The organism is Janthinobacterium sp. UMAB-60, assembly GCF_900095235.1.
Classification (GTDB): domain Bacteria; phylum Pseudomonadota; class Gammaproteobacteria; order Burkholderiales; family Burkholderiaceae_D; genus Janthinobacterium.
Map to the genome: position 1 here is coordinate 149,991 of NZ_LT607487.1, position 43,716 is coordinate 193,706.

General features: G+C 62.0%; 45 protein-coding genes. 22 read left to right on the forward strand and 23 right to left on the reverse strand.

What is annotated here, in order from left to right; all coding sequences use genetic code 11:
- The 4 genes from K0F86_RS27935 to K0F86_RS12115 all read right to left on the reverse strand — a co-directional run.
- A partial coding sequence (locus K0F86_RS27935; protein WP_374197288.1) for an AAA family ATPase occupies positions 1-179 on the reverse strand: 179 nt, incomplete at its 3' end.
- A 210-nt stretch (positions 180-389) separates the two neighbouring features.
- The gene (locus K0F86_RS12105; RefSeq protein WP_219134618.1) at positions 390-1,205 is read right to left on the reverse strand and encodes a DUF6624 domain-containing protein; all 816 of its coding nucleotides are present in this window, start codon (positions 1,203-1,205) and stop codon (positions 390-392) included.
- The gene (locus K0F86_RS12110) at positions 1,198-1,854 is read right to left on the reverse strand and encodes a hypothetical protein (RefSeq protein WP_219134619.1); all 657 of its coding nucleotides are present in this window, start codon (positions 1,852-1,854) and stop codon (positions 1,198-1,200) included. Before K0F86_RS12110 ends, K0F86_RS12105 begins: the two co-directional genes overlap by 8 nt.
- Before the next feature lie 9 nt (positions 1,855-1,863).
- Entirely contained in the window at positions 1,864-2,631 is a 768-nt protein-coding gene (locus K0F86_RS12115; RefSeq protein WP_219134620.1) for a CPBP family intramembrane glutamic endopeptidase, read from the reverse strand.
- Between the two features lie 177 nt (positions 2,632-2,808).
- Between K0F86_RS12115 and K0F86_RS12120 the strand changes: the two genes are divergently transcribed.
- The 7 genes from K0F86_RS12120 to K0F86_RS12150 all read left to right on the forward strand — a co-directional run bounded on the left by K0F86_RS12120 (position 2,809) and on the right by K0F86_RS12150 (position 7,835).
- The gene (locus tag K0F86_RS12120) at positions 2,809-3,372 is read left to right on the forward strand and encodes a GNAT family N-acetyltransferase (protein WP_219134621.1); all 564 of its coding nucleotides are present in this window, start codon (positions 2,809-2,811) and stop codon (positions 3,370-3,372) included.
- A gap of 20 nt (positions 3,373-3,392) precedes the next feature.
- Positions 3,393-3,917, forward strand: coding sequence for a GNAT family N-acetyltransferase (locus K0F86_RS12125; protein WP_219134622.1), 525 nt, complete (start codon positions 3,393-3,395; stop codon positions 3,915-3,917).
- The gene (locus K0F86_RS12130) at positions 3,914-4,615 is read left to right on the forward strand and encodes a response regulator transcription factor (RefSeq protein WP_219134623.1); all 702 of its coding nucleotides are present in this window, start codon (positions 3,914-3,916) and stop codon (positions 4,613-4,615) included. Before K0F86_RS12125 ends, K0F86_RS12130 begins: the two co-directional genes overlap by 4 nt.
- On the forward strand, positions 4,612-5,829 hold the full coding sequence (locus K0F86_RS12135) for a HAMP domain-containing sensor histidine kinase (RefSeq protein ID WP_219134624.1): 1,218 nt from the start codon (positions 4,612-4,614) through the stop codon (positions 5,827-5,829). The genes K0F86_RS12130 and K0F86_RS12135 overlap by 4 nt, the downstream gene beginning before the upstream one ends.
- Positions 5,830-5,902: 73 nt before the next feature.
- Positions 5,903-6,778: a PHB depolymerase family esterase gene (locus tag K0F86_RS12140; RefSeq protein WP_219134625.1), complete on the forward strand. Its 876-nt coding sequence runs from the start codon at positions 5,903-5,905 to the stop codon at positions 6,776-6,778.
- Positions 6,779-6,861: 83 nt separating this feature from the next.
- On the forward strand, positions 6,862-7,326 hold the full coding sequence (locus K0F86_RS12145; protein ID WP_219134626.1) for a hypothetical protein: 465 nt from the start codon (positions 6,862-6,864) through the stop codon (positions 7,324-7,326).
- Positions 7,323-7,835 carry a DUF1993 domain-containing protein gene (locus K0F86_RS12150; protein ID WP_257572121.1) on the forward strand — a complete coding sequence of 171 codons (513 nt, stop codon included), beginning with the start codon at positions 7,323-7,325 and terminating at the stop codon, positions 7,833-7,835. Before K0F86_RS12145 ends, K0F86_RS12150 begins: the two co-directional genes overlap by 4 nt.
- Before the next feature lie 3 nt (positions 7,836-7,838).
- Here K0F86_RS12150 and K0F86_RS12155 read toward each other — a convergent pair whose 3' ends face one another.
- Genes K0F86_RS12155 through K0F86_RS12165 form a run of 3 tightly spaced genes read right to left on the reverse strand, consistent with a single transcriptional unit; the run spans position 7,839 to position 10,221 of the window.
- Positions 7,839-8,297 (reverse strand): hypothetical protein, encoded by a 459-nt coding sequence (locus K0F86_RS12155; protein ID WP_219134627.1) that lies wholly within the window; start codon positions 8,295-8,297, stop codon positions 7,839-7,841.
- Positions 8,294-9,265 (reverse strand): D-2-hydroxyacid dehydrogenase, encoded by a 972-nt coding sequence (locus K0F86_RS12160; RefSeq protein ID WP_219134628.1) that lies wholly within the window; start codon positions 9,263-9,265, stop codon positions 8,294-8,296. Before K0F86_RS12160 ends, K0F86_RS12155 begins: the two co-directional genes overlap by 4 nt.
- Entirely contained in the window at positions 9,262-10,221 is a 960-nt protein-coding gene (locus K0F86_RS12165; RefSeq protein ID WP_219134629.1) for a LysR family transcriptional regulator, read from the reverse strand. The genes K0F86_RS12160 and K0F86_RS12165 overlap by 4 nt, the downstream gene beginning before the upstream one ends.
- A gap of 173 nt (positions 10,222-10,394) precedes the next feature.
- Here K0F86_RS12165 and K0F86_RS12170 point away from each other — a divergent pair, with 173 nt between their 5' ends.
- The 6 genes from K0F86_RS12170 (at position 10,395) to K0F86_RS12195 (ending at position 18,386) form a co-directional block, all read left to right on the forward strand.
- Positions 10,395-10,580 (forward strand): hypothetical protein, encoded by a 186-nt coding sequence (locus K0F86_RS12170; protein WP_219134630.1) that lies wholly within the window; start codon positions 10,395-10,397, stop codon positions 10,578-10,580.
- A complete protein-coding gene (locus K0F86_RS12175) occupies positions 10,577-11,437 on the forward strand; it encodes an alpha/beta hydrolase (RefSeq protein ID WP_219134631.1) in 861 nt (286 codons plus the stop codon). The genes K0F86_RS12170 and K0F86_RS12175 overlap by 4 nt, the downstream gene beginning before the upstream one ends.
- Before the next feature lie 271 nt (positions 11,438-11,708).
- A complete protein-coding gene (locus tag K0F86_RS12180; RefSeq protein ID WP_219134632.1) occupies positions 11,709-12,953 on the forward strand; it encodes an efflux RND transporter periplasmic adaptor subunit in 1,245 nt (414 codons plus the stop codon).
- Positions 12,954-12,955: 2 nt separating this feature from the next.
- Positions 12,956-16,156, forward strand: a complete 3,201-nt coding sequence (locus K0F86_RS12185; RefSeq protein ID WP_219134633.1) for an efflux RND transporter permease subunit — start codon at positions 12,956-12,958, stop codon at positions 16,154-16,156.
- Positions 16,157-16,200: 44 nt separating this feature from the next.
- Positions 16,201-17,643, forward strand: coding sequence for an efflux transporter outer membrane subunit (locus tag K0F86_RS12190; protein ID WP_257572139.1), 1,443 nt, complete (start codon positions 16,201-16,203; stop codon positions 17,641-17,643).
- A 185-nt stretch (positions 17,644-17,828) separates the two neighbouring features.
- The gene (locus tag K0F86_RS12195; RefSeq protein ID WP_219134635.1) at positions 17,829-18,386 is read left to right on the forward strand and encodes a fasciclin domain-containing protein; all 558 of its coding nucleotides are present in this window, start codon (positions 17,829-17,831) and stop codon (positions 18,384-18,386) included.
- 67 nt (positions 18,387-18,453) lie between these two features.
- Here K0F86_RS12195 and K0F86_RS12200 read toward each other — a convergent pair whose 3' ends face one another.
- The 6 genes from K0F86_RS12200 to K0F86_RS12225 all read right to left on the reverse strand — a co-directional run bounded on the left by K0F86_RS12200 (position 18,454) and on the right by K0F86_RS12225 (position 21,708).
- Complete coding sequence (locus tag K0F86_RS12200; protein WP_219134636.1) at positions 18,454-18,717, reverse strand: hypothetical protein; 264 nt, start codon at positions 18,715-18,717, stop codon at positions 18,454-18,456.
- Between the two features lie 42 nt (positions 18,718-18,759).
- Positions 18,760-19,110, reverse strand: a complete 351-nt coding sequence (locus K0F86_RS12205) for a hypothetical protein (protein ID WP_219134637.1) — start codon at positions 19,108-19,110, stop codon at positions 18,760-18,762.
- 115 nt (positions 19,111-19,225) lie between these two features.
- A complete protein-coding gene (locus K0F86_RS12210) occupies positions 19,226-20,245 on the reverse strand; it encodes a serine hydrolase (protein WP_219134638.1) in 1,020 nt (339 codons plus the stop codon).
- Positions 20,246-20,458: 213 nt separating this feature from the next.
- Positions 20,459-20,788: a hypothetical protein gene (locus K0F86_RS12215; RefSeq protein ID WP_219134639.1), complete on the reverse strand. Its 330-nt coding sequence runs from the start codon at positions 20,786-20,788 to the stop codon at positions 20,459-20,461.
- A 41-nt stretch (positions 20,789-20,829) separates the two neighbouring features.
- Positions 20,830-21,168: a hypothetical protein gene (locus K0F86_RS12220; protein WP_219134640.1), complete on the reverse strand. Its 339-nt coding sequence runs from the start codon at positions 21,166-21,168 to the stop codon at positions 20,830-20,832.
- Between the two features lie 222 nt (positions 21,169-21,390).
- Positions 21,391-21,708: a hypothetical protein gene (locus K0F86_RS12225; RefSeq protein ID WP_141169928.1), complete on the reverse strand. Its 318-nt coding sequence runs from the start codon at positions 21,706-21,708 to the stop codon at positions 21,391-21,393.
- A 245-nt stretch (positions 21,709-21,953) separates the two neighbouring features.
- On the opposite strand from K0F86_RS12225, the gene ligD reads away from it, so the two are divergent.
- Positions 21,954-24,431, forward strand: a complete 2,478-nt coding sequence (gene ligD, locus K0F86_RS12230) for a DNA ligase D (protein ID WP_219134641.1) — start codon at positions 21,954-21,956, stop codon at positions 24,429-24,431.
- Here ligD and K0F86_RS12235 read toward each other — a convergent pair.
- From K0F86_RS12235 to K0F86_RS12245, 3 genes are all read right to left on the reverse strand, one after another.
- The gene (locus K0F86_RS12235) at positions 24,415-26,727 is read right to left on the reverse strand and encodes a PAS domain S-box protein (RefSeq protein ID WP_219134642.1); all 2,313 of its coding nucleotides are present in this window, start codon (positions 26,725-26,727) and stop codon (positions 24,415-24,417) included. The genes ligD and K0F86_RS12235 overlap by 17 nt on opposite strands.
- A gap of 122 nt (positions 26,728-26,849) precedes the next feature.
- Complete coding sequence (locus K0F86_RS12240) at positions 26,850-27,704, reverse strand: Ku protein (protein WP_219134643.1); 855 nt, start codon at positions 27,702-27,704, stop codon at positions 26,850-26,852.
- Positions 27,705-27,707: 3 nt separating this feature from the next.
- Complete coding sequence (locus K0F86_RS12245; RefSeq protein WP_374197282.1) at positions 27,708-28,640, reverse strand: SDR family oxidoreductase; 933 nt, start codon at positions 28,638-28,640, stop codon at positions 27,708-27,710.
- Between the two features lie 77 nt (positions 28,641-28,717).
- Here K0F86_RS12245 and K0F86_RS12250 point away from each other — a divergent pair, with 77 nt between their 5' ends.
- The 6 genes from K0F86_RS12250 to K0F86_RS12275 all read left to right on the forward strand — a co-directional run bounded on the left by K0F86_RS12250 (position 28,718) and on the right by K0F86_RS12275 (position 32,054).
- On the forward strand, positions 28,718-29,287 hold the full coding sequence (locus K0F86_RS12250; RefSeq protein WP_219134645.1) for a TetR/AcrR family transcriptional regulator: 570 nt from the start codon (positions 28,718-28,720) through the stop codon (positions 29,285-29,287).
- Between the two features lie 76 nt (positions 29,288-29,363).
- Complete coding sequence (locus tag K0F86_RS12255; protein ID WP_219134646.1) at positions 29,364-31,004, forward strand: SulP family inorganic anion transporter; 1,641 nt, start codon at positions 29,364-29,366, stop codon at positions 31,002-31,004.
- Complete coding sequence (locus K0F86_RS12260) at positions 31,001-31,390, forward strand: Imm1 family immunity protein (RefSeq protein ID WP_219134647.1); 390 nt, start codon at positions 31,001-31,003, stop codon at positions 31,388-31,390. The genes K0F86_RS12255 and K0F86_RS12260 overlap by 4 nt, the downstream gene beginning before the upstream one ends.
- Complete coding sequence (locus K0F86_RS12265) at positions 31,390-31,530, forward strand: hypothetical protein (protein ID WP_219134648.1); 141 nt, start codon at positions 31,390-31,392, stop codon at positions 31,528-31,530. The genes K0F86_RS12260 and K0F86_RS12265 overlap by 1 nt, the downstream gene beginning before the upstream one ends.
- Complete coding sequence (locus tag K0F86_RS12270) at positions 31,520-31,897, forward strand: DUF2750 domain-containing protein (protein WP_219134649.1); 378 nt, start codon at positions 31,520-31,522, stop codon at positions 31,895-31,897. Before K0F86_RS12265 ends, K0F86_RS12270 begins: the two co-directional genes overlap by 11 nt.
- Positions 31,875-32,054, forward strand: a complete 180-nt coding sequence (locus tag K0F86_RS12275) for a hypothetical protein (protein ID WP_219134650.1) — start codon at positions 31,875-31,877, stop codon at positions 32,052-32,054. Before K0F86_RS12270 ends, K0F86_RS12275 begins: the two co-directional genes overlap by 23 nt.
- A 4-nt stretch (positions 32,055-32,058) precedes the next feature.
- On the opposite strand, the gene K0F86_RS12280 is transcribed toward K0F86_RS12275, so the two are convergent.
- The 7 genes from K0F86_RS12280 to tssF all read right to left on the reverse strand — a co-directional run bounded on the left by K0F86_RS12280 (position 32,059) and on the right by tssF (position 41,343).
- Positions 32,059-32,529 carry a GNAT family N-acetyltransferase gene (locus K0F86_RS12280; protein WP_219134651.1) on the reverse strand — a complete coding sequence of 157 codons (471 nt, stop codon included), beginning with the start codon at positions 32,527-32,529 and terminating at the stop codon, positions 32,059-32,061.
- Between the two features lie 83 nt (positions 32,530-32,612).
- Positions 32,613-33,728: a T6SS immunity protein Tli4 family protein gene (locus tag K0F86_RS12285; RefSeq protein ID WP_257572122.1), complete on the reverse strand. Its 1,116-nt coding sequence runs from the start codon at positions 33,726-33,728 to the stop codon at positions 32,613-32,615.
- 2 nt (positions 33,729-33,730) lie between these two features.
- The gene (locus K0F86_RS12290) at positions 33,731-35,659 is read right to left on the reverse strand and encodes a triacylglycerol lipase (protein WP_219134652.1); all 1,929 of its coding nucleotides are present in this window, start codon (positions 35,657-35,659) and stop codon (positions 33,731-33,733) included.
- Positions 35,656-38,253: a type VI secretion system Vgr family protein gene (locus K0F86_RS12295; RefSeq protein WP_219134653.1), complete on the reverse strand. Its 2,598-nt coding sequence runs from the start codon at positions 38,251-38,253 to the stop codon at positions 35,656-35,658. Before K0F86_RS12295 ends, K0F86_RS12290 begins: the two co-directional genes overlap by 4 nt.
- Before the next feature lie 12 nt (positions 38,254-38,265).
- A complete protein-coding gene (locus tag K0F86_RS12300; RefSeq protein WP_374197284.1) occupies positions 38,266-38,553 on the reverse strand; it encodes a PAAR domain-containing protein in 288 nt (95 codons plus the stop codon).
- Positions 38,550-39,476, reverse strand: coding sequence for a type VI secretion system baseplate subunit TssG (gene tssG / locus K0F86_RS12305; RefSeq protein ID WP_306823197.1), 927 nt, complete (start codon positions 39,474-39,476; stop codon positions 38,550-38,552). The genes K0F86_RS12300 and tssG overlap by 4 nt, the downstream gene beginning before the upstream one ends.
- A 61-nt stretch (positions 39,477-39,537) precedes the next feature.
- Positions 39,538-41,343: a type VI secretion system baseplate subunit TssF gene (tssF, locus tag K0F86_RS12310; protein ID WP_219134655.1), complete on the reverse strand. Its 1,806-nt coding sequence runs from the start codon at positions 41,341-41,343 to the stop codon at positions 39,538-39,540.
- A 174-nt stretch (positions 41,344-41,517) separates the two neighbouring features.
- Here tssF and tssK point away from each other — a divergent pair, with 174 nt between their 5' ends.
- Entirely contained in the window at positions 41,518-42,864 is a 1,347-nt protein-coding gene (gene tssK, locus K0F86_RS12315; protein ID WP_219134656.1) for a type VI secretion system baseplate subunit TssK, read from the forward strand.
- A 162-nt stretch (positions 42,865-43,026) separates the two neighbouring features.
- Positions 43,027-43,716 (forward strand): hypothetical protein (locus tag K0F86_RS12320; protein WP_219134657.1); only part of this gene is annotated, 690 nt, incomplete at its 3' end.

Genomic DNA, 43,716 nt, shown 5'->3' on the forward strand with positions numbered 1-43,716 from the left:
TAGTCGGCCAGGCTGGCGATCTGGCCCGGATACAGCTGCGCCAGCAGACTGTCTTCGCTGATGCGCACGGTTTGCGGCGCGCTGGCCAGCCGGGTGGTCAACGTGGATTTTCCGGACGCAATCTTGCCGCACACGAGGTGCAGGGTGGGGGTAACGGGGGTGCTGGAAGTGGTTTGCATGGTCGCTCGCTCAGGTGAGTAAAACAAAGCCTGCGAGACGTCTTGATTGTTTGTTGCGTATCCAAGCCGCCTTGCAGGCGGCTTGGTCAATGTCATTCCTGTCCAGCCACCATGTGTGAAATGGCGGCAATAATCGATGGCAGGGGCGGGAATGACGATGGCATGGCGCAACGATGCCATGCGATGGATGGCGTTGTCAATGCTTGGTCTTTACTCGAACAATTGCCGGTACTGCGCATACGGTTCCATGCCCATGCTGGCGCGGCGCTGCTCCAGGCGCTGCGGATCGTCGATGGGGAAGGGGACCGTCTTGCCGGTGCTATCCGTGCGGAACTGGCTGCCGTACAGCTGCGGCTGATTATCGTTACACAGGTCGCGGTCGATCGCCAGTGCCAGCTTCGATGGCGTGATCTCCCCCCGTGCCGCTGCTGCGCGCATCAGCGGCAGACTGCTTTTCAGAAAAAGTTCCGAGCCATGTTGGGCGATCAGCCAGGCGCTGCCCGCTGCCTTGTAGCCGACCATCGTTTGCGTGGGCCAGCCCTTGCTGGCGATGATTTGCCGCAAGCGTTGCTCGCGTGCCTTATCCGTGGCCAGCATGCGCTGGAGTGTGGCCAGGTCCGGCCCCGTTGGCGGGAATCCCGCGCGCAGGGCCTGGTCTTCCTGTTCCATGGTCCGCAATTCGCTTGCCAGCGTCGCTTCGGGCACTGCCGCCGGATACAGCAGGAAGTCCAGCGCGCCCGCCGTGGCCGCGCTGAAGATGAGCTTGGGTTCCGCTTCCCAACCGGGCGATTGCAGGAGCAGTGCCAGTGTGGCGCCTTCCGGTACGTCAATGCGGTAGCGGCCATTCTCGACCGTGCCATGTATCCGCGGCTCGCCGTGCATGCGCTCGGCAACGATGGTGATGGCTGGCGGCAACGGTGGGCCGTTGCTGCGGATGGCGCCGCTCAGTTCGAAGGCGCCCGCATGGGCGCTCCAGCACAGCAGGATGGCGAAGGTCAGGCGTGGCATCGGAGTCCGTTCAGGCATGGGGGAGGTCGAGCAAGGTCCAGGTTTCACGGAACGTGGCCGCATCGAGCGGCCGCGCATGCGGGTCGTCGGGCTGGAACAGGCCGCCGATCAGCATATCCTGGATGGCGCCCGTGAAGCCGCCATACGCGGCGCGGCCCCACTGGCGGCGCGTGTGGGCGAAGACGACGGCACCTTGCTGCGCGGCCAGTTGCGCCAGCGCTTGCCGCAAGGTGGCGTCCGCTTCCGGGCCCATGTCCGTGGCGATGGCGCACACCAGGCGCTGGCCGAATTGCAGGGGCTTGCCTGCCAGTCCCAGCAGCGATTCGTTGGCCAGCGCGAGGAACAGGTCGGGCGCCTGGTCGTCTTTTTCGCAGACGGTCCAGGTGGGCGCCCACGCTTCCAGGGTCATGAAGCGCGCTTGCGTCGTGGCCGCCGTGTGCGTCCACTTCGCGTGCGATTTTTCATCCCAGCCCAGGCGGCCAAAGGGAATCGGCTTGCCCTTGGGGTTGTATTGATGGCTGCGCACGCCGGCCTTGCCCCGCGCTTGCGCCATCAGGCCATCGAGGCTGGCGGCAAACGGCGTCCATTGCGCCGCCTGCCACAGCGGCGCGGCATCGGGCGCGGCCAGCAGCAGGAACACTTCGTACTCACGTGAAAAAAACGCCATGCACCTTCCTTATCGTTGCAGTTCAGATATGGCCGCCCGCTGGCTGGGGCGCAGCAGGTAGACGCCATACAGGCACAGGGGCAGCACGGCCAGCACGGCGATAGTCGGCAGGATCGATGCGCCGTCTTCGGCCGGGTTGGGCAAGGTGGCCGTCACCAGCGCGTAATCCCACAGTCCATGCACGAGGACCATCGGCCATACCGAGCGGGTGCGCAGGCGGATGGCCGCATAGCCGACGCCTTGCAGGGTGGCGGCGACGGCTTGCCACACGGCGCCGCTGACGTCGCCCGTGGCCAGGACGTTGGCCAAGTGGGCCAGGCCGAACAGCGCCGATGACATCAAAACGGCGGGCCAGACGGCGTAGCGGTCCAGCATGCCCTGCAGCAAGATGGCGCGGAACATCAGTTCTTCCGAGATGGCCACCAGCGCCGCATTGCACGCCACGATCAGCAGCACGCGTGGCTGCGGCCAGCCGCCCGCCCAGGCCAGCAGCAACATCAGCAAGGCATACAGCAGCGGTGGCCAGACCAGCCACGTGCTTTTCCATGGCTGCGGCGCGCACAGGCCCGCTTCGCGGGGCCGGCTTGACGCCAGCAGCAGCGCCAGTGCGAACACGGCGGCCAGCGCCCACGACAGGCCGATACGGCCGGTGACGGCTGCGCCCGGCAAGGCGTAGCCGGCCGCTTCCAGCCAGCGGCCGCCCATGCTCAGGGCCAGCCAGATGGCCAGTGCGCCGATGGCGAGCGGCATGGTGAGGTGGATTCTGGGGATGGACATGGTCGGCTTCGGTGTGTGCTGCATCGTTTACTGCGTGCATGAGCGGATCATGAAGTTGCATCTATGATATGGATCAACATTGCCATAGTACATTAAAAGCCGCGCTGCAAAGTTGCCACATCATTACAATTGCATGGAATAATAAGCATTGCTGTCTCAACCTTCGATTGGAGTTGTATGGCCTACACGAAAATCCTCACCACTGAACGCCTGATCCTGCGCAAGCCGCAGCCATCCGATGAAGCGGCCCAATTCGCCATGCATGCCGACCCCGAAGTGATGCGCTATTTCAGCGAGCCGCCGTGGACCGATGCCAGCCGTGCCACGCGCCAGATTGCCGAGGACAGCGCCGCTTTCGAGAAAGAGGAATTCTTCCGCTTCGCCGTCGAGCTGAAAGCGACGGGCGAATACCTGGGCAGCTGCAGCCTGTTTTCCGAGCACCGCCAGAACCGCCGCGCCGAAATCGGCTACGCGCTGGGCCGTCCGTACTGGGGCCGTGGCTATATGCACGAAGCCCTGTCGGCGCTGCTCGAATTCGCCTTCGTCGAGCGCGACCTGAACCGCCTGGAAGCCGACATCGACCCGCATAACGCCGGTTCGGCCAGCGCCCTGGAGCGCCAGGGTTTCAACAAGGAAGGCTTCCTGCCCGAACGCTGGATCGTGGGGGGCCACGTCAGCGATTCGGCCCTGTACGGCTTGCTGCGGCGCGAGTGGGAAGCGCGGCGCAAGGGCGCCGCGTGAGCCACTGCGGGAAGCCGCGATTGCCGCGCATCGATCATCCCCTGGTGACCCTGCGCCGCCTGGAACGCAGCGACGTGCCCGCCTGGTATGCCTACCTGGCCGACCCTGTCGTCGTCGAGCACACGAGCTGGGACTTGCGCAGCATCGACGACCTGCAGGCCAATTTCGATGACTATGCATCGGCCCAGCCGTCTTCGCCCATCCGTCTGGCCGTCGTGCTGCGCGACGGCGGCCAGCTGGTGGGCACCATCGGCTTGAATACCATTTCCCCGCAGCACCGCACGGCGGAAATCGCCTACGATCTGGCGCCCGCCGTCTGGGGCCAGGGCGTGGCCACGGCCATCGTGAACGCTGTCGTGGACTGGGGTTTCCAGCGTCTGGGCTTGCTGCGCATCCAGGCGACCGTGCTGGAGAGCAATGCACGTTCGATCCGCGTGCTCGAACGCTGCGCTTTCGAGCGGGAAGGTTATTTGCGCTGCTACCGGCAGATTCGCGGAAAATCCGGCAACTTCTGGCTGTATGCGCGCATTGCCGGCGTTCCATGAACAAGCTTCCCTTGAGCATCCTGCTGGTGGAAGACCACCTGGCCATCGCGCGCCAGGTGCTCGACTTCCTCGACGGCTTGGGCTGGCAGACGGACCATGCGGGCACGGGCGCGCTGGCGCTGCAATTGGCCACGCGCAACAATTATGACGTGGTGCTGCTGGACCTGAACCTGCCCGACATCGATGGCTTGCAAGTGTGCCGCGCCATCAAGGTGGGCGCGCCCAGCAATGTGCCGATTTTGATGCTGACGGCACGCGACGCCTATGAAGACAAGGCGCGCGGCTTTCGCGATGGCGCCGATGACTATTTGACCAAGCCCTTCGACTTGCGCGAACTGGCCTTGCGCTGCGAAGCGCTGGCGCGCCGCCACCAGTTGCACGTGCACCAGGAAATGCGCGTGGGGCCCTTCACCTTGCAGACGCGCGCAGGACGCGCCCTGCTTGGCGATGCGGCGCTGCCGCTGACGCAGACGGGCTTTAAAATCTTGCTGCTGCTGTGCCGCGAACATCCGCACGCCGTATCGCGCTCGGCCTTGCTGCAGCAGCTGTGGGGCAGCCAGCCGCCCGACAGCGACGCGCTCAAATCGCACATCTACGCGCTGCGCAAGCAGCTGGAGCTGGCCGGTGCGGCGGGCGCGCTGGTGACCATCCCGCAGCTGGGCTACCGTCTTGCCTTCGACTCTGCGGCGTCTCCGTGAGCAAGTCGATCCGCCGCCAGCTGTTCGCCGCCCTGGCCGGCTTCACCGTCCTGCTGTGCCTGTGCTACACGGGCCTGGCGCTGGTGATCGCCTATGTGACGGAAGACATGCTGGTGCAGCGCCTGCTGGAGCGCGAAGCGGCGGCCGTCAGCATGCGCTGGCAGCAGCACGGCAAGCTGACGCCGTCCGGCAGCGACCTCGTCACAGTTTATGGCAGCTACCTGGCATTGCCTCAAGCGGTGCGTGAGAAGATGCCGGCATCGGCCCCGCGCGGGGAGGTGTTTACGACGACGGGCCAGCATTATCACGTGCTGGCGCTGGACCACGTTGCCGCTGGCCAGCCGCAGCGCGTGTATCTGCTGGCTGACGTGGCAGCCGTGCTGGTGGTGTCGCGCCTGGCGCAGGAAGTGGGCGGTGTCGTCGCTGGCATGGCGCTGGCGCTGATCGCCCTGGCCCTGCTGTTGGCCTACTGGCTGGCGCGGCGTCTGGTGCAGCCCTTGCAGAGACTGGCCCAGGAAGCGCGCCAGCTGGCGCCCGGCAGCGCCGTGCATTTCAGCGCGCGCGATCGCCCCGACGAGATCGGTTTCCTGGCGCGCCGCCTGGAAACCACGTTTTCTGAACTGCAGCAGGCCTTGCAGCGCGAACAGGCCTTCGCGCGCGACGTCAGCCACGAACTGCGCACGCCACTGACCCTGATGCGCAATACGCTGGCGCTGGCCGGTGCGCAGCCTTTGGGCGGGCAGGCGCAGGCGCAGCTGCAGCAATCGACGGACGACATGCGCGCCACCATCGAGGTGTTGTTCGCGCTGGCACGGGCCGAGCAGCTGCCCGGCGAGGTGGTGGAGTTGCGCGGCTGCATAGAGCAATGCCTGCTGCGCCTGCTGGACGACCATCCCTGGGATGCCAGCCTGCTGACCCTGGAGCTGCCCGAGCGGCTGGAGGTGCTCGGCAACGGACAGCTGACGATGTTGCTCATCAATAATTGCCTGGCCAATGCCCTGTTCCATGGCGGCCCGGCCTGCCGCATCAGTATTACGTTTGCGCAAGGCTGCCTGAGCATCGGCAATACGCTGCCGGCGGGGCGGCCACGGCGCGTCCAGGGCTTTGCGCATGGACAGAACCTGCTGCTGCGCCTGGCACAAGCCATGCGCTGGGACATTGCTTTCCATCCCGGCGAGAGGGAGTACCGTGTCGCCATCATGGTGGTGCAATAAAGGCGCCGGATTTCACCGCGATTTCACCGGCGCTTGCGTAAGCTGCAAGCTCTTGATCAACGGAGAAAGCCGCATGAAATTGTTTATCAGCCTGCTGGTGCTGGCCTGCACTTGCATTCCTGCGCTGGCGCAAGTGACCAGCCTCGTTCACAAAGACGAAAAACGCCGCTACATCGTCTATACGCCCGCCGCTTATCAACGCCAGCCGCAGCAAGCGTTTCCCGTCGTCTTCAATTTCCATGGCGGCGGCATGAGCATGGCGGAACAGATGCTGTACACCCAGATGAACAAGGCGGCCGAGCGGCACCAGTTCATCGTTGTGTATCCGCAAGGTATCAAGCAGGACTGGAACGTGGGCTTTGGCATGGATTACCTGGCCGGTACGGATGACGTCGGTTTTACGCAAGCGATGCTAAGCAAGCTCAAACAGGATTACCGCATCGATGACAAACGCGTGTATGCGACGGGCCTGTCGCGCGGCGGCTTCTTTGCCTTGCGACTGGCGGCCGAGCTGCCGCAGCAATTCGCGGCCGTCGCTTCCGTGGGCGCGCCGATGCCCGTGCCCGTCATCGCCCACCACGCCGTACCTTCGCCGGTGGGCATGCTGTTGATACAGGGCACGGCTGACCAGGTGGTCTTGTATGGGGGCAAGGATGGCGGCTATCTATCCGCCGAGGACACGTTTGCCTACTGGCGCAAGCAAAACCGCCTCGAAGGCGCCGCGCCACCGGCGCGCATGCTAGCCACCGTGCCAGGTGACGATACGCAAGTGACGCATGTGGAGCAGGGCAATGGCGCGCAGCAGGTGGCCTTGCTCACCGTCAAGGACGGCGGCCACACGTGGCCCGGCGCCGACGCCTTCAATGTTGGCCTACCCATCGGCAAGACCACGCGCGCCATCGATGCGAACGAGGTGATGTGGGAATTTTTCAGCCGCCATCGCCGTTGACGCCATGCCAGAATGGCGGCGCATGGCGTAACCCAACAGGAAAGGCAGGCACAGTGGGATTATCAACAGCAGGTATCGCGGCCATGGCCGAGGCAATCTTCGCCAAGTCCGGCGCGGCCGTGGCAGAGGTGTATTCGGAGGCGGAACGGGAAACGCTGCATTTTCATTCGCCCGCCGAGCTGTGCGCGTATGCGGCCAGGCTGGAGGCCGCAGGGGCCAGCGAGGTGCTGCTGGCCGTGCATTACCCGGACATGGGCGGGCATTTTGCCCCGACCCGCATCGCGCTCGACCCGGCCCAGTGCGGCGGCCTCACGTATCGTTATGTGTGCGAAGGCTGGGGCGTCATCCGCGTCTACCTGCGCCTCTCCAGCGGCAAGGGCCCGGACTCGAACGTGGGCGCCAATTCGCAGACGCGCGCGGAAAAATGGCAAGCCCATTACCCGGCATTCGGTTCGCCCGATGCCTGGGACTGGGACGCCGTGGGCCGCCACGAACGCAGGCTGATCCGCGTGCTGAAGAAGGTCGCCGCGCAAGAAGGCCAGTCATGAAGGACGTGATGCAGATCCACCCCGCCACCATCTTTTGCCGCTCGCTGGCGCAGCTGTCCGCCATGCTCGACAAGACCGGCACGGCGCCGCAACTGCTGGCGGCGCGTTTGCACCCGGACATGCTGCCGTTCGCCCAGCAAGTGCGCGCGGCCGTGAGCTTTTTCCTGCGCGGCTGCTGCCCGCTGGCAGGGCTGGAGGTGGCCGATTTCAGCGCCGCCGCCACCCTGCAGGAGCAGATCGCGCAGACCATGCGCTACCTCCAGGCGATTCCCGTAGAGCGCTTTGACGGACCGCCTGACCGCCTCTGCCGCGACCGCGCCGGTTTCGCCGACATCGCCTTGCCGGCCGGTGAGTATATGAATCTGTACATCCTGCCGAATTTCTATTTTCACTTCAGCATGGCGTATGCGATCGCCCGCAGCGCTGGCGCGGCCATCGGCAAGGGCGATTTCGACGGCTATCACGCTTACGCGCCGGGTTTCAGCTTTGAGCGTCCCGCCGCGCCATAGTGCTTACAAGCCCGCGTCTTTCCATGAGGACAAACCGAGCCGCTTCAGCAGCCGGCCCGACAGTCCGCAGCTCCAGCAACTGATCTGGATTTGCCGGTGGCTTGCCGGCCCCTGCGCATGCCAGGCTTGCTCGGCGTAAGCGAGCAGCGCATCGCTGAGCGGGGAATGGTCGGCTGTCGCCGGCAGGCGCGACATCAGTTCGAACACGCCGTGGGTCGTCTCCCTGATCTGCAGCAAACCGGCCAGCAGAGCGCGCAGTACGGCGCCGTCGATGTTGGTACTTGCTTGCGTGAAACGCTGCTGCCAGCACAGGCTGCGCGTCTGCCACAGGGCCAGCAGCGCGGGCACATCGGCGGTGCGCAGCTGCCCGATCAGCTCGTCCGCCTCCTGAAACAGGTCGAGGCGGTCGTATTCATCGTCGTCCAGTCCCAGCAATTCATCGAGTTCGTGCCAGACGCTCATGCCACCACGTTCACGGGAGCACCGCGTTCGAACGCTTCCACGTTGCCGATCAGGATGTCTGCCAGCTTTTGCATGGCCTCGCCACTGGCCCAGGCCGTGTGCGGGGTGAGGATGAAGTTGGGCAGGCGCAAATTTAAAAGCGGGTTGTCGGGCGGCGGCGGCTCCTTTGATAACACGTCGAAACCGGCGCCGGCGATCACGCCGTTCGTCAATGCCTGGGCCAGCGCCGCTTCGTCGACCAGGCCGCCCCGCGCCGTGTTGATCAAGAGCGAAGTCGGCTGCATGCGCGCCAGTTCTTTTGCTCCGATGATGTTGCGCGTCTTGTCCGTCAGGGGCAGGTGCAGGCTCAGTACGTCGGAAGTGGCCAGCAATTCGTCGAAGCTCACCTGCGTCACGCCGTCGTCCTCGATGGGCGAGCGGTTGTGCACGATGACGTGCATGCCGAAGGCGCGCCCCAGCTGGGCCACGGACTTGCCCAGCGCGCCGTAACCGAGCAAACCCAGGCGGCTGCCGGCCAGGTCGCGGATCGGGTGGCCGAACAGGCAGAAGCGCTCCGATGCCTGCCACAGGCCTGCTTCCACGTCGGCCCGGTAGGCGACCAGCTGGCGGCGTAGGGCCAGCATCAGGGCCAGCGTATGCTCGGGCACGGTGGCGCGCGCATAGTCGCGGATATTTGCGACGACGATGCCCCGTTCGCGGCAGGCGGGCAAGTCGAGGATATCCGTGCCGGTGGCGGCCACGGCGATCATTTTCAGGTCCGGCAACTGGTCCAGCTCGGCCGCGCGCAGCGGCACCTTGTTCGTGATGGCGATGCTGGCGCCTTGCAGGCGGGACACCGTCTGTTCGCTGCCCTTGGTGTGCGGATACTCTTCCCAGCTGTGCCCGAACGCGGGCGGACGCACATTGGCGATCAGGCTGTCGCGGTCGAGAAAGACGATGCGGTGGGACGATGTGCTTGCTGCAGTCATGGCTGGGCCTCGGTCTGGGCGGCACGCGCGGGAAGATTGCTCTTGCCCTTCAGTTGCGTGGCCGGGTGGTTGGTAAACATGTCGGCGACCCATTCGACAAACACGCGCACCTTGGCGGACAGATGGCGGTTGGGCGGATAGATCACGTGGATGGGCAGCGGGTCGGATTCCCATTCATCGAGCAATTCCACCATTTTGCCCTGTTCCATCAGGGGCGCAAGCATGAAATGCGTCATTTGCACGATGCCCAGGCCCGCCAGGCCGGCCGCCGCGTAGGCGTTCGAGTCGTTCAGGGCGATATGGCTGGGCATGGACATCTGGATGCGTTCGCCGGCGCGCGTGAAATCCCAGTCAAACGTTTTACCCGTCTTGGAGGAGAAGAAATTCACGCCCCGGTGCTGCGCCAGGTCGTTCGGATGCAGCGGCGTGCCATAGCGTGCCAGATAGCCGGGCGCGGCGCAGGTGATGAAATGCAGCACGCCGACCCGGCGCGCGATCAGGTTCAGGTCGCCCAATTCTCCGCCGCGCACGGCGCAGTCGACGCCTTCCTCGATCAGGTCGACGGGCCGGTCGCTGCAACCGAGTTCCAGCGAGATGTCGGGGTAGCGGGCAAAGAAGTCGGGCAGGGCGGGGATGATCAGTTCGCTGGCCAGGGCCGTGGGCGCATCCACGCGCAGCCGTCCGCTGGGGCTCAAGCGCGTGCGCGACAGCGACTCCTCCGCTTCGCGCACGTCGGACAGGATGCGCACGCAGCGTTCGTAATACGCGGCGCCGTCGGAGGTGATGCTGACGTGGCGCGTGGTGCGGTTGAGCAACTTGACCGACAGGCTCGCTTCCAGCGCCTGGATCAAGGTCGATACGGTGGCTTTCGGCAACTGCATGTTTTCCGCCGCGCGCGTAAAGCCGCCCGCATCGACGACTTGGATGAAAACTTCCATGGCTTGCAGCTTGTTCACTTGATTCCTTATCATGTTATGCGCGATTGTTCGTAATTTTGAACAATCAATTCGTCATTGCACTCTTTATCAGATTGTAGATCAAGTCTATAGTTGTTGTACTGCAGCATAAGTGATGCCGCAGGAAGTACAACAGGAGAAAAATCATGGGTCATCGGAATGGAATCTTTGCAGTGTTCGCTCTCGCTATGAGCTCGCTCGCTCTGGCCGCGATGGTATCGACGGATGCATACTCGTTGGCGGCGCAAAGCGAAGCCAGTGCGTATAGCGCCCTGACCCATGAAGTGGGCGGTGTCGCCCTGTTGTGCCTGAACGACACCGTGCTCGATGTTGCCGTGCAGCCGATGGTGGCGCAATGAGCGTTGCCGACACCACGGCCGAGCTGGCACCTGGCCAGGCGCTGAAGATACGCGACATCGAGGTGCAGGGCGCGCAGGATGCGCTCGCCGCGCGCGTCTACACGGCCGGTGTGCCGGGCGCCAGGCAATCGAGCCTGATCGTCTTCTTCCACGGTGGCGGCTTCGTCGCCGGCGACTTGGAGGACGCGGACGACTTCCTGCGCTGCCTCGTGCTGAGCAACCCGGACCACGTGGTGCTGGCCGCGAACTATACCTTGGCGAAGGTGCGGCCATTCCCCGCCGCCGTGGAAGACGCGCATGCCGTGTTGCTGTGGGCAAAAAAGAACAAGTCCAAGCTGGGCTGGACGGGCAAGCAGATGGTGGTGTCGGGCATCGAAGCGGGCGCCAACCTGGCCGCCGTGTGCGCGATGATGTCGCGCGACCGGGGCGGACCGCCCCTCGCGGGCCAGGTGCTGATCATGCCCATGCTCGACCCCGGCCTGTCGACCTGCTCGATGCGCAGCTTGCCCACATGCCCCGACCTGGCGGAAGTAGCCGACCAGTGCGCCGCCGCCTACCGCGGCTACCTGCCGAATGCCGCTGACCGTACCCATCCTTACGCGTCGCCATTGCAGTCGAGCCGCCTGAAGAACCTGCCGCCAGCCTTGATCTTGTCCAGCGAAGATGACCCATTGCGCGACGAGGCTGAACAATACGGCAGCAAACTGATCGCCTGCGGCATCAAGACCACCGTGCGGCGCATGGCCGCCGCGCCGCTGCAAGACGCTGGCGCGCGTAATGAGTGCGCGTGCAAGGTGCAGGTATTGAGTGAAATAGCCAGCTTTGTCGCCGGACTGGGGCAAGAGCCCGAGTCATGAGGCCGCCATCTGCGGTACCGCAAAAAAACTTACACTAACTAGTTTACTTTTTGAGTTTCGGTTGCTACACTACGCAGTGTAGTTCCCATCTTGTCTGCGTTGTGCGCTCGCACAGCCGGCTTCGTCGTCCCCGTCCGCTTTTACGCTGCTGGCGGCCTGTTTACCTTTGATCGAGCGCCGTCGGGCGCCATGGCACCACCATTCACTTTTTCAGTTGGGTTGCTTCCTGCCGCTCATACCATTAGAAATTTTCATAAAACAGGGAAATAAAATGAAAAACGTTCAACAATTTTCCACTCTGCTGAAGCCCCTGGCTGCCTCGCTCGCGCTGGCAGGACTGGTGGCCGTGAGCCTGGCCGGCTGCGATTCGGCCAACAGCAAGGTGCCCGACGCGCCAGCGGCCGGCGGCCCACCCGTCTCGGCCGCCGCCGTGGTGGAAAAACAGATCACGGAAACGCAGGAATTCTCGGGTCGCCTGGAAGCGATCGAGCGCGTGGAAATCCGCTCGAGAGTCGGCGGCTTCATCACCGCCGTCAATTTCAAGCCGGGCAGCGAAGTGAAAAAGGGCGAGGTGTTGTTCGTCATCGATCCACGCCCGTTCCAGGCCGAAGTGTCGCGCGCCGAAGGCACTGCCGCCTCGGCCCGCGCCAAGGCCGAACTGGCCAAGCTGGAACTGTCGCGCGCTGAAAAGCTGCTGGCCGAAAAAGCCATCGCCCAGCGTGAATTCGACGAAAAGGCCTCGGGCCTGAAAGAGCTGGACGCGAACGCCCGCTCGGCGCAAGCCGCGTATGAAGCGGCCAGGCTGAACCTGTCGTACACGCAGGTACAGGCACCGATCAGCGGCCGTGTCAGCAAGGCCGAAATTACCGTCGGCAACCTGATCGACGCTTCCGCCATCCTCACTTCGGTGGTGTCGACGGACCGCATCTACGCCAGCTTCGACGGCGATGAAGATACGTATCTGCGTGTGGCCGGCACGGCGCAAAAGGGCACGCCCGTCACCGTCAAGGTGGGCCTGGCCAACGAAACGGGCTTCCCGCACGAAGGCAAGCTGGAATTCGTCGACAACCAGCTCGACCCGGCCACGGGCAGCGTGCGCATGCGCGCCACCTTCGCCAACGCAGAGCGCCAGCTGGTGCCCGGCCTGTTCGCGCGCATCCAGCTTGACGGCGGCAACGGCCCGCACGCGCAAAGCACGGCGCTGTTGATCAGCGACCGCGCCGTCGGCACGGACCAGAGCCGCAAATACGTCTACGTGGTAGGCGCTGACAACAAGGCCGAATACCGCGCCGTCAAGCTGGGCCCGAACTCGGACGGCTTGCGCGTGGTGCGCGAAGGCTTGAAAGCGGGCGAAAAGATCGTCGTCAACGGCTTGCAGCGCGTGCGCCCCGGCGCGCCCGTGACGCCGCAGATGGTGGCCATGGATTTCGACCCGACCGCGCCCGTCGCCCCAGCCAAACCTGAAGTAAAAGACGCCAAGATCGCCGCCAAGGCAGCATCGACTTCCAAGGAATAAACATGAACTTTTCCCGCTTTTTCATCGACAAGCCGATTTTCGCGGCGGTGCTGTCGATCGTCATATTCGTGGCCGGGCTGCTGTCGATATTCGGCCTGCCCATCTCCGAATATCCCGACGTCGTGCCGCCATCGGTGGTGGTGCGCGCGCAATATCCGGGCGCCAACCCGAAAGTGATCGCCGAAACCGTCGCCGCGCCGCTCGAAGAGCAGATCAACGGCGTCGAGAACATGCTCTACATGTCCTCGCAAAACACATCCGATGGTTCGATGATGCTGACCGTGACCTTCAAGATCGGCACCAACGTCGAGCAGGCCGAGACGCAGGTGCAGAACCGCGTGCAGCGCGCCTTGCCGCGCCTGCCCGAGGAAGTGCGCCAGATCGGCGTGACGACCGTCAAGTCCTCGCCGAATCTGACCATGGTGGTGCACCTGGTCTCGCCGAACAAGCGCTATGACGATATGTACCTGCGCAATTACGCGGTGCTGAACGTCAAGGATCAACTGGCCCGTTTGCCCGGCATGGGCGACATTCAGATCTTCGGCGCCGGCGACTATGCCATGCGCATCTGGCTCGACCCGCAAAAAGTGGCGGCGCGCGGCATGACGGCCAATGACGTCGTCGACGCGATTCGCGAGCAGAACGTGCAGGTGGCCGCCGGCGTGATCGGCGCCTCGCCAGCGAAGAACTCGGACTTCCAGCTGACCGTCAATACCCAGGGCCGTCTGCAGACGCCCGAGGAATTCGGCGCCATCATCGTGCGCACCAATGCCGACGGCGCCATCACGCACCTGAAAGACGTGGCGCGCGTGGAAATGGGCGCCAACAGCTACTCGCTGCGTTCACTGCTGAACAATAATCCGGCCGTCGGCATGGGTATTTTCGAGGCACCGAATGCCAACGCGCTGCAATTGTCGTCCGACGTGCGTTCCAAGATGGAGGAGCTGAAAAAAGACTTCCCGCAAGGCGTGGAATACCGCATCGAGTACGACCCGACGCAGTTCGTGCGCTCGTCCATCGAAGCCGTGATCCATACCCTGCTCGAAGCGATCGCCCTGGTGGTGCTGGTGGTGATCATCTTCCTGCAAACCTGGCGCGCCTCGATCATTCCGCTCTTGGCCGTTCCCGTGTCGATCGTCGGTACCTTTGCCGTGATGCTGGGCTTTGGCTTCTCGATCAACACCCTGTCGCTGTTCGGTCTCGTGCTGGCCATCGGTATCGTCGTCGATGACGCCATCGTGGTGGTGGAAAACGTCGAGCGCAACATCGAGGAAGGCCTGTCGCCGCGCGACGCCACCATCCAGGCCATGAAAGAGGTCAGCGGTCCCATCGTCGCCATCGCCCTGGTGCTGTGCGCCGTGTTTGTGCCGATCGCCTTCGTGCCAGGTTTGTCGGGCGAGTTCTACCGCCAGTTCGCGCTGACGATCGCCATTTCGACCGTGATTTCCGCTTTCAGCTCGCTGACCCTGGCGCCAGCCCTGTCGGCCGCGCTGTTGAAACCGCACGATGCGCCGAAAGACGCGCTGACGCGCGGCATGGACATGCTCTTCGGCCGCTTCTTCGCCTGGTTCAACCGCTTCTTCGGCCGCGCTTCGCACCGCTATGAAGCGGGCGTGAAGGGCGTGTTGGGCCGCAAGAGCGCCTCGCTGGGCGTGTATGCGCTGCTGGTCGTCGCCGCCATCTTCACCTTCAAGTCCGTGCCTGCCGGCTTCGTGCCAGCGCAGGACAAGCAATACCTGGTGGGTTTTGCGCAATTGCCTGACGCCGCCTCGCTGGACCGCACGGAAGATGTCGTGCGCCGCATGTCCGACGTCATCAAGTCGGTGCCCGGCGTCGAATCGACCATTGCCTTCCCCGGCCTGTCGATCAACGACTTCACCAATGCGCCGAACGCCGGCATCGTGTTCGCCACCCTGAAGCCGTTCGACGAACGCACCAGCAAGGAATTGTCGGGCGGCGCCATCGCGGCCGAGATCAACAAGCGCCTGGGCGGCATCCAGGACGCTTTCATCATGGTCTTCCCGCCACCGCCGGTCAACGGCCTCGGTACCATCGGCGGCTTCAAGATGATGATCGAGGACCGTGGCAACCTCGGTTACGACGCGCTGTACAACGCCACCCAGGCGCTGGCCGCCAAGGCCTACCAGACGCCGGAACTGGCGGGTGTGTTCTCGGGCTACCAGATCAACGTGCCGCAGCTGTTCGCCGACGTCGACCGCGTGAAGGCCAAGCAGATGGGCGTGCCGCTGGCGACCATCTACCAGACCTTGCAGATCAACCTCGGTTCGCTGTACGTGAATGACTTCAACCAGTTTGGCCGCACCTACCAGGTGCGCGTGCAAGCCGATGCGGTGTTCCGTTCGCATGCGCAGGATATCGCGCAGCTGAAGGTGCGTAGCAACAAAGGCGAAATGATTCCGCTGTCGTCGCTGATGCGCGTCAAGGACAGCTATGGTCCCGACCGCGTGCAGCGCTACAACGCGTATGCCGCAGCCGACTTCAACGGCGGCGCCGCCCCTGGCGTGTCGAGCGGCCAGGCGCAAGCCGCGCTGGAGCGCATCGCCAAGGAAGTGCTGCCGCAAGGGATTTCGTATGAATGGACGGAGCTGACTTACCAGGACATCTTGTCCGGCAATACGATGATCTATGTCTTCCCGCTGTGCGTGCTGCTGGTGTTCCTGGTGCTGGCCGCCCAGTACGAAAGCTGGACCCTGCCGTTGGCCGTGATCCTGATCGTGCCGATGTCGATCCTCTGCGCCTTGCTTGGCGTGAAACTCACCGGCGGCGACAACAACGTGTTTACCCAGATCGCGCTGTTCGTGCTGGTGGGGCTGGCGTCAAAAAATGCCATCCTGATCGTGGAATTTGCCCGCGAACTGGAAGAGCATGGCCGCACCGTCGTGCAAGCGGCGCTGGAAGCGTGCCGTCTGCGTCTGCGTCCGATCCTGATGACGTCGATCGCCTTCATCATGGGCGTGGTGCCCCTGGTGTTCTCGCACGGCGCCGGCTCCGAAATGCGCCATGCGATGGGCGTGGCGGTGTTCGCCGGCATGCTGGGCGTGACCTTCTTCGGCCTGTTCCTGACGCCCGTGTTCTACGTCCTGCTGCGCACCCTGGCGCAGCGTTTTGAGAAAAAACCAGCCGTCGCTGTCGCCAAGCCAAGCGCTGCGCCAGCGCTGGACCTGGAAGGAGATATATATTGAAAACCAATGCAATCATCCGGCGCGCGGCGCCCGTCTTGAGCGCCATGGCCGCCGCAGTCCTGCTGGCCGCCTGCGCGGCGCCCGAGTTCAAGCAGCCGCAGATCGACACGCCCACGGCGTTCAAGGAAGCGCCAGCGCCCGCCGTGCAGACGGCGGCCGACGGCACGCGCTGGAAGCAGGGCGTGCCCGCCGAGCGCCAGGCGCGCGGCGAATGGTGGCTGGCCTTCAATGATCCGGCCCTGACCAGCCTGATCAACGAAGCCACGCAGGCGAATGCCAACCTGGCGGTGGCCGCCGCCCGCGTCAAGCAGGCGAGGGCGATTGCCGGCATCGCCGAAGCGGACCGCATCCCGCAAGTGGGCGTGAACGTGGGCGGCCAGCGCAACCGCGCTTCGGCCGTGTCGCTCGGCTTGCCGAACGGCGCGCCGGTGGCGGCCACCAACGTCTACCAGGCCAGCCTGACGGCCAGCTACGAAGTCGATCTGTTCGGCAGGGTGGCGGCTAACGTCAGCGCCTCGCGCAGCGATGCGCTGGCCGTGGAAGCGACGTACCGTTCCGTGCTGTTGTCGCTGCAGGCCGACGTGGCGCAAACCTACTTCCAGCTGCGCGCTACGGATGCCGAGCTGGCGACCCTGGAACAGACGGTGCGCCTGCGCGAGGAGAGCGTGCATGTGAACCAGCGCCGCTACGACCTGGGCGACATCGGCGAATTCGACCTGTCGCGTGCCCGCACGGAGCTGTCGACCGTGCGCGCCGAAGCCATCGGCCTGCAGCGCCAGCGCGCCACCGGCGAGCATGCGCTGGCCGTCCTGCTGGGCAAACCTGCCGCCAGCTTCACGGCGAGCGTCAACCCGCTGCAGGACAGCGGCTTCCTGCCCGTGATCCCGGCCGGCATGCCGTCGTCCCTGCTGGAGCGCCGTCCCGACATCGCGTCGGCGCAGCGCACCATGGAAGCGTCGAATGCGCGCATCGGCGTGGCGAAATCGGCCATGTTCCCCGCCTTGAGCCTGAACGCTTCCGGCGGCGGCGCGTCCGATACCTTCTCGGACATCTTCAAGTGGAGCAGCCGCTCCTGGCTGCTGGGCGCCCTGATGTCGATGCCGATCATCGACGGCGGCCGCAATAAAGCTGCCGTGAGCCGCAGCGAAGCGCAGCTGGAAGAGTCGGTGGCGACGTATCGCCAGAGCGTGCTGGTGGCCTTCGCCGAGGTGGAAGACAACCTGGCCGGCCTGCGCATCCTGTCGGGCCAGACGCAGCAGATCGACGAAGCCGTCGTCTCGGCGCGCCGTTCGGCCGACCTGGCGCAAAAGCTGTACGACGCGGGCCGTTCCAGCTACCTCGATCTGCTCGACGCGCAGCGCAACCTGGCTGCCATCGAGCGCAACGCCGTGCAACTGCGTGGCAACCGCGCCGTCACCACGGTGGCGCTGATCCGCGCCCTGGGCGGCGGTTGGGGCGAGACGGAGCCGCAGGTCGCGGCCAACTAGTTTCCCGGCACCGCGGGCTGGAGTGTCCGGCCCGCGGCAAGGGATGCCTATCAGGAACGGCGTCGTGCGCTTGCACGGCGCCGTTTTTTTATAGCTTGCGTAGACAATCAGTTGAATCCGTTTGCGGACAGGCCGCGTAAGTACTCCTGCAATCACGCAAACGCAGTCATCCAGGAGATATCATCATGCGCACCTTCATCCCCGCAGCATTGTTCCTCACTTCCATGCTGGCCGCCAGCACCTCTTTTTCCGCCGACATGACGACCATGGTGGGTGGCCAGAGCATGTATCCGTCCAAGGACATCGTCGATAACGCCGTCAATTCGGCCGACCACACGACCCTGGTCGCCGCCGTCAAGGCAGCCGGTCTGGTCGATACCCTGAAAGGCAAGGGGCCGTTTACCGTGTTCGCGCCGACGAATGCGGCGTTTGGCAAACTGCCGGCCGGCACCATCGAGACCTTGGTCAAGCCGGAAAGCAAGGCGACGCTGACGAAAATCCTCACCTACCACGTGGTTCCCGGCAAATACGACTTCAAGGCGCTGGCCAGGGAAATCAAGATGCATGATGGTAAAGCCACTTTGCCCACGGCCAGCGGGGGCAAGCTGATGTTCGCCATGAATGGCATGCACAATATCGTGGTGATGGACGAGGGCGGCAACAGCGCCAACATCAGCACCTATGATGTGTATCAGTCGAATGGCGTGATCAATGTGATCGACACGGTGCTGATGCCGAAATAAAGACACGAAAAAGCGGGCGAAAAAAAAGACAGGGAAAACCCTGTCTTTTTGGCTTGCGCGGCCTTGATTACTTGGCTGGCGCTGCTGCCGGTGCGGAAGCTGCTGCTGCGGCCGGAGCTGCTGGCGTTGCCGGTGCGGCTTTCTTTGCCTTGTGATGCTTGGCTTTCTTGTGCGTGGCCGGCTTGACGGCGGCTGCCGGCGCTTCGGCCTTGACGACAGGGGCGACGACAGGAATCGGTGCCACTGGTGCGACTGGCGCGACGGCTGGCGTCTGGGCGAAAGCGGCGGTGGCGAACAGGCTGGCGATCAGGGTGGCGATAACTTTTTTCATTTTAATATCCTTGGTATGTGTGGTCAGTAACGTGTGTCGGAATTACTTGGCTGGAGCCGCTTCGGCGGTGGCCGATGCCAGCTTTTCGTCAGCCTTGGCCTTGGTTTTCTTGGCTTTGTGGTGGGCCTTGGCCTTGGTGGTGGCCGCTTCCGCTTTGGCGCTGGCGACGTCCGTTTTCGCGGCGACGACTGCTTTCGCTTCTTTCGCGTCCGCTTTGACGACCGTTTGCGCTTCCTTGGCGTCCGCTTTCACGACGGCCTTGGTGTGGGCCGCTTCCACTTTGGCGGGAACCGAGGCTGCTGCGGTAGCATGTGCTGCCGGAGCTGCAGGCGTTTGGGCGAAGGCTGCAGTTGCGAACAGGCCGGCGATCAGGGTAGCGATAACTTTTTTCATGGTGCAGTCCTCAGTGGTGGTTTGTCTGGTAAGTCTGTTGGTGCCGGGATGATTCCCGTGTCACTGAGCTTAAAACGCGCCCCGGGACGCTTGCGTTGACGGTCATTACAAACGCTTACATCTGCGTTGCATCCGCCTTCAGGATAGCTTTGAGGATGTCTTCCGAACGGCGCTGCCCATGCGCCTTGCCGTAGGCGCTCGATGCGATGCTGACGATCATGCGGCGCGCCGGTATCACATAGATCTTGTTGCCGCCATTGCCCGAGGCGAAATGCACGGCAATCTGCTGTCCGTCGATGTCCTGCGTCTTCGCATACCAGAAATAACCGTAGCTGTCGGCGTAGCGGTCGACGGCGCCGATGGCCACGCGCGGCGCCAGCGCGGCTTGCAGCCAGGCGGCGTCGATCACTCTTCGCCCTTCAAACACGCCGTCGTCGAGCACCATCTGGCCGATTTTCGCCGTATCGCGTGCGCGCAGCGACAGATTGCCCTGTCCTTTCGGGTGGTGTGCCACGTCGCAGCCCCAGCTCCAGCGCGTGATGCCCAGTGGAGCGAACAGCGCCTTGGCGGCGAAATCTTCGAGGTCGGCGCCGCTGGCGTTTTCCACCACGCGTCCGGCAATGTACGAACCCAACGAGTTGTAGCGGTAGATGCCGCCCGGCGCCGTGGCCGCCGGCACGCCGCGCACGAAGGCGGCGGGGTCGGACGCGGCATCGAGCTTGTCTTCATTGCCGGGCGACTGCTCGTCTTCGTCGAAGGCGGCCAGGCCCGAGCGCATGGTCAGCAAGTCGTCGAGGACGACCTTGCCGGCGGGGCTGCCAGCGATTTCGGGCCAGTAGTCGCCCACGGTTTTTGTTGTCGCCAGTTGTCCCCGCGCCACGGCGGCACCGACCAGCAGCGCGGTGATGCTCTTGCCGGCCGAACGGATGTCGTGCAGGGTCTCGGCTGTCTCGCCGTTGTAATAGCGTTCGGCCACGATGGCGCCATCGCGCAGCACAACGACGGCGCGCAAGTCGCCATGGCTGTCGTGGTCCTGGGCTTGCAGGACTTGTTCCAGGGTTGTGGGGGTGTCTTGTGCATTGGCGGCGCAGGGCAGGCACAGGGCGGCAATCAATAGCAAGGGCAGGTGGCGCATGGGCTGGGCTTCGTGGCAATAGTCGGAGTGCCAGTGTCCCTCATCTGCGCCGCTTTGTCGCGCACAAGCTGGCCTGTTCGATGAAGTTTGCATGAAGGCGCAGTGCAAGAGGCAACATGCAAAAAGGACAGCCGAAGCTGTCCCTGGTATTGCAGGCGAATTGGCCACGTTAGCGCAGACCCGGCGGACGCGCTCCCATGACTGTGTTCGCGATTACTTCGCTGGTGCTGGCGTTGCCGGAACGGTTTCTGCCGCTTTCGCTGCATCCGCTTTCACTTTGGCCTTGCTGGCCTTGTGATGGGCCTTGGCCTTGGTGGCTTTGGCATCGGCCTTGGCGCTGGCGACATCGGCTTTCGCATCGGCGACGACCACCGCTTCCTTGGCATCGGCTTTCACGACAGCCTTGGTTTCCTTGGCTTCCGCCTTGACCACGGCTTTCGTGTGGGCCGCTTCCGCCTTGGCCGGAGCCGGGGCTGCAGGGGTTTGGGCGAAGGCTGCGGTAGCGAACAGGCTGGCGACGAGGGTGGCGATAACTTTTTTCATTGTATTTTCCTGGCAAGTGGTAAGTGATGGTGTGTCGAGGATTACTTGGCTGCTGCTGGTGCCGCTTCAACGGTGGCCGAAGCCAGTTTTGCATCGGCCTTGGCCTTGGTGTGCTTGGCCTTGTGGTGGGCCTTGGCTTTCGTGCTGGCCGCTTCCGTTTTGGCGCTGGCCACTTCCGTTTTCGCTGCGACGACGGCTTTCGCTTCTTTCGCATCGGCTTTCACGACGGCTTGCGCTTCCTTGGCGTCCGCTTTCACGACGGCCTTGGTGTGGGCCGCTTCCACTTTGGCAGGAACCGAGGCTGCTGGCGCTGCAGGCGTTTGGGCAAAGGCAGCGGTAGCGAACAGGCCGGCGATCAGGGTAACAATTGCTTTTTTCATGGTGCAGTCCTCGGTGGTGGTTTGTCTGGTATGTCTGTTGGTGCCGGGATGATTCCCGTGTCACTGAGCATAAAACGCGCCCCGGAAGCTTACCGTTGACCTTGTTTACACTTTCTTACAATCAGGTGTTTTAGCAGGTGTTCTTGCATGATGCAGTAATGAAAACGAAAAAAGACAGCCGAAGCTGTCTTTTCTTGTGGCGCGGAAAACGCGCGGAAGCGATTATTTGGCTGCTGCCGCGGTCGCTTCAGTTTTGGCTTCGTCAGCCTTGGCCTTGGCTTTTTTCGCTTTGTGATGGGCTTTGGCCTTGGTGGCTTTCGCGTCAGCCTTGGCGCTGGCGACATCGGCTTTGGCGTCTGCAGCGACGACGGCTTCTTTCGCATCGGCTTTCACGACGGCCTTGGTTTCTTTTGCTTCTGCTTTGGCCACTTCCTTGGTGTGCTTGGCTTCGGCCTTGGCCGGCGCTGCTGGTGCTGGGGTTTGAGCAAAGGCTGCGGTAGCGAACAAGCCGGCGATCAGAGTAGCGATTACTTTTTTCATGGTGCAGTTCCTCGAGAAGTGGGTTGTAGTTCAGGAGATGCATTTCCCCTGTCACTGAGCCAAAAACGCGCCGTGCGGCAATTGCGTTGACACGCCATTACAAATACTTACACTTGCCGCGTAAGCACCTTGCCGCACGGCCTGCGCGCGTCGACGCACTCTGTTAGCTGGCGTACCGCGCGCCAGCCCCTGGCGGCCTAGACTCGATGCCATCCTCACCGCATGGGTCCGCCATGAAAGCCGCCTTGAAAACCGCTTTGAAAACCTATCAGGCCAAGCGCAATTTCGCCGTCACGCCCGAGCCGGCAGGCGGCGGCGAGGACGCGGGCGAGGTGCTCACCTTCGTCATCCAGAAGCATTGGGCCAGTCGTTTACACTATGATTTTCGCCTGGAACTCGATGGCACGCTGAAAAGCTGGGCCGTGCCGAAAGGCCCCAGCTACGACCCGCGCGACAAGCGCATGGCCGTACAGGTGGAAGACCATCCCCTGGCCTACGCCAGTTTTGAAGGCACGATCCCGGAAAAACAGTATGGCGCGGGCAAGGTCATCATCTGGGATAAAGGAACGTGGCAGCCGCAGCCAGCCACGCCCGATGCGCGCGCCGCGCTGGCGGCCGGCGAACTGAAATTCACTGTGCGTGGCCACAAGATGCAGGGCAACTGGGTGCTGGTGCGCATGCAGGGCAAGGAGGAAAAGAAACCGGCCTGGCTGCTGATCAAGGAAAAAGACGCGTTTGCCCGGCCGGCCGCCGAATTTTCCGTCGTCGACGAGTTCCCCGGCAGCGTCAAGCACAAGGCCTTGTCCGCGCGCAAGTTGGCTGCCGCGCCGCCGAATGCCGCTTTGCCCGCCACCCTGGCGCCCCAGCTGGCCACCCTGGTCGATACGCCGCCGCCAGCCGCGCAAGACTGGATTTTCGAGGCGAAATTCGACGGCTACCGCCTGCTCGCGCGTTGCGATGGCGATCAGGTCGCCCTGATCACGCGCAATGGCAATGACTGGACGGCCAAATTGCCGCCGCTGCGGCAGGCGCTGGAACAGATGGGCTTGCCGCCAGGCTGGTATGACGGTGAAATCGTCGTCAACGATGCCGGCGGCCACCCTGACTTCGGTGCCTTGCAGCGCGCGTTCGATGCGGACAGCACCAGCGCGATCGTGTATTACCTGTTCGACGTGCCGTATTTCGACGGCCATGATCTACGGGGCCAGCCCGTCGAGGCGCGCAGGGCTCTGCTGCAGGGGCTGCTGGAACAATTGCCCGCCTCGCCGCTGGTGCGTTTCAGCGGCGCGCTCGACGCCGAACCCCGGCAACTGCTGGCCCACGCTTGCCGCCTGGGGCTGGAAGGGGTGATCGGCAAGCGGCGCGGCTCGCCCTACGTCACGCGGCGCTCCGGCGACTGGATCAAGCTCAAATGCGGGCTGCGCCAGGAATTCGTCATCGGCGGCTATACGGCGCCGCAGGGCGCGCGCGAGGGGATCGGGTCGTTGCTGCTGGGCGTGCACGATGAGCAGGGCAAGCTGCGCTACGCGGGCAATGTGGGCAGCGGCTTTGACGATGCGGTCCTGCGCGACTTGCGGCGCCGCCTCGATGCGCTGGCCGTTGATGCCAGCCCGTTCGCAGGCAAGGCGGGCGGCGTGCGCCAGCCCATCTGGGTCCAGCCGCAACTGGTGGCCGAGGTCGGTTTTGCGCAATGGACCCGTGGCGGCGCCGTGCGCCATGCCGTGTTTCACGGCTTGCGCGATGATAAAAAACCGGCCGCCATCGTGCGCGAGCGGGCACAGCGGATCGACAGGGAGAAGACGATGCAAAATCAAGCCACGCCGGACGGCGTCTTGCCGGCCAGTTTCAAGGTCAGCCATGCGGACCGGGTGATCGACCAGGACAGCGGCGCGCGCAAGATCGACCTGGTGCGCTATTACGCGCTGGTGGGCAAGCTGATGCTCGTGCATTTGCGGGGCCGGCCCGTGTCGCTGGTGCGCGCGCCGGCCGGCGTGGGCGGCGAGCTGTTTTTCCAGAAACACGCCGATACGTCGACCATGCCCGGTGTCAAACAGCTCGATCCCGGCCTCGATCCCGAGCATGCCGCCATGCTGGAAGTGGCCAGCGTACAGGGCTTGTTGTCGGCGGCGCAGTGGAATGTGGTGGAGTTTCACACGCAAAACGCGCTGGCCAGCGCCTACGACACGCCGAACCGCCTGGTGTTCGACCTGGACCCGGGCAAGGGTGTGGCCTGGCCCGCGATCCGCGAAGCGGCCGTGCTCTTGCGCGCCTTCCTGACGGAGCTGGGGTTGCCCGCCTGGCTGAAAAGCAGCGGCGGCAAGGGCTTGCACGTGGTCGTGCCAATCCGCCCGAAATACGACTGGGACACGGTCAAGGCGTTTTCGCAAGCCATCGTGGCGCACATGGCGCAGCAGATACCGGCGCGTTTTGTCGTCAAGAGCGGTCCTGCCAACCGCGTCGGCAAGATATTCATCGATTATTTGCGCAACGGACGCGGCGCCACCACCGTGTGCGCGTGGTCGGCCCGCACGCGCTCCGGGCTGGGCATTTCCGTGCCGCTGGCCTGGGAAGAACTCGACAAGCTGAAGGCGGGGGATCAATGGACGGTGAGCAACGTCCACAGCCGCCTCGACGTGGGCAATGCGCCCTGGGCTGGCTATGCGCGCAGCGCCAGGGGCCTTGATGCGGCGATGAAAAAACTGGCTTTTACGCCTCCGGCTTGAACGGCAGGGCGGCGCGCACCAGTTGCAGGGCGTCGTCGATGGCAGTATTGAGCTGGGGAATCTCGACGGGTTTGGTCAGGTAGCGGAAAAAGCCCGCAGCCAGGCCGTGGTGGATGTCGCCCTTCATGGCATTGGCCGTCAGCGCGATGACGGGGATGTGCGCCGTGCGCGGATCGTTGCGCAGGATGCGCTGCGCCTGGTTGCCATTCATGCCGGGCAGGTTGATATCCATCAAGATCACATCGGGGCGGCGCTCCAGCGCCAGCGCGATGCCATGGCGCGCGTCGGTGGCCGAGATCATGCGTAGATGGGGCAGGAAGCTGATGATGTCTTCCACCAGGCGCAGGCTGGCCGGATTGTCTTCCACGTACAGCAGCAGGGCCTGGCCGCCGGCATCGTCGGCGGCGTCGCCAGCAGGTTCGGCCAGCCCCTCCGTGTCCAGCGGTATCCTGGCGGGCGGCGCGGCCATGGTGTCGAGTTCGATCCAGAAGACGCTGCCCACGCCGACGCAACTGTGCACGCCCATGGCACCGCCCATCAGTTCGATCAGGCGCTTGGTGACGACCAGGCCGATGCCCGTGCCTTCCTCGCTGCCCGCCTCCTGGCCGAGGCGGTTAAACGGCTGGAACAGTTCCGCCATCTGCGTGTCGTCCAGGCCCTTGCCCGTGTCGCGGATGGCGATGCGCACGCGCTGCGCAGCGGGTTGCGAGATTTCCAGCGCCACCTTGCCGGCCGGGCGGTTGTACTTGATGGCGTTCGACAGCAGGTTCAGCAGCACTTGCTTGAGGCGCGTATGGTCGGCCCTGACGGTCAGCGGCCCGCAGACCGAAAAGACCATTTCGAGCTGGCGCTGCTGCGCCTGTTCTTCCACCATCACGCGCACTTCCTCGATCAGCGCGGGCAGCGCCACCGCCTCGATCGACAGGCTCAGGCTGCCTGACTCGATCTTCGCCAGGTCGAGGATTTCATTGATCAGGGTGAGCAGGTGGCGGCCCGAGGTGACGATGTTTTGCACGAAGGTGCGCTTTTGCAGCACGGTCGCGGGCAGCGCTTCGTTGGCCAGCAGCTGGGCAAAGCCGAGGATGGCATTGAGCGGCGTGCGCAATTCGTGCGACATGCTGGTGAGAAAGCGGTCCTTTGCCTGGCTGGCCCGCTCCAGTTCGATTTTCTGTTCATTGAGCGTGTGTTCGATGCGCTTGCGTTCCGTGATGTCGCGGATGGCTGACGAAACCAGCACGCCTTCGTCCGTCTCCAGCGGCGACAGGCTGATTTCGACGGGAAACTCGGTGCCGTCGCGGCGCAAGCCGTACAGTTCCAGGCCCGCACCCATGGAGCGGGCGCGTGGCGCTTTGGAAAAGGCTTGCCGGTGGTGCGGATGATCATGCGCGTAGCGGGCCGGGATCAGCACTTCCACATTGCGTCCCAGCAGCTCCGCGCGCGAATAGCCGAACAGGCGTTCCGTTTGCGAGTTGACGAGCACGATCTCGCCATCACCATTGACGATGACGATGGCGTCCGGCGCCGATTCGAGCAGGCCGCGGAACTTTTGCTCGGCCCGGCGCCGGTCGCTGACGTCGCGGATGGCGCTGATGACGAAGGTGCCGATCTCCGTCTGGATGGGCGAGAGGCTGATTTCGACGGGGAACTCGACGTTGTCCTTGCGCAAACCCAGCAATTCCAGGTCGGCGCCCATGGTGCGCGTGCGGGGCTGGTCGAAATAGCGCGCGCGGTGTCCCACGTGCGCGTGGCGCAGGCGTTGCGGCAACAGGGTATCGATTTGCCTGCCGCTCAATTCTCCTTCCGCATAGCCGAACAGGCGCTGCGCCTGCTGGTTGGCCAGCACGATGGCGCCCGTGGCGTTGACCATGATGACGCTGTCCGGCGTCGATTCGAACAGCACCCGGTAGCGCACGTCGACAAACTGGGCGTCGCGCGCCGCTTTCAGCAAGGTCGTGTCCTTCATGGTGGAAATCAGGTAGCAGGGGGCATCCGGCGTGGCGCGTGCGGACTGGCAGGCCACATCGACGTAGATGAGTTCGCCATCCTTGCGCCGCCGCATCGATTCGCGGTCATAGCTGCCATGCAGCGCCAGTTTCTCGTCGATCAGCGGGGCTGCTTCGGCCTGTCCCGGCAGCGAGATCAGTTCCCACAGCGGGTGGCCCAGCGCCTCATCGCTGGCATAGCCGAAGATGCGCTGCGCGCCGATCGTCCAGCGCACGACGACATGGTCTTCATTCGTGATGACAACGCCGCCAGGGGCGCCGCTGAGGATAAGCTGATCTAACTCGGCATCCATTGTTTTCCCGCACGCATGACAGGGCTTGCCGGACGGCAGGCTGTGTGCATACGCTAGCGAGAAGCTTGATCAAAGTCAATGCATTTATATTATTGAAGAGTATCCGGGGCGGGCTACGAGCATCAGGCCGTCTTGCGCCTGGCGGGCGGTGGTTTGCGGGAGGCGGACGAGGCCGCGCGCGCCTTCTTGCCCAGGCTTTGCTGCAGCAGGGCGACCAGGTCGATCACGTTGCTGCCGTGCTCTTCTTGCGGTTCCGGCGCGGGCGCGGTGATGGTCTTGGTCTGTTTCGCCTTGATTTTTTTCTTGACCAGCGCCAGCACGTCTTCGCGGTAGCTGTCGTGGTATTGCCCCGGTTCCCACGCTTCGCTCATGCCTTCCACCAGCGACAGGGCCATCTTGAGTTCCTTGTCGGTAATGCCCGCCGCCTTCAGGGTACTGCCGGGCAAGTCCAGGTCCTCCGTGGGGCGCAGCTCATCGGGGTAGCGCAGGGTGTTGAGCACGATGGCGTCGCCGACGCAGACGAGCGCGCACAAATGCTGCTTGGTGCGCATGACTACGCTGGCGATAGCCACTTTATTGGCCTTGCGCAAGGTTTCGCGCAGCAGCGCATAGACTTTCTCGCCGCCCTTGGCGGGCAGCAAATAATACGGGTGCGCATAAAAGGTCAGCGGCACTTCGACCGCATCGACAAAGGTGTCGATGGCGATGGTTTGCGTAGCCTTCACGTTTGCCTGCCTCAAATCTTCTTCGGACAGCACCACGTATTCGTCCGTCTTGTATTCATAGCCCTTGATGATGTCGTCCCATTCGACTTCCTTGTCCGTGCGTTTGTTGTAGCGCTTGTAGCCGATGGGCGCGAAGTCGCGCCGATCCAGCATGGATAAATCCAGTTCATGGTCGAGGCTGGCTGAAATCAGCTCGACGGGGATGTGCACGAGGCCGAAGCTGATGGCGCCTTTCCACAATGCGCGCGCCATGGCCTAGTTCCCCACGCTGCCGGTGACGGGCAGGACGATGCCCGTGATGTAGCTGGAACAGGCGGGCGAGGCCAGGAAGACGTAGGCGGGCGAGAGTTCCTCGGGCTGGGCCGGGCGGCGCATGTCGGTGTCGGCGCCGAATTTTGCGATGTCCTCGGGCGTCTTGTCGGCCGGGTTGAGGGGCGTCCAGACGGGTCCCGGTGCGATGGCATTGACGCGGATGCCCTTGTCGAGCAGGTTGCCGGCCAGCGCCATGGTAAACGCATGGATGGCGCCCTTGGTGGTGGAATAATCGAGCAAGTGTTTGGAACCATGCAAACCCGTCACGGACCCCGTGTTGATGATGGAGGCACCGCGCTGCAGATGGGGCAACACGGCCTTGGCCATGTGAAAGTAACCGTAGACATTGGTTTTCATGGTGAGGTCGAAGCGTTCCTCGCTCAGGTCCAGCAAGGATGCGGCGTGTTCCTGGAAGGCGGCGTTGTTGACCAGTATGTCGATGTGCGTGAAGCGTTCCAGCACCTGGTTGACGGCTTGCTGGCAAAAGCCCTGCTCGCGCACGTCGCCGGGTATCAACAGGCAGCTCTGGCCTTCCGCTTCCACATAGCGCTTCGTTTCGTTGGCGTCCGCATGTTCGTTCAGGTAAATGATGACGACATCGGCCCCTTCGCGCGCATACAGCACGGCCACGGCGCGGCCGATGCCCGAATCGCCGCCCGTGATGATGGCCACCATGCCGGCCAGCTTGCCGCTGCCGCAGTAGTCGGGCGCCAGGAAGCGGGGTTTCAATGGCATCTGTGCTTCGCTGCCGGGTTTGGCGGCATCGCGCTGCTCCGGCTGGCTGGCGCGCTGCAAGTTACCGGCGGACTGGTCCTTGTTCTGGTTCATGCTGGCCTCCGTGGAAACGAAGATCCAGTATCGGCGCGGCACCCGCATCGAACGGTGCGCTTGTTAACAGAGTGGCGCAAACGGGTGTAAAATTAGATGATGATTGACATCATAGCGGAGGCAGCATGAAGGTGAGCAGGGAACAGGCGGCGCTGAACCGCGAGCGCATCGTCGACGTGGCGGCCAGATTGTTCCGCGAAAAAGGTTACGACGGCATCGGCGTGGCCGACCTGATGAAGAACGCGGGCCTCACGCATGGCGGCTTCTATGGCCATTTTGCGTCCAAGGAAGATTTGATGATCGAGGCGTGCCAGCATGCCTTGAACAAGTCGCTGGAAGGCTGGCGGGCGAAGGTCGCCAACGACCCGCAGCGGGCGCTGCCGGCCATTATCGAGAACTATCTGACCACCAGGCACCGCGACCAGCCCGGCGGCGGGTGTCCGGCGGCGGCCATGGGCGTCGATGCGGCGCGCATGTCGCCCGGCGCGCGTCCCGCGTTTACGCAAGCCACGCAGCAGCAGTTCGCGCTGCTGCAAAGCTTGCTGCCCGACGGCGCTCCGGAAGCACGGCGCCAGCAGGCGATCGCCACGTTTGCCGCCATGGTGGGCGCCATGGTGCTGGCCCGCTGCGTCGATGACGAGGCGCTGTCGGCGGAAATCCTTGAGGCCGTGAAGGCGCAATTGCTGCCAGACTGAGCACAGCAGCCAAGTACCCCCTGTCAGCCGGCCGCGGCGCATGTTAGGCTTCGGTTTTCAGATTTCGGGATCATTCATGCTGCTCTGGCTCAGGCAATACCGGCGTCCTCTGTTGGCCGGAGACATCACCGCCGGTATCGTTGTCGCCATGATGATGGTGCCGCAAGGCATGGCTTACGCGCTGGTGGCCGGCTTGCCGCCCGTGGTGGGCATCTATGCCAGCATCTTGCCGCCCGTGCTGTACGCCTTGTTCGGCAGCAGCATGACGCAATCGGTGGGTCCCATGGCCATCGTCTCGCTGATGACGGCCGCAGCCCTGGCACCGCTGGCCGACTCCGGCTCCTCCTTGTATATCGTGCTGGCCGCCCAGCTGGCCTTCATCAGCGGCCTGGTCCTGCTGCTGTGCGGCGTGCTGCGCCTGGGCTTCATGGCCAGCTTTTTGTCGCGCCCCGTGATCAGCGGCTTCAGCAATGGCGCCGCGATCCTGATCATCTGGGGCCAGATCACGCCCTTGCTGGGCGCCAGCATTCCGCACTGGCACACGCCCAGCCTGGTCCTCGGGCTGTCCGGCCTGCTGTTCCTGTGGCTGGCCAAGCGTTACGCGTCGCGCCTGCTGCAGCGCTGTGGCTTGAACCCAGTGGCGGCCGACGTGGGCGCGCGCCTGGCGCCGATGGCGCTGGTGCTGGCCGGCATCGCGCTCGTCGCCTATGGCGGCCTGGAAGCGATCGGCGTGCAGACGACGGGCCACGTGCCCAGCGGCTTGCCGGGCCTGAACCTGGCTACCTCGGGCGCCCATTGGCGCACCTTGCTGTCGCCGGCGCTGCTGATCGCCTTCATCATCTTTTTGATGAGCATGTCCGCCGCCCAGACCCTGGCGCAAAAGCGCGGTGAAAAATTGCATACGAACCGCGAACTGCTGGGCCTGGGCGCGGCCAACGTGGCCAGCGCGCTGTCGGGAGGCTTTCCCGTCACCGGCTCCATCTCGCGCTCGGCCGTCAATTTCCAGGCGGGCGCCAACACGCCGCTGGCCAGCATCATCACGGCGGGCTTGCTGGCGCTGGCGCTGGTGGCGCCCACGGGCTGGCTGGCCCTGCTGCCGCTGCCCGTGCTGGCGGCCACCATCATCTTTGCCGTGTCCAGCCTGCTGGACTGGGATACCTTGAAACTGTCGTGGCGCTACGACCGCAGCGATGCGCTGGCCCTGCTGGCGACCACGGCCGGCGTGCTGGTGCTGGGCGTGGAAGCGGGTGTGGTGATCGGCGTGCTGCTGTCGATGGGCACTCTGATCTGGCGCGCCAGCCGTCCGCACATCGCCGTGCTGGGGCGCATCCCGAATAGCGAGCACTTCCGCAACGTGGAGCGCTACGAGGCGCAAACGTTACCAGACGTCTTGCTGCTGCGCATAGATGCGGGCCTGTTCTTCGGCAACGTCGAAGCCGTCACGGAAAGGGTGGAAGACGAGTTGCGCGGCCACCCGACGGCGCGCCACCTGGTGCTGGTGCTGTCGGCCGTCAACCAGATCGACAGCACGGCCTTGCTGGGCTTGATCGAACTCAACAGCACGCTGAGCAAGCGTGGCATCAGCCTGAACCTGGCCGAAGTGAAGGGCCCCGTGATGGACCGCCTGCGCCAGAGCAGCCTGCTGCACGACCTCAGCGGCAAGCTGTATCTGAGCACGGCGCTGGCCATGGATGACCTGAACGGAGAGAAAGCATGACGATGGAACTGAACCTGCATGGCGAGCCGCGTGTGGTCGATAGCGTGCCCGCGCTGGAGCAGGCGCTGCTGGACGCGCGTGCGCTGGCCCAGTGCGAACTGTGGCTGACCATGGCCACGAATGCCGAGCAGGGTGCGGCCCTGTGCATGCTGCGCAATGGCGGCAATGCCTGGCTGATGTATCTGTCGGGCCAGGATGACCTGAGTTTTCACTCGCTGGGCGATGAGGAGGCAGACGGCGTTTGCAGCTACCTGCTGTCGAATGGCCAGGTGGACGAGTATCCCGAAGCCTGGTGCGTGGAGGTGGAACAATGCCAGCGGGCTTGCATCGCGTTTTTCAAAACTGGCGGCGCGCGGCCGGCCGCCATCGCGTGGGAGACGGATTGATGCCGCACACCACGCAAACCATCCTCGCCGACATCGACAGGGACTTGCTGGCTGCGCTGGACGCGCTCGACATGGTGACCGGCTGGTGCACGCCGCAGTTGCGCGTATGGGACGGGGCAGGGGAAGACCATGCATCCTGAAAAGTTCAAGCAGGTGGCGCGGCTGCCGTCCGCCGAACGCCATGCCTACTTTGTACGCAAGGTAGCCGATACGCAAGAAGTGTGGGGCTTGCAGCACGGCGGCTGGGCCACGGCGCAAGCCGGCGGCAAGGTCGCCATCCCGTTCTGGCCGGAAGCGGCCTTTGCGCAAGCGTGCGCCAGCGGCGAGTGGGAGCATTTCCAGCCGCGCGCCATCGCGCTCGGCGATTTTTTGGCCAAGTGGCTGCCCGGCATGGCGATCAATGACCAGCTGGCTTCGGTATTTTCAGTGCCGCAATGCGGCGCCAGCATCGTGGCGCCGGCTGATTTACTGAGGGATTTGCAACATGAGTCAGAGCAATATGAATGAGCGCCTGGACGCCTGGTACGACGGCTCGGCCATCTGCCTGATCGCCGTCGGCGCGCAGGGCGACCCGCTGGACCTGGGCGACGACGAAGTGCGCGCGCTGATCGCGAAACTGCAGCAATGCCTGGCAGAGTCGGAGGCAGGCGCGGTGCCCGACTGAAGGCTCAGGTGTCCGCCAGCGCCTTTTCCATCGCCAGGCTGATGCCGCTGGGATGCGCATACGCTTCTGCGCGCAAGGCAACAAAACCGGCGGCCCGGTAAAACGGCTCCGCATTGAGCGACGCGGACAGGTGCAGGCGCACGATGCCGCGCCCGCGCGCCAGTTGCTCCAGCGCCGCCAGCAGGCGCTTGCCGATACCGAGTCCCCCGCGGGCGGGATCGACGAATACGGCATCGACTTCCTGCTTGTCCGCATTGAGCATGGTGTAGCCAGCGATAATGTCGTCCTGCATGGCGACGATGCCGCCGCCCGCGGCCAGTATGGCCGCATACGATGCCGGCACGGGCCAGGCCGTCCACGCGGCGATCTGTTCCGGCGCATAGTGCGTGGCGCAACTGACGCGCACGGCCACCGTGCGCAGCGCCCACAGGGCGTCGATATCGTCGGGCAGGGCGGCGCGCAGGGTGATGGTCATGGCGGCTTTCCGGGCAAAAAGATCATGCTAGCGCAATGGATGACTTCACGCCAGCATGGCCTACTGCCAGGGTAGTGTATCCATCACTGCGCCGGCTTGTCCGGATCGAAGTAATACGAACCCGGCGGCGCACCCGGCACTTTCACGCGGAACTTCAGGCCCGACAGCAGCTTGTCCCACAAGGCGATGGCCTCCTCGTCGGTCAGCGACGCCGCTTCGGCTGCGCCGACGGTGTTGTGGGCAACCTTCGTGTACATGTGCACCTCCAGCACAGATGGATTCGCGACATCGCGCGGTTTGCCGACCAGGGCCCATTCAAAATCGTGCACGCCATCTGTTCGTCGTATCAGCGATTCCTCCCCCTGCCAGTGCTGGACGTTGCGTTTGCCCTCGCGTAGCAGGGTTCGCTTGGGATAGTTATTGCCTTGAATCTTCTTTGCGTCTTGTATGCGACTGAGTAGTGATAGTTCTCCACGCAACCTTGATTCAAATTCTTTCGGCGGGTAGTCGCCGTATGCGTCCTTATTTGAACTGATGGAGAAAGTTACATCTGGCAAGCTGGGTAAATAAATACCTACGTCGTCTATTTCTTGATATTTGTACTGATTTTCAATCATGAATCCATGTTCCACGCAAAGGCCTGGTTCGACCGGAATTTCTTCTGTAGCACGCAAGCGCAGACTCTTTGCTTGAAGGAATTGTCTTTCCGCAGTTGCCCTTTCGGTGTCGCCATCACCTATTGCATCGCCTATGGCAAATATAAAATCCCCTTTATTTATTAATGTTCGGTAAATTGTAAAATTAGCTTCTTTGGCTGAGCTGCTATTGTAGTATCGAATTTGCCAGCTGTTTTCTATTGGGCCATTGCCATTGTAAATAATTTCAGGGGATAAGTTAAGGGATTTTATTCTTTTTATATCAATTTCTGATTGATGTTTTAAATTTTCCGGGCCGCCTTTAAATAAATCCACTGCTGAATTGCCGATTATTAATTCTGCTTCGCTTGGTAGGATTATCAGGTATCTTCCAAAGCATATTTTTTTTGTTTTTTGGAATAGGGTATCTATTTTTCTTCCTTGGATTTTATTTTTGCTCATTTTTCTTGCCTCATGTATTTTGTTTGGTTCAATTTCATTTGCCTTTGCTTGTATTAAAAAAAATGAAATTAGGAGCATGAAGAATTTTTTATGATTAGGCATGTTCATTCCCATTTTGCTGTTTTTGCAATTTGCACAATTGAATAAAGCATAGATGCCAGGACATGTGGATGAGTATAGCTATTTTGATGTTCGTACCCGGTTCCAGATTTCTCTCCGTGGATAAATCTATTTCCAGGTATATGTCTTGCTGAACGATCCGACGGAACGGTTTCATCGCCAGCAGAATTTGCGTCTTGTAATTTTAGCTTCAAAATACGTGTTCCTGCTTGCACAGTGAGGTTGCCTTTTGCGTCGTCAGTCAGTAGCCTCCACTTGTTTGGTGGAGGAGTAATATTTTCCGGGTTAGATGAGTTTCTAATTTCTAAGCCTTCAATAACTTTGAAAGTAATTTCACCATAACTTAGGAACTCCTTTGATGCACAATAGCTTGCATATGTATTTGGATGAAAAATTTTATCTATTTCCTTTAATAGGATGGAAGCATCTTTCAATCGTTGCATGACATTGTCGATACCTCCTCCTTTGTTGAGTGGAATATTTGCAGGATTCACCCATGAGGGATTGATTAGCCTCCACCAAGCATTCGCAGGTTGCAGGTAAATACTTTCCAGCGCACTGTCCTTACCTCGTGGCCAACTCCAGAGTAATCTATCACTTGCGTCAACAACCTTGAGCCACTCTTGACCATATGCCATACCAGGCAACATCTCTAGAGGTGCTGGCGTATTTGCGAGAATCGCTGTCGCGTGTTCGCCGTCAATGCCAATAACTTGTGCTGCGAGAGTATTTAATGGACCACTTTTTTCCTGAAAACCGAAACGCATGCGTTTGTATGCACTGGCGGCCCCCAAGGTAGGCATCACGTTATGATATATTCCAAGTATTTTTACAGTCTTATCATTAAGCATATTTCCATATTTAGGATGTATTAAGGCTCTGGCGAGCAAACCTCCCATGCTATGCGTGACGAGAATAACCTCGTTGCATTTGAAGCCGCACCCCTGATAGCCTATTACTATGCCGCGTATGCGTTCGGCAATAACAGCGGCAGAAATGGCATTGCTCTGTAGAAAATTATATCCCAGCGCATGAACCGGATACCAACATGGAGCAATCTTTAGCATGTCAGAATTTTGAATTGGTGTTCCGGATAGGCCGCCAAATTCCTTTGGATTTTTTATCAAAAGCTTGGCAATAGACGGATAGGCTTGTTGACCATATGAGTATCTTCCGGTGGCTTGATCGGACGGGTCAATTTTCCAATGAGGCAAAATTTGTCCTTTTTTTGTTATGTTATTCATGAAAAATTCTGTTTTTTGAAGCATTTCGCCATAGGCGCCGGCGAATAGAACTTCGCTCCATCCACGCCACCGTGCAATATGTGCTGGCATTTCACGTATCTCACGAGGGATGAATTTTCCCGATACTCCAGGTCTTTGAATCGCATCTACCTGTGCATTTTTTTTTGGACTAACAGAAATCAATGGTGGAACTCCAAGAAAATCATCGGGAACGTTGTTGTGACGTACATCGGATCCTTTGGTGACGTCTCCACCCGGAAAGAAACGTTCATTTTCAATTGAGTATTGATAGTACTCAACTTCAGTTTCATTCGGATCAAAAGCTAATTGTCGATCTCTGGGCGACGCACTCCTGAACCAACCTCCCAAACCGCTACCGGTTGCAACTGCCAAATTTCCTGATTTGTCTACCATATCATCAGGCCTCCATGATCTGTTATCCGGTCGTTTCAGGTAATCTTGACGTTTTTTTGTCATTCTTAAGTTGCTACCCATAACTCCAGGTAGAAATATGATAGGAATTATTTTCTTGGGTGGAATGGTTACGTCATGTCGGATGGTATCGTTTATTTCTGTCATGTTGACTGTATATGCAGCCCATCCACCAACACTCTGTCGAAACTCGCCTTGGTGATTGCCGTGTTCATTCAGATCCGTATCGTCACTCATGGAAGTTCTCCCTTGTAGCGTATTGTGTAGCTATCCATACCGTCACCTTTTTGTACTGGGGTGTGTCCTTCACTGCTACTCTTTTCACTGATTCTGTGGCCATCTTCGCGTATTAACTCAAAAGCTATATCCGGGGCGGGTGTACCATCGACTTGCAACAACCGGACGGCCTGGTCAAAACGAGCTACTGGCCTCTCATTAAATTCCTGCGACACGCTCTTCGGCGCCAGGGTCTCCAGGTTGCCGTTGAAGAGCACCGGGGATGAGGTGAAGAACTGCACCTTGTCGCTGATTTCCAGCATGTGGTTGGCGCCGTGCAGGCGGATGCCTTTCTTGCCCTTGATGTTGACCCAGTCTGCTTCGCTGATCAGCGACAAGACTTTCTGGGCGAGAATTTCCACCTCGTCGCTGTGGGCCTCAATGGACACCTTGCCGCTGGCGGCGATCAGTTTCATGCCGGCCTTGTGCACGAACAGGCTGAAGCTCCTGGCGATGCTGGCAAACATGCTGTCGCCGCTGGCGAGTGAAATATGCTTGCTGCTGCTGAGCGCCACATGCTCGCTGGCGGCCAGGTGGATGGACTGGGCCGTGCTCAGCTCGATGCCGGCCGGGCTGGCCAGCAGCAAATGTGGTTCGGACAGCTCCGGGAAATCGCCGCCGGCGCCCTTGATGGCGGCGTTTTGCCGCTGGATGGATTCGGCCACGCCGCCCTGTTGAGCGGCGCTGTCTTGCGCACCCGCGTCGACAGCCATGCCGGCCAGTCCCTCTTGCAGTTGGCGCGCCTGCGCCAGGCGAGCTTGTGTTTCGTCGAGCTGTTTGACTGATCCCGTTCCTGTTGATGTTTCTGTGGAAATCAGCATGCCTTTGGCGGCACGCAGGGCGCCCCAGGCGTTGCTGGCCAATTCAAAGCCCACGCCGCGCGCCTCCTTGCGGCCGGCGTTGTCGTCGATGCGGGTGATGTTGCCCAATGACAGACGGCTATCCTGGTGCTCGCTGCGCAGCTGTGCCTGGATCGAGCCCTTGGTGTCGTCGAGCACCAGGTGGTTGGCGCTGCGGGCGCCCAGTTCGCGGCTGCGCAAGCCTGACAGGGCGCGTTGCTGCGGCAATTGCCATGGCGGTGGATTGGCGCTGTTGTAGACCACGCCGATGACGATGGGATGGTCGATATTGCCGTCCTGGAATTGCACGACCACTTCCTGACCCACGCGCGGCAAGGCGATTTGCCCCATTTGCGGACCCGCCATCGGCATCATGACTCTTATCCATGGCGAGCTGCGTTCATCGAATGTACCCAGGCGGTCCCAGTGAAATTGCAGGCGGATGCGTCCCAGGGCATCGGTATGGATTTCCTCCCCGGCCGGCCCGACCACCAGCGCCGTCTGCACGCCGGCAACGATGCAGGGTGTGCTGTTGTAGCCACGGCCCGGCCGCCAGCGGATGTCCCGGCGCACGCACACCATATTGTTGACATAGTGGGAAGGTGCGCTGGGGCCAACCTGATAATTATTGCTGGCGCTATGCACCACTGACAGGATCAGGTATTCGCGTTCGGCAATACTGTCAGGGCGCTCCTGGCCAGGCTGGTAGTGTTTTTCCTCGGCGCTGAAATGCCCATCGAGCCGGAAGCAAAGGCCGGGCTGTGCGCCACGATGATTGCCGGCCGCCTCGAAATACTGGCGCAGATGGTCGCTTTCTTCCATGCGGCGTTGTGCCAGCGATTCCCCATCATCGACATTCTTGTAGCCATAGGCGCCCGTGTTTTCGTACAGTTCGTGGGCAAATACATCGCCCTGGCGATTCAGGGAGTAGCCGCTGGCAAGGCGTGGCTGCGGATTCTTATAGTCGAAACTGGCCAAGGTCAGCTGCCCGGAGCCGATCCGGCGCACGGCTTGCCACTGTTGCAAGCCATCGTCTTCCATGGAACCCGACTCGGAGTGAAAACGCATGGCGCCGTCGCCGGATGCCGTGGCGATCATGTCCGCCAGGGTGCTGTTGTCCGCGAGCCACAGCGTATGGCCATCGGCGCGGTGCGCGTACCAGTAATGCCAGCCCAGCGCTTCCCAGCGCCGATGCAGGTGGTTGTAGTCGGTTTCATTGTGCTGATTGGCGCAGGTGAGCTGTGGATCGTCGCCATGGATGCTGGTTTTCCAGTCGCGCTGCCCGTAGTGCGCGAACGTTGTTTCGGTCAGCTGCATCACGCTTTGGCCATGAAAGGACACATTGTCCTGGCGCAGCCGGGCAAAGGCCAGCCATGGTTGCAGCACCATGCGGTACCACGCAAAGCCGCCATCGGCGCGCAGCAGGCAAAACTCGCCCACATAGCCGTTAAAGTAGCGCAGCGTGCCATCGTCGCGCACCATGGAAATGCTCACCATGCGGCCCATCATGGCCTTGAGCGCAATGTGCGCGTCATCGGACAGCAATTCGGCTTCGAAACGGAAGTCGCGCGATACCTCTTCCCTGGCAGTGAGCGAATTGACCAGCAGGATGGCGCCGGCTGGCCCATCTTCATGGGGGAACTCGATCTTCAGCAAGCGCCGCTCTTGCGCGGCGAGGTCGAAGGCCGATAGCGCCGCCTGGATGCTTGCATGCATGGCCTGCCTCCGTTATAGCGATGTGATCAGGTGGGCGCCGCAGGCGGTGGCATCGCCGTCATAGGCGTACGGCTTGCCCATGTGTTTTGCGCCGGCGCCGTCCGGCGTGATGGGAAAGTTGCCCTTGCACTTGGGGCAGAAGCTGGTGTCATCGGCCAGCGCCGCCGTCTTTCCCATCACGGTAGTGCCGGATGATGCGCTGGTGACCTTGCCGCCATGATCGGTTGCGTCTCCGAGCCGGATAACGCCGCGTCCCGCATGTTTCATGCTTGCCTCGCTTTCCATGGATGAGTTGCTCAAGCCAGTTGCAGCAGATAACGCACTTCGGCGCCGCGTACCTTGCCTTGTGCGGTTTGCAAGAACGTCGTCCAGCCAAGGCGTCGTCTTTCTGACGGATTGGCACTCAGGAGCAGAGGGGTAATGCATGGCGGACTCAGTATCAGCCGCACTTCATATTGCAAGTCCGGCACGCCAAACAGCGTCAGCATCTTTGCCAGTGCCGCCGCCCCCGCGCTGCGTGGCAGGAAGCGTTGCAGGCCGGCGGGATCGAGCGGGCCGATATGCAGGCAGATGCGCATGTCCTGGCGCCACAGCCGCAGGCCCAGGGTTGCGCCGCGCGCCAGCGTAAAGTTGACACTGCCTAGCAGGCTGCGGCGGTTTTTTTCCAGATAGTCCCAGCCACCGACAAATTGTTGCAAGGTGACGGGTACGCCGCAGTATTCGGCCAACACGCGGCCAATCGCTTGCGCGGAGACGGGACGGCAGCGCAGCAGACCCGCGTACCAGGCCGCGACGTCCTGCGTCACGGCATCCGGTGCGGCCTTCGACGGCAGCGCAGTGCGCCGCACGCCGCCCAGTGCCAGCAGCAAAGGCAATTGTGCATCGGTTGCCTGGGTCTGGAGCGTCGATTCCAGCCGATACTTTTCCCACGTCTGGTAATACAGCGCGACCATGCGGTGCGAAAAGATATCGAGAAAGGCCGAGACGCCGGCATCCTTGCTCGACCAGCGGTGGGCGGCGATGCGTTCCGAGTGATGCAAGGGCAAAGTGCCGCCGACGCCCAGAAAACGCATGAACGTCGGTGTCAGGATCAGTTGTTCATGCTCGTCGAGCGAGAGCTGTTCGATTTCACTGGCGGGAAAACTCAAGGACAAGCTGTTCCTGAAGCGCAGCACCTGGCTGAAGGTTGTGCATGGGACACGTTCTGCTGACGTAGCCAGCACAGCAGAATACGCACCGCCTGTATGAACTGGTAGCGGTATGGCTCGGCCAGCAAGTGGTGCATCACACCAGATTCTGCAGTCCGCTTCTTGGTTTGCATCGGATCAGCTCCTCTCCGCTTTGCTGTGACAGCACCACCAGTTCGATGAAACTGTTGATTTGCACATACAGCCCAAGGAAGTGATCGATCACCTGCACAAACAGGTGCATGCCGCTGCCGACGAACGCTTCCTCGTCCAGCGTGATGCACACCTCCACGCCATGCGCCAGCGAGGTGCCGCGCTTGTGCCGCAGCCATGTCGTGGTCGGCGCGTGCGCCAGCGCGGCGATGCCGCCGATCTGGCGTTGCGAGCTTGCCGATTGGGACAGGTCATACAGCGTCAGCATTTCGCGCAGCGCCGGCAGGCCTTCCTGGACCAGCGCGTGATGATTCAGCGCCAGGTGCGAAATCAGGCGCCAGTGCAGGCCCGCGCCCGGCGAAAAGCGGCGCGGCTGGCTGGGGCGTCGCAGCATGTGCAGCGCGGGTCCGCCAGCGCATGGCTGCAGGTCTCCCTGCGGCTGGCCGTATTTGAGGGCAAGGGGAAGATCGCGGTTGCTGCATGTCAGCGACAGCGACAAGCTGGCCTTTTCATGGATCAAGGGATTGAAGTCGCTGTCGACCAGCGTGATTTTCTTTTCGTGACCAGGACTGTTGATGGCCAACGCCGTATCGTGGCGCATGACCCAGTAATGGCCTTGTTGCGCCGTGCCCTCGCCATGGCGCAGGCTGTACAGGGGGCGAAATTCGCTCAGCGTGCTTTCGCCTCCCCGTTGGCGCAGCAAGCGCACCGCATCGACGGAGACGACTTCGTAGCCATGCGCATGCGTGGCATGGGCCAGCACGGAGTAGTCGGTTTTTTGCCGGGTGACGGAAATCGGCACGCCTTCCTGGCGGAAGAGATTGACCGCCGGACTGCAGCCAAGCCTCAAGTTTTCGCTGGAAATGCTGGACAACATGCGCGCCGCAGCGGAATCGGGCCGCAAGCCGGCCATGCACAGATGCAGGGTAAAGCGCTGGCTGCCAGGCGGCAGGGCCGCGCCCAGCGCCGCGATATCGATGTCAAAGAAATTGAATTTTTCCGGATACGCAAAATACTCGCTCAGGATGCGGTAGGCGGGCTGCGAGCGAGCACCGAACGGTATCAAGGCATCCGTGTCGGCGAAGCCGACGGGCGTCACAGGCACGGCGGGCAAGGCCATCCATTGCAGCGCGTCGATCGACACAAAAGCGCAGACTGTATGCATGAACAAGGCATCGCGCAATGCGGCGGAAAAAGAAGCTTCGCCATCGATGAAAACGCGCAGCGATGCGGGTGCCGCGTCGAGATGCCGGATGCCGATGTTCAGCGAGGAAGTTGCCGATGCCGGCAGGCGCACGCCTGGGGGCGCCTTGATCATCGCATCGAAAGCCGCGCTGTCCAGTACCGATGCTCCTGTCGTCATATCGTAGATCGTCTTGAAACGGCAGCGCACGCCGCGCACGGGCGTTGCGTCCATCTCACTGCCGGCCGGCAGGTGCGATACGCCTGCGCCAGCTGCCGGGGTGGGCTGGCGCACGATGCTGCACGATGGGAAGGGGCGCAGATAGTGCGGGAACAGGGCTTCGAACAAGGCTTCGGTAAATTGCGGATAGTCGTCATCGAGCCGTTTTGAAATACGTGCCGCCAGCATGGCCACCGATTCGATCAAGTGTTCGACGTGCGGATCTTCGCAAGCTTCGCCGGACATGTGGAGTTTTCCGGCGACTCTCGGATAGCGCTCGGCAAACTCACGGCAATGTCGCCGCAGCATCACCAACTCGCGCTCGAAATACGGCAGCAAATCCTCCATCTCTCTTTTCCTGTGTCTTTGCGGCGGAATGGCCAGTATCCGAGCGTTTTCTCAAAGGTAAATTGCGTTTGCGCAAATAATTGAACAGGGTGCTGCGCAACCTCAAGGGCTTCCACGCTAACAACATCAGACTGGCAAAGCAGCAAGATTCCAACGGTCAACATGGAGAACGCCATGACATTGCCATCCAAATTACTTTGGTCCGAAGGCCTGGCCATCGGCCCCCAGCAATTCCAGCAGCTGGACCGCTACCATGAAGCGCGCCTGCAACGTCTGGCCTCGTTGATTAATCCCCATTTATGGGGTGTGCATGGCGTCAGCTGGAATGCGGATGCACTGGCCAACAATAGCTTGCGGGCGGACGCCATGTCGCTCGTCTTTCAGGATGGAGAACTGTTTGAGGCGCCGCTTGGCGATGTGTTGCCCAGTGCCGTGGACCTGTCCAAGCTGCCTTCCAGCGAACATGGTTTTACTTTTTATGCCGCGCTACCGGCGCTGCAGGCACATGGCGGCAATGTGAGCTCCGCAGGCGCGCGCTATGTCCAGGCGGATATCGAGACCCCGGATCTGTACAGCGAGGCAGTCAGCATCGAGGTGGCTTATTTGAAGAAGCGCGTGTACCTGCTGTCGCAACTCGACCCCCTGAATGATTACCTTGCCATCCCGGTGATTCGTTTGTACCGTGCCGGCAACGGCGGCTTCGAAGTCGATACTTCCTTCATTCCACCTGGCCTGACCATCAGCGCCGAGTCTTCGCTGCAGAAAATGCTCGAGTCGCTGATCGACCGCATGGGCGCGAAAATTGAAGCGCTGTACAGCCGCCACCGTCAGCCCGGTAACAATACGGTGGAATTTCATGGCGGCGATGTTTCCTCGTTCTGGATGCTCAATACATTGAGCACGGCCAGCGCCACGCTCAGTCATTGCGCCAGTTACCGGCGCCACCATCCCGTGTATTTGTTTGAAAAATTGATGGCGTTGGCCGGTGGCTTGATGACGTTTTCGAAAAAATACACGTTGAGCGACTTGCCGGCTTATTCCCACGATGATGCGGCTCCCGGTTTCGGCAAGCTCGATGGCATTATTCGCGACCTGATCGATACGGTGCTCCTGTCGCGTTACTTCCCGATTGCGCTGTCCAACGACGCGCAACAAAACACCCACTATTACGGCTTGCTCGATGCCAAGCGGATTGATCGTCAGACCGAACTCTGTCTTGCCGTAAACGCCGATATGCCGGCGCTGGAACTGGTCGCCACGGTGCCGTTGCAGTTCAAGATTTCATCTCCGGACAATATCGAACTATTACTGGGCCGGGCACTTCCGGGTGCCGAGTTGCGTCATATGGCCCAGGTTCCTGCTGAAGTGCCGGTGCGGCCGAACACATATTATTTTTCCATCGATGGCAAGGGCAGTATTTATGACAGCATGATCAAGGCCCAGGCGATTGCGATTTATGTGCCGTCTGGCATAAAAGGGCTGAAGCTGGAATTGTTCGGTATCAGCGGCACCGCCGCGTAACGATGCGTGGCGTGGCGAGCGGGTGGACTGTGAAAAGATTGCCCTAAGGAATAGACTTGCCCCTGCAGTTGACGTTATCATGTTTTTGTAAGTGTCGGTGGCTGATCAGCCAGCGCATGGGTGAAACATGGTGACAAGCGGGAGTGAGCATGGGCATGGCGAATGATGCGTGATGTGCCGGGCGGTGGGCAGGGCGGGGCAGCGGTGCGCCGCTGCTGCCGCGCATTGCTGCTGGCGTTGTGTATCGCCGCGCCCTGCGCCGCCTCGCCGGCAGCGGCAGCGGCCGTCGCGCCGCCGCACCAGGGCCAGCGCGTGCTGTTCCTGAACGCCTACGACTATGGCCGCGCCGGCGTGGAATCGTACACGCGCACCTATGTGACCGCCATGGTCGCCGCGGGCCTGGCCAGCGAAGACATCATGGTCGAGCACCTGAACCTGAATACTCAGGGCGACCCGGCGCTGCGCAACGAGATGCGCGATTTGTTGCTTTTAAGATACACCCAGATGATGGGGCGCAAGGCCGACCTGATCATCGCCATGCAGCAGCCGGCGCTCGATTTTTTGCTGTCGGACCTGGCGCCGCTGGCGCGCGGCGTGCCCGTGCTGGCGATTAACACCTCGGGCAAGGCCTTGCCTGCCGGCAGTCCGCCTGCCATCTGGCAGCAAAAGGCGAATGTCGACTTTCCCGGCACGCTGGCGCAAGCCATGGCGCTGTTCCCGGAAACCAAGACCATCGTCATGGCCGTCGGCACCAGCGAGGCCGACCAGGTCTTGAAGCGCAGCATGCAGCAGGCGGCGCTGGCATGGCAGGGCAAGGTGGCCATGCGCTACCTCGATGACCTGACCCTGGAG

Bases quoted from the DNA above. Each gene is read 5' to 3' on its own strand.
- K0F86_RS12105 (WP_219134618.1), bottom strand. From the start codon at position 1,205: ATGCCTGAACGGACTCCGATGCCACGCCTGACCTTCGCCATCCTGCTG.
- K0F86_RS12110 (WP_219134619.1), bottom strand. From the start codon at position 1,854: ATGGCGTTTTTTTCACGTGAGTACGAAGTGTTCCTGCTGCTGGCCGCG.
- K0F86_RS12115 (WP_219134620.1), bottom strand. From the start codon at position 2,631: ATGTCCATCCCCAGAATCCACCTCACCATGCCGCTCGCCATCGGCGCA.
- K0F86_RS12120 (WP_219134621.1), top strand. From the start codon at position 2,809: ATGGCCTACACGAAAATCCTCACCACTGAACGCCTGATCCTGCGCAAG.
- K0F86_RS12130 (WP_219134623.1), top strand. From the start codon at position 3,914: ATGAACAAGCTTCCCTTGAGCATCCTGCTGGTGGAAGACCACCTGGCC.
- K0F86_RS12140 (WP_219134625.1), top strand. From the start codon at position 5,903: ATGAAATTGTTTATCAGCCTGCTGGTGCTGGCCTGCACTTGCATTCCT.
- K0F86_RS12145 (WP_219134626.1), top strand. From the start codon at position 6,862: ATGGCCGAGGCAATCTTCGCCAAGTCCGGCGCGGCCGTGGCAGAGGTG.
- K0F86_RS12150 (WP_257572121.1), top strand. From the start codon at position 7,323: ATGAAGGACGTGATGCAGATCCACCCCGCCACCATCTTTTGCCGCTCG.
- K0F86_RS12155 (WP_219134627.1), bottom strand. From the start codon at position 8,297: ATGAGCGTCTGGCACGAACTCGATGAATTGCTGGGACTGGACGACGAT.
- K0F86_RS12160 (WP_219134628.1), bottom strand. From the start codon at position 9,265: ATGACTGCAGCAAGCACATCGTCCCACCGCATCGTCTTTCTCGACCGC.
- K0F86_RS12175 (WP_219134631.1), top strand. From the start codon at position 10,577: ATGAGCGTTGCCGACACCACGGCCGAGCTGGCACCTGGCCAGGCGCTG.
- K0F86_RS12180 (WP_219134632.1), top strand. From the start codon at position 11,709: ATGAAAAACGTTCAACAATTTTCCACTCTGCTGAAGCCCCTGGCTGCC.
- K0F86_RS12185 (WP_219134633.1), top strand. From the start codon at position 12,956: ATGAACTTTTCCCGCTTTTTCATCGACAAGCCGATTTTCGCGGCGGTG.
- K0F86_RS12190 (WP_257572139.1), top strand. From the start codon at position 16,201: ATGGCCGCCGCAGTCCTGCTGGCCGCCTGCGCGGCGCCCGAGTTCAAG.
- K0F86_RS12195 (WP_219134635.1), top strand. From the start codon at position 17,829: ATGCGCACCTTCATCCCCGCAGCATTGTTCCTCACTTCCATGCTGGCC.
- K0F86_RS12200 (WP_219134636.1), bottom strand. From the start codon at position 18,717: ATGAAAAAAGTTATCGCCACCCTGATCGCCAGCCTGTTCGCCACCGCC.
- K0F86_RS12205 (WP_219134637.1), bottom strand. From the start codon at position 19,110: ATGAAAAAAGTTATCGCTACCCTGATCGCCGGCCTGTTCGCAACTGCA.
- K0F86_RS12210 (WP_219134638.1), bottom strand. From the start codon at position 20,245: ATGCGCCACCTGCCCTTGCTATTGATTGCCGCCCTGTGCCTGCCCTGC.
- K0F86_RS12215 (WP_219134639.1), bottom strand. From the start codon at position 20,788: ATGAAAAAAGTTATCGCCACCCTCGTCGCCAGCCTGTTCGCTACCGCA.
- K0F86_RS12220 (WP_219134640.1), bottom strand. From the start codon at position 21,168: ATGAAAAAAGCAATTGTTACCCTGATCGCCGGCCTGTTCGCTACCGCT.
- K0F86_RS12225 (WP_141169928.1), bottom strand. From the start codon at position 21,708: ATGAAAAAAGTAATCGCTACTCTGATCGCCGGCTTGTTCGCTACCGCA.
- K0F86_RS12235 (WP_219134642.1), bottom strand. From the start codon at position 26,727: ATGGATGCCGAGTTAGATCAGCTTATCCTCAGCGGCGCCCCTGGCGGC.
- K0F86_RS12240 (WP_219134643.1), bottom strand. From the start codon at position 27,704: ATGGCGCGCGCATTGTGGAAAGGCGCCATCAGCTTCGGCCTCGTGCAC.
- K0F86_RS12245 (WP_374197282.1), bottom strand. From the start codon at position 28,640: ATGCGGGTGCCGCGCCGATACTGGATCTTCGTTTCCACGGAGGCCAGC.
- K0F86_RS12250 (WP_219134645.1), top strand. From the start codon at position 28,718: ATGAAGGTGAGCAGGGAACAGGCGGCGCTGAACCGCGAGCGCATCGTC.
- K0F86_RS12255 (WP_219134646.1), top strand. From the start codon at position 29,364: ATGCTGCTCTGGCTCAGGCAATACCGGCGTCCTCTGTTGGCCGGAGAC.
- K0F86_RS12260 (WP_219134647.1), top strand. From the start codon at position 31,001: ATGACGATGGAACTGAACCTGCATGGCGAGCCGCGTGTGGTCGATAGC.
- K0F86_RS12265 (WP_219134648.1), top strand. From the start codon at position 31,390: ATGCCGCACACCACGCAAACCATCCTCGCCGACATCGACAGGGACTTG.
- K0F86_RS12270 (WP_219134649.1), top strand. From the start codon at position 31,520: ATGCATCCTGAAAAGTTCAAGCAGGTGGCGCGGCTGCCGTCCGCCGAA.
- K0F86_RS12275 (WP_219134650.1), top strand. From the start codon at position 31,875: ATGAGTCAGAGCAATATGAATGAGCGCCTGGACGCCTGGTACGACGGC.
- K0F86_RS12280 (WP_219134651.1), bottom strand. From the start codon at position 32,529: ATGACCATCACCCTGCGCGCCGCCCTGCCCGACGATATCGACGCCCTG.
- K0F86_RS12285 (WP_257572122.1), bottom strand. From the start codon at position 33,728: ATGCCTAATCATAAAAAATTCTTCATGCTCCTAATTTCATTTTTTTTA.
- K0F86_RS12290 (WP_219134652.1), bottom strand. From the start codon at position 35,659: ATGAGTGACGATACGGATCTGAATGAACACGGCAATCACCAAGGCGAG.
- K0F86_RS12295 (WP_219134653.1), bottom strand. From the start codon at position 38,253: ATGCATGCAAGCATCCAGGCGGCGCTATCGGCCTTCGACCTCGCCGCG.
- tssF (WP_219134655.1), bottom strand. From the start codon at position 41,343: ATGGAGGATTTGCTGCCGTATTTCGAGCGCGAGTTGGTGATGCTGCGG.
- tssK (WP_219134656.1), top strand. From the start codon at position 41,518: ATGACATTGCCATCCAAATTACTTTGGTCCGAAGGCCTGGCCATCGGC.